This window comes from Streptomyces sp. NPDC058289, assembly GCF_042880975.1.
GTDB lineage: Bacteria > Actinomycetota > Actinomycetes > Streptomycetales > Streptomycetaceae > Streptomyces > Streptomyces stoeckheimensis.
The window spans coordinates 32,884-83,418 of record NZ_JBHVYI010000030.1; the positions used below are offsets into that span (position 1 = coordinate 32,884).

At 72.5% G+C, this 50,535-nt stretch carries 49 protein-coding genes; 31 read left to right on the forward strand and 18 right to left on the reverse strand.

The window, feature by feature from the left end; genetic code table 11:
- Positions 1-181: 181 nt before the first annotated feature.
- From ACFVX6_RS17615 to ACFVX6_RS17665, 11 genes are all read left to right on the forward strand, one after another.
- Entirely contained in the window at positions 182-1,132 is a 951-nt protein-coding gene (locus tag ACFVX6_RS17615) for an aldo/keto reductase (RefSeq protein ID WP_389692369.1), read from the forward strand.
- 234 nt (positions 1,133-1,366) lie between these two features.
- On the forward strand, positions 1,367-2,572 hold the full coding sequence (locus tag ACFVX6_RS17620; protein ID WP_389692371.1) for a sedoheptulose 7-phosphate cyclase: 1,206 nt from the start codon (positions 1,367-1,369) through the stop codon (positions 2,570-2,572).
- Entirely contained in the window at positions 2,569-4,755 is a 2,187-nt protein-coding gene (locus ACFVX6_RS17625; protein WP_389692373.1) for an ROK family protein, read from the forward strand. Before ACFVX6_RS17620 ends, ACFVX6_RS17625 begins: the two co-directional genes overlap by 4 nt.
- Positions 4,752-5,642: a sugar phosphate isomerase/epimerase family protein gene (locus tag ACFVX6_RS17630; protein WP_389692375.1), complete on the forward strand. Its 891-nt coding sequence runs from the start codon at positions 4,752-4,754 to the stop codon at positions 5,640-5,642. Before ACFVX6_RS17625 ends, ACFVX6_RS17630 begins: the two co-directional genes overlap by 4 nt.
- Entirely contained in the window at positions 5,627-6,316 is a 690-nt protein-coding gene (locus ACFVX6_RS17635) for an HAD-IA family hydrolase (RefSeq protein WP_389692377.1), read from the forward strand. Before ACFVX6_RS17630 ends, ACFVX6_RS17635 begins: the two co-directional genes overlap by 16 nt.
- 89 nt (positions 6,317-6,405) lie before the next feature.
- Positions 6,406-7,608, forward strand: a complete 1,203-nt coding sequence (locus ACFVX6_RS17640; protein WP_389692379.1) for a serine hydrolase domain-containing protein — start codon at positions 6,406-6,408, stop codon at positions 7,606-7,608.
- Positions 7,605-8,672, forward strand: coding sequence for a pyruvate dehydrogenase (acetyl-transferring) E1 component subunit alpha (gene pdhA / locus ACFVX6_RS17645; RefSeq protein WP_389692381.1), 1,068 nt, complete (start codon positions 7,605-7,607; stop codon positions 8,670-8,672). Before ACFVX6_RS17640 ends, pdhA begins: the two co-directional genes overlap by 4 nt.
- A 1-nt stretch (position 8,673) precedes the next feature.
- Entirely contained in the window at positions 8,674-9,672 is a 999-nt protein-coding gene (locus ACFVX6_RS17650) for an alpha-ketoacid dehydrogenase subunit beta (RefSeq protein WP_389692383.1), read from the forward strand.
- A 14-nt stretch (positions 9,673-9,686) separates the two neighbouring features.
- Positions 9,687-11,081 (forward strand): dihydrolipoamide acetyltransferase family protein, encoded by a 1,395-nt coding sequence (locus tag ACFVX6_RS17655; protein ID WP_389692385.1) that lies wholly within the window; start codon positions 9,687-9,689, stop codon positions 11,079-11,081.
- A gap of 42 nt (positions 11,082-11,123) precedes the next feature.
- Positions 11,124-12,191 carry a transaldolase family protein gene (locus tag ACFVX6_RS17660; RefSeq protein WP_389692387.1) on the forward strand — a complete coding sequence of 356 codons (1,068 nt, stop codon included), beginning with the start codon at positions 11,124-11,126 and terminating at the stop codon, positions 12,189-12,191.
- Positions 12,188-13,606: an MFS transporter gene (locus tag ACFVX6_RS17665; protein ID WP_389692389.1), complete on the forward strand. Its 1,419-nt coding sequence runs from the start codon at positions 12,188-12,190 to the stop codon at positions 13,604-13,606. The genes ACFVX6_RS17660 and ACFVX6_RS17665 overlap by 4 nt, the downstream gene beginning before the upstream one ends.
- Positions 13,607-13,611: 5 nt before the next feature.
- On the opposite strand, the gene ACFVX6_RS17670 is transcribed toward ACFVX6_RS17665, so the two are convergent.
- Positions 13,612-14,217 carry a TetR family transcriptional regulator gene (locus tag ACFVX6_RS17670; protein ID WP_389692391.1) on the reverse strand — a complete coding sequence of 202 codons (606 nt, stop codon included), beginning with the start codon at positions 14,215-14,217 and terminating at the stop codon, positions 13,612-13,614.
- A 174-nt stretch (positions 14,218-14,391) separates the two neighbouring features.
- Between ACFVX6_RS17670 and ACFVX6_RS17675 the strand changes: the two genes are divergently transcribed.
- Positions 14,392-15,594: an IS701 family transposase gene (locus ACFVX6_RS17675; RefSeq protein ID WP_389692393.1), complete on the forward strand. Its 1,203-nt coding sequence runs from the start codon at positions 14,392-14,394 to the stop codon at positions 15,592-15,594.
- A 25-nt stretch (positions 15,595-15,619) separates the two neighbouring features.
- On the opposite strand, the gene ACFVX6_RS17680 is transcribed toward ACFVX6_RS17675, so the two are convergent.
- Positions 15,620-16,978: an NAD(P)-binding domain-containing protein gene (locus ACFVX6_RS17680; protein WP_389692395.1), complete on the reverse strand. Its 1,359-nt coding sequence runs from the start codon at positions 16,976-16,978 to the stop codon at positions 15,620-15,622.
- Positions 16,979-17,102: 124 nt separating this feature from the next.
- Between ACFVX6_RS17680 and ACFVX6_RS17685 the strand changes: the two genes are divergently transcribed.
- Positions 17,103-17,468 carry an ArsR/SmtB family transcription factor gene (locus ACFVX6_RS17685; RefSeq protein ID WP_389692397.1) on the forward strand — a complete coding sequence of 122 codons (366 nt, stop codon included), beginning with the start codon at positions 17,103-17,105 and terminating at the stop codon, positions 17,466-17,468.
- Complete coding sequence (locus ACFVX6_RS17690; RefSeq protein WP_389692399.1) at positions 17,465-17,959, forward strand: GNAT family N-acetyltransferase; 495 nt, start codon at positions 17,465-17,467, stop codon at positions 17,957-17,959. Before ACFVX6_RS17685 ends, ACFVX6_RS17690 begins: the two co-directional genes overlap by 4 nt.
- Positions 17,960-17,996: 37 nt before the next feature.
- Here the strand turns inward: ACFVX6_RS17690 and arsB are convergent, their stop codons facing one another.
- Together arsB and ACFVX6_RS17700 are read right to left on the reverse strand one after the other, a co-directional pair.
- Complete coding sequence (gene arsB, locus ACFVX6_RS17695; RefSeq protein ID WP_389692401.1) at positions 17,997-19,073, reverse strand: ACR3 family arsenite efflux transporter; 1,077 nt, start codon at positions 19,071-19,073, stop codon at positions 17,997-17,999.
- Positions 19,073-19,384 (reverse strand): ArsR/SmtB family transcription factor, encoded by a 312-nt coding sequence (locus ACFVX6_RS17700; protein WP_389692403.1) that lies wholly within the window; start codon positions 19,382-19,384, stop codon positions 19,073-19,075. The genes arsB and ACFVX6_RS17700 overlap by 1 nt, the downstream gene beginning before the upstream one ends.
- Positions 19,385-19,480: 96 nt before the next feature.
- On the opposite strand from ACFVX6_RS17700, the gene ACFVX6_RS17705 reads away from it, so the two are divergent.
- Positions 19,481-19,903, forward strand: a complete 423-nt coding sequence (locus ACFVX6_RS17705) for an arsenate reductase ArsC (RefSeq protein ID WP_389692405.1) — start codon at positions 19,481-19,483, stop codon at positions 19,901-19,903.
- A gap of 19 nt (positions 19,904-19,922) precedes the next feature.
- On the opposite strand, the gene ACFVX6_RS17710 is transcribed toward ACFVX6_RS17705, so the two are convergent.
- From ACFVX6_RS17710 to ACFVX6_RS17730, 5 genes are all read right to left on the reverse strand, one after another.
- Positions 19,923-20,651 (reverse strand): tyrosine-protein phosphatase, encoded by a 729-nt coding sequence (locus tag ACFVX6_RS17710; RefSeq protein WP_389692407.1) that lies wholly within the window; start codon positions 20,649-20,651, stop codon positions 19,923-19,925.
- Between the two features lie 66 nt (positions 20,652-20,717).
- Positions 20,718-22,457 carry a PucR family transcriptional regulator gene (locus ACFVX6_RS17715; protein WP_389692409.1) on the reverse strand — a complete coding sequence of 580 codons (1,740 nt, stop codon included), beginning with the start codon at positions 22,455-22,457 and terminating at the stop codon, positions 20,718-20,720.
- Positions 22,458-22,614: 157 nt separating this feature from the next.
- On the reverse strand, positions 22,615-23,094 hold the full coding sequence (locus ACFVX6_RS17720) for a RidA family protein (protein WP_389692411.1): 480 nt from the start codon (positions 23,092-23,094) through the stop codon (positions 22,615-22,617).
- A complete protein-coding gene (locus tag ACFVX6_RS17725; RefSeq protein WP_389692413.1) occupies positions 23,091-24,023 on the reverse strand; it encodes a zinc-binding dehydrogenase in 933 nt (310 codons plus the stop codon). Before ACFVX6_RS17725 ends, ACFVX6_RS17720 begins: the two co-directional genes overlap by 4 nt.
- Positions 24,024-24,180: 157 nt before the next feature.
- On the reverse strand, positions 24,181-25,461 hold the full coding sequence (locus tag ACFVX6_RS17730) for a M6 family metalloprotease domain-containing protein (RefSeq protein WP_389692415.1): 1,281 nt from the start codon (positions 25,459-25,461) through the stop codon (positions 24,181-24,183).
- Positions 25,462-25,737: 276 nt separating this feature from the next.
- On the opposite strand from ACFVX6_RS17730, the gene ACFVX6_RS17735 reads away from it, so the two are divergent.
- The 4 genes from ACFVX6_RS17735 (at position 25,738) to ACFVX6_RS17750 (ending at position 29,459) form a co-directional block, all read left to right on the forward strand.
- Entirely contained in the window at positions 25,738-26,553 is an 816-nt protein-coding gene (locus tag ACFVX6_RS17735; protein ID WP_389692417.1) for a TetR/AcrR family transcriptional regulator, read from the forward strand.
- A gap of 85 nt (positions 26,554-26,638) precedes the next feature.
- Complete coding sequence (locus ACFVX6_RS17740; protein ID WP_389692419.1) at positions 26,639-28,168, forward strand: MFS transporter; 1,530 nt, start codon at positions 26,639-26,641, stop codon at positions 28,166-28,168.
- Positions 28,169-28,309: 141 nt separating this feature from the next.
- Positions 28,310-29,092: a dioxygenase gene (locus ACFVX6_RS17745; protein ID WP_389692461.1), complete on the forward strand. Its 783-nt coding sequence runs from the start codon at positions 28,310-28,312 to the stop codon at positions 29,090-29,092.
- Positions 29,085-29,459 (forward strand): hypothetical protein, encoded by a 375-nt coding sequence (locus ACFVX6_RS17750; protein ID WP_389692421.1) that lies wholly within the window; start codon positions 29,085-29,087, stop codon positions 29,457-29,459. The genes ACFVX6_RS17745 and ACFVX6_RS17750 overlap by 8 nt, the downstream gene beginning before the upstream one ends.
- Here ACFVX6_RS17750 and ACFVX6_RS17755 read toward each other — a convergent pair.
- Positions 29,456-30,100, reverse strand: coding sequence for a Uma2 family endonuclease (locus ACFVX6_RS17755; RefSeq protein ID WP_389692423.1), 645 nt, complete (start codon positions 30,098-30,100; stop codon positions 29,456-29,458). The genes ACFVX6_RS17750 and ACFVX6_RS17755 overlap by 4 nt on opposite strands.
- A gap of 527 nt (positions 30,101-30,627) precedes the next feature.
- Between ACFVX6_RS17755 and ACFVX6_RS17760 the strand changes: the two genes are divergently transcribed.
- Positions 30,628-31,605 carry an RNA polymerase sigma factor RpoD/SigA gene (locus ACFVX6_RS17760; RefSeq protein ID WP_389692425.1) on the forward strand — a complete coding sequence of 326 codons (978 nt, stop codon included), beginning with the start codon at positions 30,628-30,630 and terminating at the stop codon, positions 31,603-31,605.
- A gap of 190 nt (positions 31,606-31,795) precedes the next feature.
- Here the strand turns inward: ACFVX6_RS17760 and ACFVX6_RS17765 are convergent, their stop codons facing one another.
- On the reverse strand, positions 31,796-32,815 hold the full coding sequence (locus ACFVX6_RS17765; RefSeq protein WP_389692427.1) for a helix-turn-helix transcriptional regulator: 1,020 nt from the start codon (positions 32,813-32,815) through the stop codon (positions 31,796-31,798).
- A gap of 62 nt (positions 32,816-32,877) precedes the next feature.
- On the opposite strand from ACFVX6_RS17765, the gene ACFVX6_RS17770 reads away from it, so the two are divergent.
- The 4 genes from ACFVX6_RS17770 (at position 32,878) to ACFVX6_RS17785 (ending at position 38,428) form a co-directional block, all read left to right on the forward strand.
- The gene (locus ACFVX6_RS17770) at positions 32,878-34,497 is read left to right on the forward strand and encodes an MFS transporter (protein ID WP_389692429.1); all 1,620 of its coding nucleotides are present in this window, start codon (positions 32,878-32,880) and stop codon (positions 34,495-34,497) included.
- 138 nt (positions 34,498-34,635) lie between these two features.
- A complete protein-coding gene (locus ACFVX6_RS17775; RefSeq protein ID WP_389692431.1) occupies positions 34,636-35,397 on the forward strand; it encodes a DeoR/GlpR family DNA-binding transcription regulator in 762 nt (253 codons plus the stop codon).
- Entirely contained in the window at positions 35,394-36,347 is a 954-nt protein-coding gene (pfkB, locus tag ACFVX6_RS17780; RefSeq protein ID WP_389692433.1) for a 1-phosphofructokinase, read from the forward strand. Before ACFVX6_RS17775 ends, pfkB begins: the two co-directional genes overlap by 4 nt.
- Entirely contained in the window at positions 36,344-38,428 is a 2,085-nt protein-coding gene (locus ACFVX6_RS17785; protein ID WP_389692435.1) for a fructose-specific PTS transporter subunit EIIC, read from the forward strand. The genes pfkB and ACFVX6_RS17785 overlap by 4 nt, the downstream gene beginning before the upstream one ends.
- A gap of 15 nt (positions 38,429-38,443) precedes the next feature.
- Here the strand turns inward: ACFVX6_RS17785 and ACFVX6_RS17790 are convergent, their stop codons facing one another.
- A complete protein-coding gene (locus tag ACFVX6_RS17790) occupies positions 38,444-39,214 on the reverse strand; it encodes a DUF6227 family protein (RefSeq protein WP_389692437.1) in 771 nt (256 codons plus the stop codon).
- A 192-nt stretch (positions 39,215-39,406) separates the two neighbouring features.
- On the opposite strand from ACFVX6_RS17790, the gene ACFVX6_RS17795 reads away from it, so the two are divergent.
- Complete coding sequence (locus ACFVX6_RS17795; protein ID WP_389692439.1) at positions 39,407-40,048, forward strand: vitamin K epoxide reductase family protein; 642 nt, start codon at positions 39,407-39,409, stop codon at positions 40,046-40,048.
- 151 nt (positions 40,049-40,199) lie between these two features.
- Here the strand turns inward: ACFVX6_RS17795 and ACFVX6_RS17800 are convergent, their stop codons facing one another.
- A complete protein-coding gene (locus tag ACFVX6_RS17800) occupies positions 40,200-40,610 on the reverse strand; it encodes a rodlin (protein WP_389692441.1) in 411 nt (136 codons plus the stop codon).
- A 280-nt stretch (positions 40,611-40,890) separates the two neighbouring features.
- Between ACFVX6_RS17800 and ACFVX6_RS17805 the strand changes: the two genes are divergently transcribed.
- Positions 40,891-41,421 carry a hypothetical protein gene (locus ACFVX6_RS17805; RefSeq protein ID WP_389692443.1) on the forward strand — a complete coding sequence of 177 codons (531 nt, stop codon included), beginning with the start codon at positions 40,891-40,893 and terminating at the stop codon, positions 41,419-41,421.
- Between the two features lie 167 nt (positions 41,422-41,588).
- A complete protein-coding gene (locus ACFVX6_RS17810) occupies positions 41,589-41,828 on the forward strand; it encodes a chaplin (protein ID WP_389692445.1) in 240 nt (79 codons plus the stop codon).
- Between the two features lie 86 nt (positions 41,829-41,914).
- On the opposite strand, the gene ACFVX6_RS17815 is transcribed toward ACFVX6_RS17810, so the two are convergent.
- From ACFVX6_RS17815 to ACFVX6_RS17835, 5 genes are all read right to left on the reverse strand, one after another.
- Complete coding sequence (locus ACFVX6_RS17815) at positions 41,915-42,265, reverse strand: hypothetical protein (protein ID WP_389692447.1); 351 nt, start codon at positions 42,263-42,265, stop codon at positions 41,915-41,917.
- 166 nt (positions 42,266-42,431) lie between these two features.
- Entirely contained in the window at positions 42,432-43,592 is a 1,161-nt protein-coding gene (locus ACFVX6_RS17820) for a chaplin (protein WP_389692449.1), read from the reverse strand.
- A gap of 121 nt (positions 43,593-43,713) precedes the next feature.
- Positions 43,714-43,947, reverse strand: coding sequence for a chaplin (locus ACFVX6_RS17825; RefSeq protein ID WP_327253216.1), 234 nt, complete (start codon positions 43,945-43,947; stop codon positions 43,714-43,716).
- 248 nt (positions 43,948-44,195) lie between these two features.
- Positions 44,196-44,606: a rodlin gene (locus tag ACFVX6_RS17830; RefSeq protein ID WP_356661608.1), complete on the reverse strand. Its 411-nt coding sequence runs from the start codon at positions 44,604-44,606 to the stop codon at positions 44,196-44,198.
- 117 nt (positions 44,607-44,723) lie between these two features.
- Positions 44,724-44,978 carry a chaplin gene (locus ACFVX6_RS17835; RefSeq protein ID WP_389692451.1) on the reverse strand — a complete coding sequence of 85 codons (255 nt, stop codon included), beginning with the start codon at positions 44,976-44,978 and terminating at the stop codon, positions 44,724-44,726.
- Positions 44,979-45,151: 173 nt separating this feature from the next.
- On the opposite strand from ACFVX6_RS17835, the gene ACFVX6_RS17840 reads away from it, so the two are divergent.
- The 4 genes from ACFVX6_RS17840 to ACFVX6_RS17855 all read left to right on the forward strand — a co-directional run.
- Complete coding sequence (locus tag ACFVX6_RS17840) at positions 45,152-46,282, forward strand: DUF3344 domain-containing protein (RefSeq protein ID WP_389692453.1); 1,131 nt, start codon at positions 45,152-45,154, stop codon at positions 46,280-46,282.
- 19 nt (positions 46,283-46,301) lie between these two features.
- Positions 46,302-47,510 carry a glycosyltransferase gene (locus ACFVX6_RS17845; RefSeq protein WP_389692455.1) on the forward strand — a complete coding sequence of 403 codons (1,209 nt, stop codon included), beginning with the start codon at positions 46,302-46,304 and terminating at the stop codon, positions 47,508-47,510.
- Positions 47,507-49,093 carry an exopolysaccharide biosynthesis polyprenyl glycosylphosphotransferase gene (locus ACFVX6_RS17850; RefSeq protein ID WP_389692457.1) on the forward strand — a complete coding sequence of 529 codons (1,587 nt, stop codon included), beginning with the start codon at positions 47,507-47,509 and terminating at the stop codon, positions 49,091-49,093. Before ACFVX6_RS17845 ends, ACFVX6_RS17850 begins: the two co-directional genes overlap by 4 nt.
- Positions 49,094-49,096: 3 nt before the next feature.
- Positions 49,097-50,535: O-antigen ligase family protein (locus tag ACFVX6_RS17855; protein ID WP_389692459.1), on the forward strand; the 1,439-nt coding region annotated here is incomplete at its 3' end.

Below are 50,535 nucleotides of genomic sequence, written 5' to 3' on the forward strand. Positions count from 1 at the left end.
TTCCTGTGTACGTTTTTCCTCCTCGGGATGTGGTGCGGGTTCTGACGGGGGGTGTGGCCGCCCCCCGCGCCCCCAGCCCCCCACACCTGCCGGTCGGGCCGCCACCCCCACGTGCCGGCCCGACCGGCACCCCCGACCCCCTTCCACCCCCTGTCAGCTCGCTTCAAGGAGAGAGAACCTCATGCGAACCACCACCCTCGGCAACGGCGGTCCCGTAGTAGGCCGCGTCGGTCTCGGCACCATGGGCATGTCCTTCGGCTACGACCCGCACGGCTGGGACGACGACGCCTCCGTCTCGGTGATCCACCGCGCCCTCGACCTCGGCGTCAACCTGATCGACACGGCCGACGTCTACGGCCCGTTCACCAACGAGGACCTCGTCGGGCGGGCCATCAAGGGCCGCCGCGACGAGGTGGTGCTGTCCACCAAGGGCGGCCTCGTCGTCGACGAGAACGGCATCGGCCTCAACGGCCGTCCCGAGCACCTGACCGCGGCGGTCGAGGCCAGCCTGGGCCGCCTGGGCACCGACCACATCGACCTCTACTTCCTGCACCGCGTGGACCCGCAGGTGCCGCTGGAGGAGAGCTGGGGCGCCCTCGCCGAGCTCGTGCGCCAGGGCAAGATCCGCTCGCTCGGCCTCTCCGCGGTGAGCCTGGAGCAGGTGCGCGCCGCGCAGGGCGTGCACGCGGTGGCCGCCGTCGAGTCCGAGGCCTCGCTGTTCACCCGGGACGCCTTCGCCGACGTCCTCCCGTACACCGTGGAGCACGGCATCGCCTTCCTGCCCTTCTCGCCGCTGGGCCGCGGTCTGCTCACCGGCGCCTTCCAGAACCCGGCCGACCTGCCCAAGGACGACTGGCGCAGCACCCAGCCGCGCTTCACCGAAGAGGCGTTCGCGCACAACAAGGCGATCGTCGACGCGGTGCGCGCCGTGGCCGACCGGCACGAGGCCGCTCCGGCACAGGTGGCGCTGGCCTGGCTGCTGACCAAGGGCGAGCACGTCGTCCCGATCCCCGGCACCAAGACCGAGCGCTACCTCGTCCAGAACGCCGGCGCCGCCGCGCTGGACCTCACCGACCAGGACGTCGCCGAACTGGACGCCCTGCCCGCACCCATGGGCGCCCCCGAGGCGTGATCGCGCCTCCTCGTCCGGCCGGGTGACCCCCCGCCGGAACCCGTTCCGTCCCCGCCGGTCCCGGAAGATCCCCGGACCGGCGGGGGCGGGGCCCTTCCCGCGGCCCTTCTCGCGACCCTTCCCGCGCCCCTTCCCGCGGCCCTTCACCGGGCCCGTCCCCGGGGCCCTTCCCGCGGCCCTGCCCCGGCCCGTCCGGCCTCCTCGCCCCGACCTTCAGACGGAGTACTTCCCACGATGTCCGAGATCACCACGGCCCGTCCGAGCAGTAGCCTCACCTCCGCCTTCGACATCCCCCGCCCGCCGGGCCTGACGTGGTTCGTCCAGTCCCAGATGCCGGTGGGCTACGAGGTCTCCCTGACCCGAGGGCTCCTCAACCCCGCCAACCCCGTCCTCGCCCGCTCCGTCGGCGCCGACGGCCGCGCCCCCGTCCGCGCGCTCATCGTCGTGGACCAGGCCGTCGACGAGCTCTACGGCCCGGGCCTGCGCGGCTACTTCGACGCCTGGCAGGTCGACGCGTTCTGGAAGGTCATGCCCGGCGACGAGGAGACCAAGAACCTCGACCAGGTCGTCGAGGTGACCCGGTCCATGACCGAGATGGGCATCCTGCGCCGCACCGAGCGCGTGGTCGTCGTCGGCGGCGGAGTCCTGATGGACGTCGTCGGCATGGCCGCGAGCCTCTACCGCAGGGGCGCCCCCTACGTGCGGGTCCCCACGACCCTCGTCGGACAGGTCGATGCGGGCGTCGGTGTGAAGACCGGGGTCAACCACGGCACCCACAAGAACCGCCTGGGCACCTACTTCGCCCCCGAAGTCACCCTCATCGACCCGGAGTTCCTGAGGACGGTGGAGCCCCGGCACATCGCCAACGGACTCGCCGAGATCATCAAGATGGCGCTCATCAAGGACGGCGCGCTCTTCGAGCTGCTGGAGGAGAACGTCACCCGGATCACCAGCGACTCGCTCGCCGACTGCGGGGCGGCGATGAGCGAGGTCGTCTCCCGGGCGATCGCCGGCATGCTGGACGAGCTGGAGCCGAACCTCTGGGAAGGCGTCCTGGAGCGTTCGGTGGACTACGGCCACACCTTCAGCCCTTCCCTGGAACTGCGGGCCGACCCGCCGCTGCTGCACGGCGAGGCCGTCGGCGTCGACATGGCCGTCTGCCTGGCGCTCGCCGTCGGACGCCGGTACCTGTCCGAGGGCGACGCCCACCGCGCGCTGGCCCTCATCGCCGGCTGCGGACTCCCGCTGACCCACCCCGTGTTCACCCCCGAACTGCTGGAGGTCGGCCTCGCCGACGCGGTCAAGCACCGCGACGGCCGCCAGCGCCTGCCGCTGACCAACGGAATCGGCTCCTGCGTCTTCGTCAACGACATCACGGCCGACGAACTGGCCCGCGCCCTGGAGTTCGTACGGGCCTACGCGGACGGTACGGCCAGGTGAGCGCGCCGGGCCCGATCACCGTCCTCGACGTGGGCGGCACCCATGTGCGCAGTGCCGCCTGGTCGCCCGGCGACGGACTCGGCGACACCCTGAACCAGCCGTCGCCGAGCCGCCTGCGGCATCCCGACACCCCCGTGGCCGAGCTGAGGGAGCGCCTCCTCGCCACCCTCTGCGCGGCCGTTCCCCGCACGCCCGGCGGCTCCGTCGCCGGTGTCTCCTTCGGCGCCGCCCTCGACCACCGCAGCGGCACCGTCTACGGTTCCGCACCGCTGTTCGGCGACGAGACCACGCCGCTGGACCTGCGGGGCGAGCTCAACACCCGGCGTCCCGACGTCCGGTGGCACGTCGTCAACGACGTCACCGCCGCGCTGCTGCACTTCGTCTCCGCGCCGCACCGCCGTGCTCACCGCAAGGTGCTGCTGATGACCGTCAGCTCCGGCATCGCCTGCCGCACCGTGGACCTGCGCAGCGGCACGATCGCCACGGACGGCTGCGGGCTGCAGGGCGAGGTCGGCCACCTGCCCGCATCCGCCCGGCTGGCCGGCGAACCCGTCGAGCTGCTCTGCGACTGCGGCCGGCCCGGGCACGTGTCCTCGTACGCGTCCGGTCCGGGCCTGCGCCGGATGGCCGACGTGCTGCGGGAGCGCGCACCCGGCCGCTGGGAGCGTTCGCACCTGGGGCGCGCCATGGCGGACGGCGCCGGCTTCGAACCGGCGCTCCGGGCGGCCCTCGGCGCGGGCGACGCGCTCGCGTCCGAACTGCTCGACGCGTCCACGGCGCCCGTCGCCGACGTGCTGCGCAGTGCGCTCTGCCTCGATCCGGAGCTGGACGAACTCGCCCTCACCGGCGGTGTGGCCAGCGGTCTCGGCGCGTACTACAAGGCGTCGGTCCTCGGCCACCTCCGCCGCGAGGGGCTGTACCTCACCGGGGAACGCGCACCGGACTGGGCGACGGACCGCATCACCGTGTGCGCTCCGGGCGAGGCGAACGGCCTCATCGGGGCGGGCATCGCGGCCCTCGACGGAGAGCGGTCCACAGGAAGCGGTACGGAGGCCGCACCCTCCGTCCACCCCGCAGTCGTACGGGAGGGGGACGCGACGCACCTGCGCCTGCGGCCCACCCCCGCGCCCGGACCCGGGGAGCTCGGCGTCGCGCCCCTCGTCGCCGGCGTGTGCGGCACCGACCTGCAGATCCTGCGGGGTCTGCGCGACGACGGCGCCCCGGTGCTGGGCCACGAAGGAGTGGCCCGGATCATCGAGGTGGGCCCGGGCGTGGCCGATCCGCGACTGGTGCCGGGCGCCCACGTCGTGGTCAATCCCACGCATCCGTCCGATCCGTCGTTCCTCCTCGGGCACAACGTGGACGGGATGCTGCAGGCCCGCATGCTCGTACCGGAGAGCGCCGTCCGCGGCGGCCTCGTCCTCCCCCTGGAACAGGTGCCCGAGGGGAACCTGCCCGCGCTGATCGAGCCCTTGGCGGTCGTACGGTACGCCCTGCTCGCGCTGCGCCGGCACGACCCCGACACCCTGCTCGTGGTCGGCGACGGCACCGTCGGCCACCTCGCCGTGCGCGCCGCCCGGCGGTGGCTCGGCCGCCCCGTGCGGACCGTCCACGTGCACCACACCCCGGCGGGCCTGGACTGGAGCGGGCGAGCTCCGCACCGCGCCGACCACCGCGTCCTGCGGGACGGCCTGGAGGCGGGAATCCCCGCCGGCACGCTGGACCGGGGACGGGTCGCGGTCCTGATCGCCACACCGGCGCCGGCGACCCTCCCGAGCCTCGACCTGGCCCTGGCGGCGACGAAGGGCGCCGAGGTCGCCGTCGACCTCGTCGGCGGGCTGCGCCGGCCCGCCTTCAGCGAGTGGTTCCCGGGCATCGACCTGGCCGAGGTGCGGGCCGCCAACTGCGGCGGCACGCCCGAACCGCCCGTCGTCGCCCGGCTCACCACGGCCGACGGCCGCACGGTGTCGGTCCTGGGCCACCGCGGCGTGGCCAACGAGCACCTGGAGTACGCGGCGGCCGAACTGTGCCGGGATCCGGAGCGCTACCGGGACCTGGTGACGCACGAGACGGACCTCGCCGGTGCGGCCGCCATCCTGACCGCGCTCGCCCGCGACGAGGGCCGGATCGTCGAGGGACGGCGGTTGGTGAAGCTCGCCGTGCGGACGGAGGCTTCGTCATGAGCTTCGCGCCGAGCTTTGCGTCGAGCCTTGCGCCGAGCCTCCCGCTGACCGGCCTCGTCGACTGGCGGCTTCCCGTACGCGGCGAGGCGGCCGTGGACCTGGCCTTCCAACACCGGGTCGACGGGCTCCAGTTCGACCTCGGAGGACCCGGACGTGGCCCCTGGCTGGACAAGCCGGGCACGGCCGGGGGAGCGGTCGGGCGGCTGCGCCGCACCGCCGCGTCCGCCGGAGTGACCCCGCTCGGCGTGGCGGCCAACGTGCTCAACGACATCGGCCTCACCGCCGAGGCGGGCACCCTGGCCGCCGCACGGGTCCGGTCGGTGATCGACCGGCTGCTGGACGTGGCGTGGGAGCTCGGTGTCCCGCTGGTGTTCCTGCCGAGCTTCCGGCGCAGCGCCATCGACGGCGAGGCGGCACTGATGCGCACCGCCGAGGTGCTGCGCTGGGCGGCGGCGCAGGCGCAGGCCCACGGCTTCCTCCTGGCCAACGAGAACGTGCTGCCCGCGCACCAGGCCCTGCGGCTGGTCGAAGAGGTCGGCTCGCCGGCGTTCCGACTGCTGCTGGACAGCTACAACCCGGTCGGTGCAGGCATCGACGTACCCGACCTGGTGGAGGCGACGGCACCCTTCCTCGCCGACCAGATCCACCTCAAGGACGGCCATGCCGCCGCCTTCAGCCCCCTCCTGGGCGACGGCGACGGCCGTGTCGACGAGACCGTCGACGCCGTGGCACGCCATCTGCCGGGCGTGCACGCGGTCGTGCTGGAGAACGACCACCGCGACGGAGACCGGACCCGGCTCCGCGCGGACCTCGACCGGGCCCGGGCGTTCGCCCGCAGGCTGCACCGACGAAGAAGGGAGGCGGCACAGCCATGCCCCTCGTACTGACCGCTCATGCCCTGCTGTTCGACATGGACGGCACCCTCGTGGACTCCACCGCCGCCGTGGAACGCACCTGGCACCGCTTCGCCGCGCGGCACGGCCTGGACGCGGCCGAGATCCTGGCCTCCGCGCACGGCCAGCGCACCGCGGAGACCGTCGCCGCGTACGCCCCGCCCGGCACCGACGTGGAGGCGGAGACGGCCTGGCTCGTCGCCCAGGACATGGCCGACCTCAGCGGCACCGTCGCCGTGCCGGGAGCCGGCGAACTGCTGGCGGCGCTGCCGCCGCACCGCTGGGCGCTCGTCACCTCCGCGGGCCGGGGACTGGCCGTACGGCGCATGACGGCGGCCGGACTTCCGCTTCCGGAGGTCCTCGTCAGCGCGGACGACGTACGGGAGGGCAAGCCCTCGCCCGAGGGATTCGTGGCCGCCGCCGGCCTGCTCGGCGTCAGCCCTTCGGCCGCCGTCGTCTTCGAGGACGCCGAACTGGGCCTGCTCGCCGCCGGAGCCGCCGGATGCTTCTCGGTGGTCGTGGGCGCACACGGAGGCGACGCCGCCGAGGGCCGTCCCCGGATCGCCGATTTCACCGGGACCACCTGCGCCGCCTCGGACGAGGACGGCCTGCGCCTGGTGCTGCCGACGTCCGCGCCGGTCCGCGTACGGGTCCCCGCGCGGACCTGAGCCGCCGCAGCCCCCCCGCGGGCGCCGCCCCGCGCCATCACCCTCTTCTTGCTTCCACTCCCCTCCTCTCCGATCGGAGCGCCTTCGTCATGCCCATCGACCAGAACACGCTGATTCACGGCCACGTGGCCCCCGGATTCGAAGCCGTTCGCGAGGAGTTCGTCCGCAACTTCGCCGAGCGGGACGAACAGGGAGCCGCCGTCGCCGTGACCCTCGACGGCGAACTCGTCGTCGATCTCTGGGGCGGCGCCGCCGACCCCACCCGCGGTACCCCGTGGGGCGGCGACACCCGCCAGCTGATCTTCTCCGGCAGCAAGGGCATCCTCGCCACCGCACTGCTCCTCCTCGTCGACCGCGGCGTCGTCGACCTGGACCTGCCGATCGCCCACTACTGGCCCGAGTTCGCCGCCCAGGGCAAGGAGGAGGTGACCCTGCGCGAGGTGGTGACCTTCACGGCGCGGATGCCGGCCGTCGCGGCCCACTTGGCCCAGGACGACCTGGCGGACCCCGAGGCGATGGCGAAGCTGCTGGCCGACCAGCCCCAGGAGAGCGACCCGCGCGCGGAGGGCATCCTGTACGGCCCGTACGCGACCGGCTGGATCGTCGCCGAGGTGATCCGCCGCGTCGACGGCCGACGGCTGGACCGGTTCTTCGCGGAGGAGATCGCCGGTCCGCTCGGGCTCGACATCTCCTTCGGGATCCCGCCGGAGCTGGAGCACACGGTGGCGCGCACCGAGTACGGGACGGGCTTCCGCGACCAGTTCAGCGGGTACTTCACCAGCGAGGACCCGCTCACCCAGAAGATCTGGCAGAACCCGATCCCGTTCCCTGAGGACGAGGAGATCTGGAACCGGCCGGACCGCCGTCTCGGCCTGATCCCCGCCGCCAACGTCATCGGCTCCGCACGCGCCTTCGCGACGCTCTACGGCATCCTCGCCGCCGACGCGGCCCGCCCGTACGACGAGGCTCCGGTCCTGCTCTCCCGGCGGCTGCTGGACGAGGCGCGGGCCCCGCGCGTCAGCAAGGTCGACCAGCTCATCGGCGTGCCCATGGTCTACGGCGGGGGCGGCTACCGGCTGCGGACCAACCCGCGCCCGGGCGTCGACGGCGATTCCTTCGGCCACGACGGCGCCGGCGGATCGGCCAACCAGGCCTGGCCGCGGGCCAAGGCGGGCGTCTCGTACGTGATGAACCGGCTGATCGCGCTGGGCCCCGACGACAAGCGGGCCTCCTCGATCGTCAAGGCCGTCGCGGAGTCCATGGCCGGCCTCGGCATCGGGAGCGGGGCGTGACCGGCGACGGCATACGCCTCCTCGCCCCGGACGGCACCCGGGTGGCGCACCCCGAGCACGCGATCGACCTCTCCCCGGAGGAACTGCGCTCCCTCTACCGGGACATGGCGCTGGCGCGGCGGTTCGACGCGGAGGGGGTGACCCTCCAGCGGCAGGGCGAGCTGGGCCTGTGGCCTTCGCTGCTCGGGCAGGAGGCCGCCCAGGTCGGTTCCGTACGGGCCCTACGGGCCGACGACCACGTCTTCCCCAGCTACCGCGAGCACGCCGTCGCCCTGGGCCGGGGGATGGACCCGCTCGGGCTCCTGAGGCTCTTCCGCGGCGTCGACCACGGCGACTGGGACCCGCAGGAGCACCGCTTCCACCTGTACACCCTGGTCATCGGCTCGCAGACGCTGCACGCGACCGGGTACGCCCTGGGTCTGGCCAAGGACGGCGCCGGGTCCGCCGTCGTCGCCTACTTCGGGGACGGCGCCACCGCGCAGGGAGACGTGTCCGAGGCCTTCAACTTCGCAGCCGTGTACGGCGCTCCGGTGGTGTTCTTCTGCCAGAACAACCAGTGGGCGATCTCGGAGTCGAACGAGAAGCAGACCCGGGTGCCGCTCCACCAGCGCGCGCAGGGCTTCGGTTTCCCCGGTGTCCGGGTCGACGGCAACGACGTCCTCGCGTGCCTCGCCGTGACCCGGTGGGCGCTGGAGCGTGCCCGCCGCGGCGAGGGACCGACGCTGATCGAGGCCTTCACGTACCGCATGGGAGCCCACACGACCTCCGACGACCCGTCCCGCTACCGGGACGCGGCCGAGGTGGAGAGCTGGCGGGCGAAGGACCCGCTGCTGCGGCTCGAACGACTGCTGCGGGCCGAGGGCGCCGCGGACGACGCCTTCTTCGCCGAGACCGAGGCGGCCGGCGAGGCACTGGCGGCACGGGTCCGCGAGGGCGTCCGGTCCATGACCACGCCCGACGACCGCAACCTCTTCGATCACGTCTACGCCGAACCGCACGCGCTGGTGGACGAGGAACGCGCGGCGTTCGACGTCTACCGGGCGGCCTTCGCCCAGGAGGGATGAGATGACGACCACCACGGTGGCCGGCGAGCGGATGACCCTGGTGGCGGCGCTCAACGCCTCCCTGCGCACCGCCCTCGTCGAGGACCCCAAGACCCTCCTCATGGGAGAGGACATCGGTCGGCTCGGCGGGGTGTTCCGGGTGACCGACGGGCTGCAGAAGGACTTCGGCGAGCACCGCGTGATGGACACCCCGCTGGCCGAGTCGGGCATCGTCGGCACCGCGATCGGGCTGGCCCTGAGCGGCTACCGGCCGATCGTGGAGATCCAGTTCGACGGGTTCGTCTTCCCCGCGTACGACCAGATCGTCACCCAGCTCGCCAAGATGCACGCCCGCTCGCGGGGCAGGGTGCGGCTGCCGGTCGTGATCCGCATCCCGTACGGCGGCGGAATCGGCGCCGTGGAGCACCACTCGGAGTCGCCGGAGGCGCTGTTCGCCCATGTCGCCGGGTTGCGCGTGATGTCACCGGCCACCCCCTCCGACGCCTACTGGATGCTCCGGGAAGCCGTACGGAGCGACGACCCGGTGATCTTCCTCGAACCGAAACGGCGCTACTACGAGAAGGGCGAGGTCGACACCCGGCCCGCCGCCCGCCCCGGGCCCCCCACCGCGCGCGTGGTGCGCGAGGGGACGGACCTCACGCTCGTGGCGTACGGGCCCATGGTCGCGACCTGCCTGAACGCGGCGGCGGTGGCGGCCGAGGAGGGCCGCGAACTGGAAGTGGTCGACCTCCGGTCGATCTCCCCGATCGACTTCGACACCGTCACCCGCTCGGTCCGCCGGACGGGCCGGCTGGTCGTGGCGCACGAGGCGCCGGTCTTCTTCGGCGCCGGCGCGGAGATCGCCGCCCGGATCCAGGAGCGCTGCTTCTACCACCTGGAAGCCCCCGTCCTGCGGGTCGGCGGCTACCACACCCCCTATCCACCGTCCCGGCTGGAGGACGAGTACCTCCCGGGACTCGACCGCGTGCTGGACGCGGTCGACCGAGCACTCGCCGCCTGAAGGGGCTGTTGAAGATGACGGACACCATGGTCCGGTACCAGGAGTTCCGCCTGCCCGACGTCGGCGAAGGGCTGCGGGACGCGGAGATAGCCCGCTGGCACGTCGGCGTGGGGGACACGGTGACGGACGGGCAGGTGGTCTGCGAGATCGAGACGGCCAAGGCCATGGTCGAGCTGCCCGTCCCGTTCGCGGGGGTGGTGCGCGAACTCCGCTTTCCGGAGGGGACGACGGTGGACGTGGGCGAGGTCATCATCACCGTCGCACCGCCGGGGGCCACCGGGGACGCGGACCAGGCCCCTGCGGCTCCCGCTGCCCCTGCCGCGCAGGCTCCGGCGGAGCCCGCCCGGCAGCCGGTCCTGGTCGGGTACGGGGCGGCCGCCGCCCCGACCTCGCGCCGCCCCCGCCGCCCGGCTCCGGCGCGGTCCGAGGCCGTCGCCCCCGCGCCGACGGCCGTCCCCCCCAGGGCAGCCGTCCCCGCCCCGGCCGTACGCGGCTCCGATCGCCCGCGGGCGAAGCCCCCCGTGCGCAAGCTCGCCCGGGACCTGGGGGTGGCCCTCGACGGGGTGCGCCCCAGTGGGCCGCACGGGGACATCACCCGTGAGGACGTGCGCGCGGCGGCCGCTGAGGCGGAATCGGTGCGGGTGCCGACGGAATCGCAGGCCCAGGCGCAGCCGCAGGTCCCGGCCCCGTCCGGCCCCGGCCTGGCAGTGCACGAGACGAGGATCCCCGCCGGTGCCGTCCGCAAGGCGACGGCCCGGGCCATGACCGAGAGCGCCTTCGGAGCCCCGCACGTGACGGAGTTCGTCACCGTCGACGTCACCCGCACCATGAAGCTCGTCGAGCGCCTGAGGAAGGACCCCGAGTTCGCCGGAGTCCGGGTGAGCCCGCTGCTGCTCGCCGTACGGGCCCTGCTCTTCGCCGTCCGCCGCCATCCCGAGATCAACGCCTCCTGGGACGAGGAGCGGCAGGAGATCGTCCTCAAGCACCGGGTCAACCTCGGCATCGCCGCGGCGACGCCGCGCGGGCTGCTCGTGCCCAACATCAAGGACGCGCAGTCCCTCTCCCTGCCGCGACTCGCGGCGGCGCTGGACGGCCTGGTGAGCACCGCTCGCGAGGGCCGGACCACTCCGGCCGACCTCGGCGGCGGGACGCTCACCGTGACCAACATCGGCGTCTTCGGCATCGACACGGGAACCCCGATCCTCAACCCCGGCGAGGCGGCGATCCTCGCCCTCGGCGCGATCGGCCCCCGCCCGTGGGTCCACCGGGGCGCGGTCGTGCCCCGTCAGGTCACCACGCTGGCCCTGTCGTTCGACCACCGGCTCGTCGACGGGGAGCTCGGTTCCCGGGTCCTCGCGGACGTGGCCGCCGTACTGCACGATCCGCGGCGTCTGGCCACCCATGGCTGAGGGCGCTCCGCACCATCCCCACGACATCCACTGGGAGGGACCGTGAACACGAAAACCGTACGGGGGCGATCCGCCGCCGGGAGCGTGGCGCTCTGGCTCGACCTGCAGGACAGCGTGCCGGAAGGCACCCGGCTGAGCGAGCTCTCGGCCATGGGCGCCGCGGGCACGATCGCCGGCGCCGGACTCGGACCGGAAACCGGCGTGGCCGCGGCGCGGCAGGTGTGCGACGCGCTGCGTCCCCTCCACGACCGGACCGGTGGCCGCCGGGGAACGGTCGTGCTCACCCTCCCGCCGGCCGCCCTCCCGCCGGCCCCGCTCCCGCCGTCCCCCGTCCTGCCCGCTGCGGCGGCGCCGGACGCGGCGGAGCTGGTCCGCGGGGCGGCGTCCCTCGCCGACCGGGTGGACCGCATCAACCAGGTCGTCGCCGTGCCCGCGAACGACGCCGGCGTCGCCGCCATGGAGGTCCTGCTCGCCAGGGGCCTCCCCGTCCATCTGGCCACCTGTTTCTCCGCCCGGCGGTACGAACAGGCGGTGGCCGCCTACCTGTCGGCCTTGACCCGGGCCCATGCCGACGGCCGCGACCTCGCCCCCCTCGCCTCGACGGTGGCGTTCGGGCTGCGGCCCCTCGACATCCGGATCGACGGGCTCCTGGACCGGGCCGGCGGCGAGGAGGCGAAGGCGCTGCGGGGGACCGCGGCCCTGCTCGCGGCCCGGCTGGCCCGGCGGGCGAGCACCCGGATCTTCGATCCCCGCACCTCACCGACCTGGGAGACCCTCGCAGCCGCGGGGGCGCGACCCCTGCGCCTGGTCTGGACGGAACTCGGCGATCTCGCACCCGCCGCCGGCTCCCAGACCGATTACGCCGCCGAACTCGTCGACGCGGACACCGCGTTGGCCGTCCGGGCGGAGTCGCTCGACACCGCGGCGGGCCTGCGGCCCCGGCCGACGCGCTCGGACCGGGGACTGGCCGCGCAGGCCGGGCACTTCGAAGCGTGCCTCCGATGGTTCGGCATCCGTACGGAGGAGGTCGTACGGGAACTGGAGGGGGAACCGGCTGCGTTCGCCGCGGCCCCGCCGAGCAGGGCCCTGGTCGCCGGGGGCGTGTCATGAGACTGCAGGACTACGCGCGCAGCCTCGGCCCGTCCCTCGCGCCCCGCTCACCCACGCCCGTGGTACGGCCGCAGCCGCAGGCGTCGCACCCCCCTCACGAGCCGCGGGTACCCCACCAGCCGCAGCCATCGCAGGCCCCGCCGCCGCAGGCCCCGCCGACGCCCCGGCGACTGGGAGCGGCCACTGCGGTCGTCGCTCTCGGCGGGCTGCTGTTCGGCTTCGACACCGGGGTCATCTCCGGTGCGCTGCTCTTCCTGAAGGAGGACTTCGCCCTCACCTCCTTCCAGGAGGGGACGGTCATCTCGGCGCTGCTGTTCGGCGCGGCCGTCGGAGCGCTGGGCAGTGCGAGGCCCGCCGACCGCTTCGGGCGCAAACGCGTCCTCGTCGCGGTGGCGGCGACCTTCACGCTGGGGCTGGCCGCCGCCGTCATGGCCCGCGACTTCGCGAGCATGGTCGCGGCCCGGACGATCCTCGGCGTGGCCGTGGGCAGCGCCTCCACCGTGGTCCCGCTGTACCTCGCCGAGATCGCCCCGCCCCGCCTGCGGGGACGCCTGGTGACCGCCAATCAGGTCCTGCTCACCGTGGGCATCCTGGTGTCGTACCTGGTGAACCTGGCCTTCGCCGGCAGCGCCGACTGGCGTGCGATGTTCGCGGTGGGTCTGATCCCCTCCGCGGCCATGCTGCTGGGCACCCTCTTCATCCCGGAGAGCCCGGAGTGGCTCCGCCGCCGCACGGGGCAGCGGTCCGGCTCCCGCCCGAGGAAGACGGTCGGCGCGACGGCCCCGGCCCACCCCGCGGTGCGCCGCGCGCTGCTGATCGGTCTCACACTGGCGGCCGTTCAGCAGTTCGGCGGGATCAACAGCATCATCTACTACGCACCGAGCATCATGGCCCGGGCCGGACTCCCGGCCACCCACTCCATCCAGTACGCGGTCTTCATCGGTGTGGTCAACGTCGTCATGACCGTGGCCGCCATCCCGCTCATCGACCGCGCCGGCCGTCGGCCCCTGCTGCTGTTCTCGCTCGCGGGCATGGCCGTATCGCTCGTCACCCTGGGTGCGGCGATGAGCGTCCCGTCCGGCCCGGTGACCAACGTGATCGCCCTGATCTGCATGATCACCTACGTCGGCAGCTTCGCGATCGGCCTCGGACCGGTGTTCTGGATCCTGGCCGCCGAGCTGTTCCCGCCCGAGGCGCGGGCGCGCGGCGGAGCCCTGTGCGCGCTGGTCAACTGGGCCGCCAACTTCGTCGTCGGACAGCTCTTCCTGCCGGTCGCCGACGCCGTGGGCGTGTCCTGGGTCTTCTGGTGCTTCGCCGCGGTGGCGGCGGGCGGGCTCGTCTTCGTCGTACGGCAGGTGCCGGAGACGAAGAACCGCTCGCTCGCCGAGATCCAGGGGGAGTTGACCCTGCGCTGACGGTGTCAGGCGCCGGCGCCCGGCCGGGCGATCGCGGTCAGCAACAGCCCCCACACCTGCTCGGCCGACGGCGCGTGCGGGCAGGTGTCCGTACCGCCGTGGAGGTCGCAGGCGGACAGCTCGGTGCCCTCGACCAGCCGGACGATGAGGGCCTCGGCCACGCCGGGCGCCACGCCGGCCCGCAGGCTCCCCGTCGCGTGGGCGCGGGCGAGCAGGGACTTCAGGGCCGGTGCCCATACGTGGGCCTCGGGGCGGCCGGTGGTCCCGGAGTCGAGCCGCTCGCGCCGCAGCCGGGCCGCGGCGCGGGCCTCCACGCTGGTCTCCAGGCGCCGCATCAGCGCCGTGACGAGGGATCCCAGGGCCACCATCGGCGGCTCCGGGCTCGTCAGCGCCTCGGTCACGTGCCGTGCCGTGCTCGCCCGGCAGGCCGAGCGGACGGAGTCGGCCAGGGCCCTCTTCGTACGGAAGTGGAAGGTCAGCCCGCCGATCGAGGTGAGGGCGGTCTCGCTGATGCGGGAGAGCGACGCCCCTTCGTACCCCCGGTGCTCGAACTCCAGGGCCGCAGCCTGGATCAATGCGCTGCGTGTGCGGGCGGCGCGCTCCTGCATCATCTGGATCTTTCTCTGCGGGCATGCGGGGACACCCCCCGGAGCATCCTGGCGGCGCGGGGCGCTCGCCGGGGGACCGACTACAGGAAGTAGGACCGAGACCGAGAAATAAAACAGAACGTTCTCTATGCTTCTGGTTGTCGGGAGTCGGCGTGGAGGACGAAGGAGGTATCGGCCATGGCCGTGACAGGAGTGATCGGTCGTGGACCGGCGGGCGACCGCACGTCGGTCTCGGCGTTCAGCCAGGAGTTGTTCGCGCAACTGCCGCGCACGGACCAGATGAAGTGGGCCGAGGTCTACCTGCGCGGACTGCTGGCGACGCGGGGGAGGAAGTCGGTGCGCCGCATGGCGGAGACGGTCACCACGTCCCCCACCGCCTCGCAATCGCTCCAGCAGTTCGTGAACACCAGTCCCTGGGACTGGAACGCGACCCGGCAGGAACTCGCACGCTGGATAGACGGTCGCTTCACCCCGCAGGCGTGGACCGTCGTCCCGGCGGTGCTGCCCAAGCGGGGCAGCCACTCGGTCGGGGTGCACCGGCGGTTCGTCCCCGAACTCGACCGCACCATCAACTGCCAGCTCAGCGTCGGCCTGTTCCTGTCCGGAGGTCGTGAGCACCTGCCCGTCGGGTGGAGGCTGCACTTGCCGGAGCGGTGGACCAAGGACCCGGAGGCGCGGCGCAGGGCGCGCGTGCCCGACTCGGTTCCGTTCCGGCCGCACTGGGCCCACACGGTGGGCCTGGTGGACGCGCTGTCGGCGCACTCGTCGGTCGTGGCCGCACCGGTCGTCGCCGACGTCGGCTCCACGCCCGACGCCCGCCCGGTCGTCGAGCGGCTGAACGGCAGCGGGCACGGTTTCGTACTCGCCGTGGCCGACGATCTTCAGCTGTTGCCCGACCCCTCACCCGTCCGCTCGGCGGGAACGGCCACGGGCGGCCACCCGGCCGTGGAGACCGCCCGGCAGAAGCTGCTGCGCAGCGGAGTCCGGCATCCGCACATCACGACCGTGGTCGGCCAGGACGGCCGCCCGCGGCGCGCCCAGGTGGTGTCGGTCCCCGTCAGGACCCCCGTCCTGCGACCCGACGGGACCCGCACGGTCGCCGCGGGCCTGCTCTTCGCGGAATGGGAACCCACCCGCCGTCGGCCCGGCCGCATCTGGCTCACCAATCTCGTCCACCGCCGCATGGAGGAGCTGCTCGCACTGACGCAGCTGCTCCAGGGCGCCGTCGACACGGTCGCCGCGATGGGCGAACACCACGGCATCCAGGACTTCGAGGGCCGCTCGTTCCCCGGCTGGCACCGCCACATGACCCTGGTCTCGGCGGCCTACGCCTACCAGCGCCTGGCCGCCACCACGACCCGGGCCGCCAGAGCCGCCTGACCCGGCGGGGGTGTTCGTCGCACCGTCAGCAGCCGCCGGAGGCCGTGGCGGGGGCGCCGATGGCGAGGGTGGCCGGGGTGGAGCAGCAGCCGCCGCCGGTCTCCTCGGCTGCCGCGGGCTCGTCGAAGAGGCCGGCTCCGCCGCAGACGCCGGTCTCGGGGAGGGTCAACTCGACGCGTTCGGCGGCCTCGTGGTCGCCCGCGAGGGCGGCGGCGATGGAGCGGACCTGCTCGTAGCCGGTCATGGCCAGGAAGGTGGGGGCGCGTCCGTAGGACTTCATGCCGGCGAGGTAGACGTCCTTCTCCGGGTGGGAGAGTTCGGCGGCGCCGTGGGGGTAGACGGTGCCGCAGGAGTGCTGGTTGGGGTCGATCAGCGGGGCGAGCGCGCTGGGCGCCTGGAGGCGGTCGTCGAGGCCGAGGCGCAGCTCGCCGAGGAAGGCGAGATCGGGGCGGAAGCCCGTCAGGACGATGACCTCGTCGACCGCGTCGAGGCGGCGGCCGTCCTCGCCGACGAGGACCAGCCGGCCGGCGGAGTCCCGCTCGACGGCCTCGGTGCGGAAGCCGGTGACCGCGTCGGCGTGGCCGTCGTCGACGGCGGCCTTCGCGGCGAGCCCGAGGGCGCCGCGCGCGGGCAGCTGGTCGGCTGCGCCGCCGCCGAAGGTGGAGCCGGAGAGGCCGCGGCGCAGGATCCAGGCGGCACGGGTGCCGGACTCCACCTTCGCGAGGTCGGCCAGGCCGGCGAGCGCGGTGAAGGCGGAAGCGCCGGAGCCGATCACGGCGGTGCGCTTTCCGGCGTAACGGGCCCGGACGGCCGGGTCCTTGAGGTCCGGGACCCGGTAGGAGACGCGCTCGCCCGCGGCGCGCTCGCCGAGGGCGGGCAGACCGCTGGCACCCGCCGGGCCGGGGCTGGACCAGGTGCCGGAGGCGTCGATGACGGCGCGGGCGAAGACACGGGTCTCGGTGCCGTCGGCCGCGGTGTGGTGGACGACGAAGGGCTGGGCCTCGCGGTCGGCGTCGACGATGCGGTCGCGGCCGGCGCGGGAGACTCCGGTGACGGTCGCGCCGTAGCGGACGCGCTCGCCGAGGGCGTCGGCCAGCGGCTGGAGGTAGCGCTCGGCCCAGTCCCCGCCGGAGGGGTAGGCGGCCGGGTCGGGCTTGACCCAGCCCGTGGGGGCGAGGAGCTTCTCGGCGGCCGGGTCGACGACCTCGCCCCAGGTGGAGAAGAGCCGTACGTGGGCCCACGTACGGACCGCGGAAGCGGCGGCGGGGCCCGCCTCCAGTACGAGGGGCTCGATGTCCCGCTCGACGAGCCGGGCCGCGGCCGCGAGGCCGATCGGGCCGGCTCCGATCACGACGACGGGCAGGGTTTCGGTGGATGCGTTCACGACGGGCTCCCCTGGCTGCTTCACTGCTTCGACGTTCGTCGATGTCCTGACGGCTCCAGATTGGCACCCTGTATCGACGTTCGTCAACATAGACATCCATCTAATTTCTGGGGATGATGCATGCATGTCCCTTTCCAAAGCCCTGCCCCTGCTGGATCCGGAGGCCGTGACGGCCTGCTGCCCGCCCCTGTCGGAGCGCCCGTTGACGGCCGAGGAGGCCGAGCGGACCGCGGTGATGTTCAAGGCCCTCGGTGATCCGGTGCGCCTGCGCCTCTTCTCCGCCGTCGCCTCGCACGAGGGCGGCGAGGCGTGCGTGTGCGACATCTCCGACGTGGGCGTCTCCCAGCCGACGGTCTCCCACCACCTGAAGAAGCTCAAGGACGCCGGCCTGCTCTCCTCCGAGCGGCGCGGCACCTGGGTCTACTACCGCGTGGAGCCCGCCGTCCTCGCCGCCATGGGCGCCCTGCTGACCCGGGCGGGCGCGGCATGAGCCTGCGCATCGAGCTGCTGACCCCTGCGCACGCGGACGAGGTCCTGGCGATCTACCGGGCCGGGATCGCCGAGGGCAACGCCACCTTCGAGACCGAGGCCCCCACCTGGGAGACCTTCGATGCGGCGAGGCTGTCCGAGCACCGCTTCGCCGCGGTCGACCCGGACGGGAAGCTGCTCGGCTGGGTCGCCGCGTCCAAGGTCTCGGACCGGTGCGCGTACGCCGGCGTGGTCGAGCACTCCGTCTACGTCCACCCCGCCGCCCGGGGCCGCGGCGTCGCCCGCGCCCTGCTGGACGCGCTGATCGCCTCGACCGAGGCGGCGGGCATCTGGACGATCCAGTGCGGGATCTTCCCCGAGAACACCGCGAGCCTGGCCCTGCACCAGCGGGCCGGCTTCCGGGTCATCGGCACCCGCGTGCGCATCGGCCGCCACCACGGCGTGTGGCGCGACGTCGTCCTGCTGGAGCGCCGCAGCCCGCGGATCGCCTGAGGCCGCGCGGGCCACGAGGGGCCCGCGCGACCCGCGGTCACACGGCCGTCGTGAACCTCTTGCGCCAGGCCAGCGATACGTAGACCAGCCCGATCAGCACCGGAACCTCGATCAGCGGCCCGACGACCCCGGACAGGGCCTGGCCGCTGGTGACGCCGAAGGTGGCGATGGCGACCGCGATGGCCAGCTCGAAGTTGTTGCCCGCGGCCGTGAAGGCAAGCGTCGCGGTGCGGTCGTAAGGGAGGCCGATGGCCTTGCCGAGGGCGAAGGTGCCGCACCACATCACCGCGAAGTAGACGAGGAGCGGGAGCGCGATGCGGGCCACGTCCACGGGCTGCGAGGTGATGTTCCTGCCCTGGAGGGCGAAGAGGACGACGATCGTGAAGAGCAGGCCGTACAGGGCCCAGGGGCCGATCCTCGGCAGGAACCTCGACTCGTACGCGTCACGGCCGAGCTTCTGCTCGCCGATGCGGCGGGTGAGGAAGCCGGCGAGGAGCGGGACGCCGAGGAAGATGACGACGTTCAGCGCGATCTTCCACATCGAGATGTCGAGGTGTTCGCCCTCGCCGAGGCCGAGCCACCCGGGCAGCAGGTCGAGGTAGAACCAGCCGAGGACGCCGAAGGCGAGGACCTGGAAGACCGAGTTGAGGGCGACCAGGACGGCGGCGGCCTCGCGGTCGCCGCAGGCGAGGTCGTTCCAGATGACGACCATGGCGATGCAGCGGGCCAGGCCGACGATGATCAGGCCGGTGCGGTACTCGGGCAGATCGGCCAGGAAGATCCAGGCGAGCGCGAACATCACGGCCGGGCCGACGAGCCAGTTGACGACGAGCGAGGACGCCATGAGCTTGCGGTCGCCGGTGACGGAGTCGAGCTTGTCGTACCGGACCTTCGCGAGGACCGGGTACATCATGACCAGCAGGCCGACCGCGATGGGGAGCGAGATGCCGCCGATCTCGACCTTCGCGAGCGCGTCGTTCAGGCCGGGGATCAGCCGGCCGAGCCCGAGGCCGAGGGTCATGGCCAGCAGGATCCAGACCGCGAGAAAGCGGTCGAGGGTGGAGAGCTTGGCGATGATCGGGCCGTCCTCGTGGACGGTCGCGGTCGCGGTCATCAGCAGGCTCGCTTCCGGTTCGTCTCATGGGTGGTGCGAGCGGTGGCGGCCAGCTCGCCGAAGGATTCCGCGAGGGCCTCGATGACCTCGGGCTTCAGCTTGTAGTACATGAACCGGCCGCAGGGCTCGGTCTCGACGACCCCCGCTTCCCGCAGCACCTTCAGGTGGTTGGAAAGGTTCGTCTGCCGTGCGCCGGTCTCCTCCACGAGGTGGGTGGTGCAGAGGGTCTCGCGGGCGAGCAGGGTCACGATCCGGAACCTGACCGGGTCGGCGATCACCCGGAGCAGATCAGTGGCGGCTGACGTCATCATGCGCTGATACTGTCACACCATTCAAGACTGATATCACCCAAAGCTGACATCATCCCGTGCTGATATCGACCCGGGCCGACTTTGAAGGAAGAGCCGATGTCCTCCACCCCGCTCGCCTCCGTGCTGTTCGTCTGCGTCCACAACGCGGGCCGGTCGCAGATGGCCGCCGGATTCCTGCGCCACCTCGCCGGAGACCGCGTCGAGGTCCGCTCCGCGGGCTCCCTGCCCGGGGAGCGGATCAACCCCTCCGCGGTGGCCGCGATGGCCGAGCTGGGCATCGACATCTCCGACCAGAAGCCGAAGGTCCTCACCCCCGAGGCCGCGCAGGCGTCCGACTACATCATCACGATGGGCTGCGGGGACGCCTGCCCCTACTTCCCCGGCAAGACCTACCTGGACTGGCAGTTGGAGGATCCCGCGGGCCAGGGCGTCGAGGCCGTACGCCCCATCCGGGACGAGATCAAGGGCCTGATCGAGGGGCTCGTCGCCGAGATCGACGCGCGGAAGCAGCAGGGCTGACCGCGTCCGGCACCCGACCTCACCGCGTCAGGAACCGGTCCCGCAGCCGCGCCGTCGTCGCCGGCGTGATGCCGACCTCGTCCGTCAGGTAGGAGTGGACCGAGCCGTGGCGGGTGGCGAGGTCGGCCAGGGTCAGGCGCAGGATCTCGGCGGGCGCACGGCCGTACGAGGGCCAGCGCATCGTGCGGCCCGGGTGGGCGGCGTGCCAGTCGGCCGTCAGCCGGGCCGTGGCCAGCTCGGTCAGGGCGAAGTCCGCGAGGATCTGCTCCTCGTCCACCCCGAGGAGGGTCAGGACGAGAGCGGCGATCAGACCGGTGCGGTCCTTGCCCGAGGTGCAGTGGAAGACCGCGGGTCCCGGGCCCTCGGCGAGCAGCTCGATCGCGGCGCGGATCTCCGCCACCCCGTCCTCGGCGACCTCGGCGAACCGGTCCGCGAGGAACCGCCACGGGTCGGTGTCCGGGTCGATCTCGGCCTGGTCGTACGGCCGGTGCTCGATGCTGTGGTTGGCGTACGTGAACCGCTCGGGCTCCGGTATCCGCCCCTTCGCCTCGATCTCCCAGGGGTAGCGCAGGTCGATGACCGTACGCACGCCGAGGTCCAGGAACCGGTCCCAGTCGGCGCCCGCGAGCTTGCCGAGGGAGTCCGCCCGGTAGAGGGCGCCCCACACGACGGTGGAGCCGTCCTCCGTGCGGTAGCCCCCCAGGTCACGGAAGTTGTGCAGTCGCTCGAACTCGATGTGGCGGGTCATGCGGGGATCCCCCTCGGTGCCGTTCCGATGATCTTCCTGCGGGCCGAGAGGTTACTCCGGGCGGGCTCAGCCCATCTGCAGGGCCGCGGCGAAGTCCATCTTGTCCTCGAGCCGGCTCAGGTTGCGCCCCGTCAGCGCCTCGATGCGGCTGATCCGGTAGCGCAGCGAGTTCACGTGCAGGTGCAGTGCCTCTCCGCAGCGCGCCCAAGAGCCGTCGTGCTCCAGGAAGGACCGCAGGGTGGGCACCAGGTCGGAGCGGTAGCGCCGGTCGTAGTCCGTCAGCGGGGCCAGCAGCCGGCGGCTGAACTCCCGCCGGACCTCGACCGGGATCAGCGGCAGCAGCGCCATGACGTGCGCGGCGAGATCGTCCGGCCCCCGGGCGGCGACCTGTTCCGAAGGCGCCGCGACCTGACGGGCGTTACGGGCCTGCGCGAGCGCGTGCCGCAGTTCCGAGGCCCCGCCCACCGGGTCGCTGACGCCGAAGGCCAGCCGCTCCCCGGCCCGCAGCCCGCGCGGCAGCGAGCCGCCGGCGACCCGGACGACCGCATCGGGCGTCAGTTTCGTGTCCGCCCCGACGAGCACGAAGGCGACGGCCTCGGCCCCGTCTCCGGCCGCCGTGACGGCCATCCGCGGACCGGCTTCCGGCCCCAGGCAGCGCGGATGCAGCAGGACCTCCTCCAGCAGGTCGCGTACGGACGCCGCTACGGGGAAACCGTGCGCGCCCTTGGCGTCCAGCCGGGCCGAAACGGCCTGCCAGCGCAGCCGGCCTTCCGAGCCGGTGTCCCCGGAGTCCCCGGCGGCCCCGGTGTCGCCCGCCGTGAGCCGGGCCGCCGCCTCCTCTTCCTCGAGGAGCGCCTGCCCGCCGTCCCCGACGGCGGCCGAGCCGACCAGCGCCAGCAGCCGTTCGGCTGCGCGCCGCCGCATCGTGCGGTCGGTGTCGCGGCCGCCGCGCTCCACCGAGACCAGCCGCGCGAGCCGGTCCAGCAGGTCGACGCGTTCGTCGTTCCAGTCGGCACTGTCGGCCTCGACGGCGATCAGCCAGTCGGTCAGCGCCGCACCGGGAGCGGAGTCCGTGTCCCCGGCCCCGGAGCGGACCGGGAACAGGGAGAAGGCCGTCCCGCGCGCGACCGTACGGTGCGGGGCCCGCTCGCCCGCCCGTTCGGCGGCCAGGAACCGCCCCGCCAGCGCCGAGGCCGTCTTCTCCGGCAGCGGTGGCTGCGCGCCCGCGATCTGCCGGCCGGTCGGGGAGAGGATGTGCGCGTGCAGGTCCAGCTCGGCCAGCAGCAGTTCGAGGAGGGCTTCGGCCCCCGCCCCGGCCTGCCGTTGGGTGCTGAAGCGCCGGTGCCGGTCGACGAGCGCGGCGAGACCGCCGATCCGTTCCTCGGTGCGGCCGCGCGCCACGTACTCGGTGACCGAGGTGAACGGCACCTCCACGCCCACCGCGAGCAGCGGCAGCCCGTACCGGGCGCAGGCCTCCACCAGATCGTCGGGGACGTGGCCGAACTGCGCCTCGCCCGCGCCCAGCGCCACGGCGCCCGCCTCCACGAGCACGCGGACGAACGCGTCGGACCGGTCGGCCCCCGCATCCTGGCCGGTCCCCGCGTCCTGACGGTGCCAGGCCAGTCCGGACAGCACCAAGTCGCCCGGGGACACGAAGCGCCCGGGGTCGGGCAGGTCGATGGTCACCGTTCCGAGGACGGGCCGGTCGAGGTCCCGCTCGCCGCCGGGCAGCCGCAGCAGGCGCAGCAGACACAGGTCCGCAGGCGCCTGGGCCTCTTCGGACGACAGCAGATCACGCAGCCTCATGATCCCACTTTGCCATGTGTCGCCGGGTTCCCGATCGCGACGGAATTCCGCTGAACCCCAGGTCAGGCCTTTACGTTGGGGTAATTCCACGGAAATGGGGGTGAGTCCGAGCGCCCCGGTTCGTGGGATCGGTGACTGCCCGACACTCCGCCGGCCCCTAGAGGCCCATCGGAGCGTGCAGTTCGACGAGGAGCTCCACCTCGACGGGTGCGTCCAGCGGCAGCACGCTCACGCCGACCGCGCTGCGGGCGTGGATGCCCGCGTCACCGAAGGCGGTGCCCAGCAGCTCGCTCGCGCCGTTGAGCACGCCGGGCTGTCCAGTGAAGTGCGGATCGCTGGCCACGAAGCCGACCACCTTGACCACGCGCTTCACCGCGGAGAGGTCCCCGGCGACGGAGGTGACGGCGGCCAGCGCGTTCAGCGCGCACTGCTGCGCCAGCTCCTTGGCTTGCTCCGGGGTGACCTCGGCACCGACCTTCCCGGTGAGGGGGAGCGCGCCGTCGACCATCGGGAGCTGGCCGGAGGTGTACACGTAGTGCCCGCTCTGCACGGCGGGGACGTAGACGGCGACCGGCGAGGGCGTCGGTGGGAGCTTCAGGCCGGCGGCGGCGAGGCGCTCTTCGGGGGTGCTGGTCATGGGCGGATCTCCTTGTGGTTGCCGACGGAGGAGGGTGCGGACGAGGAGGAGGCCGGACGCGGGAAGAGGATGACCGGCTTGATCATGCCCGGCTCCTTCGCGGCGAGCCGCCCGAAGGCCTCCCCGACCCGGTCGAACGGGAACTCGTGCGTGGTGATCACCGTCGGGTCCACCAGCCCGTCCCCGATCAGGTGCAGTGCGCGCGCGAGCCGCGCCCCGCTGCTCTGCGGCGGCCGGCAGCGGGCGTACGTGATCTTCCCGCTCTCCGAGAGCCCCCCGCGGGCGGCCCTCGCGGCGGCGGGCGCGGCCGTCGCCATGATCGCGCGGTCGGCGCCGGCGCCGCCGGTCAGCTCCATGATCCGCTCGGTGGTGTCCTCGTAGGCCGGGTCGATCACCACGTCGGCCCCGAACCGCAGGGCGAGGCGCTGGCGCTTCATCTCCGGCTCGACGGCGATGACGCGGGCCCCGCGCAGCCGGCCTGCCGCGATGGTCGCGCCGAGCCCGACCGCGCCCTGGCCGAAGACGACGACGCTGGCGCCCGGGGGAGGCCCGGACTCATCGGCGGCGGCGAAGCCGGTGGGGAGCGCGCCCGCCGCGTAGAGGGCCTGGTGGTCGGAGATGGTGTCGGGGAGCGCGACCAGCCCGGCCCCGGCCGCCGGGGCGCGGAAGAGCTCGGCGAGCCGCCCGTGGCCCTCGACGCCGACGCGTCGGCCGACGTAGGACGGGCAGACCCCGGGGCCGACGGCCTCGACGACGCCGACGGCCTCGTGGCCGAGCCCGGTGGGCGCCCCGGCGGCGGTGTGCCCGTCCCAGGCGCAGATGAGCGCGGCCGTGGTGCGTACGAGGACCTCGCCCGCCCGGGGGTGGGGGACGGGCCGTTCCAGCACGGCGGGCGGCTCGCCGGTACGGCGCAGCGCGAAGGCCTTCACGCGTCTCCTTACTACGTCGTTACACGGCTGGGTTTCCAACCATGCGGGAACGGGTCCGGCCCGGTGGGGGGTCGTAGGTCGCTATCCGGCGGGTCGAGCGTCAGCATTTGGAGCCGCTGCTCGTCCCGTCCGGCCGTCCGGCCGCGGGGTTCACCGATCACGGCCGGGTGACCCGGACCTGGTAGCTGCCGTTGCGCAGCTCGCCCACGACCGAGACGCTGATGCCCGACTTGTCGTCGGTGAAGCTCTCGCCCGGGCGGAACGGCGCGTCCGAGAGCTCCGCGTGCACGTTGGAGCGCCGGGTGCAGCCCCCGCTCGCGCCGGAGCTGTCGGAGACGGTGACGGGCCCGCGGCCGGTGTCCACGTCGGAGTCCACCCTGTAGATGAGGACGCCGGGCTTGCAGACGGCCTCGTCGTTCCCGGCACGGGTGCGCACCTCCACGGCGTACCCGGCGCTCTCCGAGACGGGGACGAAGGCCAGCTTGGTGCCGCCCTCCACGGCCAGCGGGCTCAGCACGTGGTCGCTGACGCCGGACTTCCCGGCGCAGCTGATCTGGTTGCTGTCGAGCCAGCCCAGCTTCCACTTGTGCCAGCCCAGCAGATCGTTGTTGGCGCCCCAGTCCTCGCTCATGATGTCCCAGTGCCCCACCGTGCCGCCGCCGTCGGCGGTGTAGAGGTCGGGCAGGCCGAAGACGTGCCCGTTCTCATGGGGGAGCACGCGGTAGCCGGTCTCCCGGTAGGAGCCGGAGCCGTCGTCCTGGCGGCTGTAGACGAAGGACGTGTTGGCGAGCGGGACGCCGTCCGCCATCGGGGCCTCGCCGTTGCCGGAGAAGGTGACGGAGAGGACGGTGTCGAGGGCGGAGGGGCCGGCGTTCGGCGTGACGAGGATATTTATCAGGTCATATCGGGAGAAATCGACCTCGGCGTCGGAGGTCTTGATGATGTGTTCGACGAGCTGGCGGTAGCCGGGCTCGTACGCGGAACCCCGCTCGATCCCGTACGCCGCGAACGGCATCGGCATCCGCAGCCAGTTCTTTATCGGCGCCTCGGCCCGGTAGGTCAGCCGCCCGTAGGAGCTGGTGCGGAACCAGTCGGACGTCTGCGGGAAGAACTCCGCCAGCCGGTCGGTCGCCGTGCCCTCGCCCTTGGCGTCGGGGAAGTCGATCATCAGGTTCAGTGCGCGGACCTCGCCGGTCGAGCGCGAGTACCCCGGCGCGGTCGGCAGCCCCTCGGACATCTGCACGCCCATCGCGCCGGAGATCCGGCAGGGCGCGAGCAGTGCCTCGGCGCTGGTCGCGCCGACCGGCCCGGCCGCCGAATGGCTGCGACTGGATATGCCCGCGCTCGCCGTCGCCGTGATGCCGAGCGCCAGCGCGGTGATGCCGACGAAGACGCTGGTGCGGCTTGGCTTGCGTATCCGGTGGCGCGTCTGCGGCATGGAGATCGGCCTTCGGGTCCGCGGCAGCCGGCCGGGTCCGGACTGCGCTCTGTGGGCTCACCCTCCGACGGCTGGAGCGGGCTCGCGCGTCGGAAGAGGCCAAACGAGATCAAAAGGCCCAGGTAGGTGTGACCCAGGTCACACGGGAGAGTGAAATAAGCGGGGACCCTCTCCCCGTTTGAACCAGAGTCCCCATGAACCGGGGAGCCGCTCCCCGTTTCGGGCGGAACGAGCGACCCACCCGGAAGTACGCGTGACCCTGTCAGGGAGTCGTCCATGAAGAGCCCCGCCACCACCGATCCGGCGGCCCTGTCCGTACCGGGCCCGGAGGCCGACCTCGACCTCACGGCTCCGGCCGCGGGTGTCGCGGCCTCGGGCGCGGGTGCGTGTGCGGTCGTGGGTGCGGCTGCGGGCAAGGTCAAGGCGGCGGTCAAGGCTGCGGGCAAGCGTGCCCGCACCGGCGCGGACGCGGTCCCGCGCCCGCGCGCCGACGCCGTCCGCAACCGGGAGCGCATCCTGTCCGCCGCCCGCGACGTGCTCGTGGAGTTCGGCCCCGCCGCCCCCCTCGACGAGATCGCCCGCCGGGCCGGCGTGGGCAACGCCACGCTCTACCGGCACTTCCCCGACCGCCCGGCCCTGATCCACCACGTCGTGCTCTTCGGCCTGGACCGGGTGACCGCTCTGGCCGTCGACTCGCTCGCCGAGGAGCCGGACGCCTTCGCCGCCCTGTGCCGGTTCACGCACGCGGCGGCGGACGAGCGGATCGGCGCCCTGTGCCCCGTGCTCTCCAGCGACTTCGACCACGACCACCCCGAACTGGTCGCCTCCCGCGAGGCCTTGGAGGAGACGATCGAGGCCCTGCTGGCCGCCGGCCGCACCTCCGGGCTGGTGCGCACGGACATCGGCGTCGGCGACCTGATGATCGCGCTGTCCCAGCTCAGCCGCCCCCTCCCGGGCACCGGCTGCTTCGACGCGAGCGTGTTCGTCCACCGCCATCTGCAGCTCTTCCTCGACGGGTTGAGGGCGCCGGCGCGCTCCGAACTGCCGGGCTCGGCGACCACGTTGGCGGACCTGAGGCGGAAAACCATGTGACGCCCCCGGGTCGCGCCCTTTAGCGTCGCAAGACCTCCCTAATCGTCACTTTTCAGTCATCTCGCACCACGAAGTGGGTACCCCCATGTCAAAAACAGCCGCGAATCCGCAGCTGGCCGGCGCCGACCCCAGCCGCTGGAAGGCCCTGGTCTTCATCGCGCTGGCGCAGCTGATGGTCGTCCTCGACGCGACCATCGTGAACATCGCCCTCCCGTCCGCCCAGACCGACCTCGGCATATCGGACGGCAACCGCCAGTGGGTCATCACCGCGTACGCGCTGGCCTTCGGCGGACTGCTCCTCTTCGGCGGCCGCATCGCCGACAAGTGGGGCCGCAAGAACGCCTTCATCGTCGGCCTCATCGGCTTCGCCCTGGCCTCCGCCCTGGGCGGCGCCGCACAGGGTGAGGCCATGATGCTGGGCGCCCGCGCCCTCCAGGGTGCCTTCGGCGCACTGCTCGCGCCCGCCGCGCTCTCGCTGCTGGCCGTCATGTTCACCGACGCCAAGGAGCGCGCCAAGGCCTTCGGCATCTACGGTGCGATCGCCGGTGGCGGTGGCGCCGTGGGCCTGATCCTCGGCGGCGTCCTCACCGAGTACCTGAACTGGCGCTGGACCTTCTTCGTCAACATCCCGTTCGCGATCGTCGCCGCCGTCGGCGCCTGGATGATCATCCGCGAGCCGGCCGGCGGCCGTAACCGCGCCCCCCTCGACATCCCCGGCGTCGTGCTGTCCACGACCGGTCTGGTCGCCCTCGTCTACGGATTCACCCGCGCCGAGTCGGCCGGCTGGTCGGACGGCCTCACCGTGGGCATGTTCATCGCCTCCGCGGTGCTGCTCGCCGCGTTCGTCTTCGTCGAGTCCCGTACGAAGAACCCGCTGCTCCCGCTGCGCGTCCTGCTGGAGCGCAACCGCGGCGGCGTCTACCTCTCGCTGGGCCTCGCCGTCATCTCGATGTTCGGCCTCTTCCTCTTCCTCACCTACTACCTGCAGGTCGTCAAGGGCTTCTCGCCCGTCACGACCGGTTTCGCCTTCCTCCCGATGATCGTGGGCATGATCACCGGCTCCACGCAGATCGGCGCCCGCCTCATGACGCGGGTCCCCCCGCGCCTGCTGATGGGCCCCGGCTTCATGGTCGCCGCCAGCGGCATGCTGCTGCTGACGCAGCTCGAGGTCGGCTCCTCCTACCCGGCGCTGATCCTGCCGGCGCAGCTGCTGCTGGGCCTCGGCATGGGTACGGCGTTCATGCCCGCCATGTCCCTGGCCACGTACGGGGTGAACCCGGCCGACGCCGGTGTCGCCTCCGCGATGGTCAACACCTCGCAGCAGGTGGGCGGCGCGATCGGCACCGCCCTGCTGAACACGATCGCCGCCTCCGCGACGACTGCGTACCTGACCGACCACGCGGCCGAGGCCGCGGCGGGCGGCCCGGCGGCGAAGCTGATCCAGGCCCAGGCCATGGTGGAGGGCTACTCCTCCGCGATCTGGTGGGCGGTCGGCATCCTGGTCGCCAGCTCGCTCATCGCCCTGACCCTCATCACCACCGGCAAGCCGGGCGCGGGCGACCCGGTCGCCGAGGGCGAGGACGCCGAGATGAAGATCCCGGTGATCGCCCACTGACCCGGGCGGACCCCGCTCCGGGGTGGGTACGGGAATGACTGATGACCCCGCGTCGTTCAAATTTGAACGACGCGGGGTTAGTCTGTGTGTGGCGGCCCGCCGTGACGATTCCTGGAGCCCCTGATGCCGACGCCCGAAGTCATGACCCCGCACCGGACCCGGATGCCGGCGCTCTACCTGAGCCACGGAGCCCCGCCCCTCGCGGACGACCCGCTCTGGCCCGGCGAACTGGCCGCCTGGTCCGCGGACCTGCCCCGCCCCCGCGCGATCCTGATGGTCTCCGCCCACTGGGAAGAGGCCCCGCTCGCCCTCGGGGCCACCGAGCCGGTCCCGCTCGTCTACGACTTCTGGGGCTTCCCCGAGCACTACTACCAGGTCCGTTACGACGCCCCGGGCGCCCCCGAGCTGGCCGCGTCGGTCCGAAAGCTGCTCAAGGCGCCCGGCACCCCCGTCCAGGACATCCCCGACCGGGGCCTGGACCACGGCGCGTACGTCCCCCTGGTGGAGATGTTCCCGGAGGCCGACATACCGGTGCTCCAGATATCCATGCCGACGCTCGATCCGCGCCGCCTGATGGAGATCGGCCGCAAGCTGGCCCCCCTGCGCGACGAGGGCGTCCTCATCGTGGGCAGCGGCTTCTTCACCCACAACCTGGCCGCCCTGCGCCACACCGGCCCCGGCGTCCCGTCGTGGTCCGCCGAATTCGACGCCTGGGGCCACGAGGCGCTGGCCGCCTCCGACATCGACGCCCTGCTCGACTTCGAAGCCAAGTCCCCGGCCGGCCGCCTGGCCCACCCCCGTACGGAACACTTCGCCCCCCTCTTCGTCACCCTGGGCGCCGCGGAATCCGAGCTCACCACGGCGACCACCCCGGTCTCGGGCTTCTGGATGGGCCTCTCGAAGCGGTCCCTGCAATTTGGCTGACCGCGAGCAGCAGCTCTGGTGCCCCAGCGGCTCGGCGTACGCGCCGGAGTCGCTGGTCCTCGCGGTCCGCGACGGCCTCGACGGCCCCCCGGTCTACCTCCGCGCACCCCGCCCGGCGGCCGAGGTCCTCGCCGAGCTGCCCGAAGGAACCGAGCCGCGCCGGCTGCTCCGCCTGGCCTCCCACTGCGTCCCGCACTGCCTCAACCGCGAGGCCGACACCTGCACCCTGGCCACCCGTCTGGAGGCCACCTCCCGGTTCGGACCCCCGCTCCCGCCCTGTCACCTCCGCCCTCGCTGCAAGTGGTGGACCCAGTCGGGACCCCTGGCCTGCCACGCCTGCCCCCAGGTTTCCACCCGCCCTGGTTAAGGGACGCGGGGCGGCCCGGTGATGTCCTCGCCGATGCTGAACCCCTTGACGGGACCGGCCGCAATCGCGACCGGGGTCCCGTAGGCCGTCCGCGCCTCGTCCTCGTAGACGGCCTTCTCGGGGTTGGGTGAGGTCAGCACGGTGACGGTGCCGCCGTCGTCGAAGTCGTCGATCAGGACGTACACGGGAACGGCCGCCCGGGCGTAATCGCGCCGCTTGCGCGTCCGGTCGCGCGTGATGTTGTCGCTTCCGGGGGAAACGACTTCGACGATCAGCTTTACAGCGGAGGCGTCGACCCCGAGACCGTCCTCGGTGACGTGTCCCTCGGTGTCCTCCAGTACGACGAATAGATCGGGGATCCACACCTTGCGTTTGTGGATGACGTTCATCTCCTGGCGAGCGGCGAACTCGCCGCCGGCGAGGAATACGACGAGCTGATCCCTCAAGCGATTGACGGTACGGCCGTGCGAGTAGCGACCCGTGGGTGACACCTCGATGAACCCCTCGACGATCTCGGCGTGGTAGCCCTCGGGGAGTTCCATGGCTTTCCATGCCTGCCACAGGACGTCGTCAAGGTCCGACGGGGGTGTCGCGACCTTCGGCAATACGGCCTCCAGCGTCTCGTGAGCGAGAGCGGTCATGTGCAGCACCTCCTCTGAGTGTGGGCGTCGCCGGCCGGACGGCACAAGCGACTCTCCGAGGCTCGGGGAGTCGGAGGGTCATGCCGCAGGAATATGCCGCGCCTTCCCTCGGACGGGTAGGTCGTCGCCGGCCGAGGCAACCAGAAGCCGGTGATGGCCGTCTCTTGGGGTAGGAGTGCGGCCGGGGGGCGGTGCTGCGGCGGAGCGAAAACGGCCCTGTCAAGTGTGACGGTGGTCTCATCGCCACCCCGCTCGCGCCGATCCGCCAGGTCTCTGGGGTCGGCCGTAATTACCGCCCTGACCTGCGGATCTTCGGCCCAGGCGGTATCGCCGATCCGCTTTGATCGGGGCGTGGCGGGGCAGGATACTGCAAGATCTCGAAAAACAGGGAGCAACGTGGGAATTCTGTCCCGATTCCAGTCGTTGTTTCCTTCGGAAGCGGGCACTCGGGAGAGTGTCCGGGCAGCCGCACCAGCGCAGCCGAACCACCGCACCACCGCGACCGAACTCATCGCAAGGGAGCACGCATGGCAACCCGCGCCGTCGCCCGTCGTCAGTCCACGAGCAGCGCTCGCGCTGTGGGCGGGGAGATCGCAGACCGCGACCTGGTCGGCATGTACCTGGACGAGATCGCGCGCACCCCGCTGCTCGACGCGGCCAAGGAAGTGGAGCTCTCGCAGATCATCGAGGCGGGCGTGTACGCCCAGCAGATCCTCGACGGCGCGATAGAGCGCAAGGGCGAGGAGCCCTCCCAGGAGGAGCTCGAAGCCCTGGCCGCCGAGGGTGAGCGTGCGAAGGAAGTCTTCATCCGCTCCAACCTCCGCCTGGTCGTCGCCGTGGCCCGCCGCTACCCGCGCAGCGGACTGCCGCTCCTCGACCTCATCCAGGAGGGCAACGCCGGCCTGGTCCGCGCCGTGGAGAAGTTCGACTACGCCAAGGGCTTCAAGTTCTCCACGTACGCCACGTGGTGGATCCGCCAGGCGATCACCCGTTCCATCGCCGACCAGTCCCGCACCATCCGCCTGCCCGTCCACCTGGTGGAGGAGCTCGGCCGGATCCGCCGGGTCCAGCGCGAGTTCAACCGCGAGAACGGCCGGGACCCGGAGCACGCGGAGATCGCCGCCGAGCTGGACACTACGGAGAAGCGCGTCGGCGACGTCCTGGACTGGGCGCGCGACCCGGTCAGCCTGAACATGGGCGTGGACGAGGACGGCGACACGCAGTTCGGCGACCTGCTGGAAGACACCTCCGCCATCTCGCCCGAGCAGTCCGTGCTCTCCCTCCTGCGCAGCGAGGAGCTGGAGGACCTGCTGGGCAAGCTGGACCAGCGAACCGCGTCGATCATCAAGATGCGTTACGGCATTGAAGACGGTCGAGAGCGTACGCTGACGGAAGTGGGCAAGCAGCACGGCCTGACCCGCGAGCGGATCCGCCAGATCGAGAAGCACGCGCTGCTCGAACTGAAGCGGATGGCCCGCGACACCGGCTTCGACGCGGTGGCCTGACCGGCCCCAGACGAAGCCCCCCATACGAGCCCCCGGTGCCTATCCCCCCCAGGCGCCGGGGGCTCCCACGTTTCGGCCCCTCCGGCGTGTGAGGAGCGGGGTCTGGGGCGGAGCCCCAGGTCTTCAAGGGTCCGGGCGCAGCCCGGGAACGGCGGAAGGGCGGGTGGGGGACAGCCCCGCAGGGCCCCGGCTACGACCCCGCCGCCCCGGCCAGCCGCGCACCCAGCGCCCGAGCCGCCTCCACCAGCGCCGCAGGCCCGTGCACGGTGAACGGCACCCCCACCAGCCCCAACCGCGCCACCAACCACTCCGGCGAGTCCGCCGACTCGAACCGCACCCGAACCCCACCCCCCTCCACCGCCCCGGAACCGGAACCGGAGCCGGAACCCGAGCCCGAGCCGGAGCCGGAGCCGGAACCCGGCTCCGCCACCACCCGCTCCCGCAACCACCCCGGCAGGGCATCCGCACACCCGTCACCCGTGAAGGTGACATCCACCAGGTAGGTCCCCCCACCCCGCAGCCCCCGCTGCACGAACTCCACCGCGTCCATCGGCAGCTCCCGCCGCACGAACCTCACCCCCGTCGCGCACGGCTCGCTCACCCGGTCCACCCGGAAGGTCCGCCAGTCCCCGCGCTCCATGTCGTAGGCCACGAGGTACCACCGGCTCCCGGTGCTGACCAGCCGGTACGGCTCCACCAGCCGCCGCGAGGCCACCCCGTCCCGCGCCCGGTAGGCGAACCTCAGCCGCTCCGGGCCCGCCACCGCCGAGGCGATCGCCGTCAGCGTCCGCGGATCCACGTTCGCCCCGTCGCCCCGCGCCACCGCGACCGTCGCCGACTGCAGCGCACCCACCCGCCGCCGCAGCCGCCCCGGCAGGACCTGCTCCAGCTTCGCGAGGGCCCGTACGGAGGCCTCCTCCACGCCCTCGATCGCATGCCCGGCCCCCGCCCGCAGCCCCACCGCGATCGCGACGGCCTCCTCGTCGTCCAGGACGAGCGGTGGCATCGCCGCTCCCGCCACCAGCCGGTAGCCGCCCTCCGCGCCCAGCGTGGCCTCCACCGGGTACCCCAGCTCCCGCAAGCGGTCGATGTCCCGCCGGATCGTGCGGGCACTCACCCGCAGCCGCTCGGCCAGCTCGCTCCCGGGCCACTCGCGCGGGGTCTGGAGCAGGGAGAGCAGGGAGAGGAGGCGGGCCGGGGTATCGGTCATGGTTCAAAGGTGCCAGCCAAATAGGACACCAACTGACCTACATGCCGTCTAGGTTTCTCCTCATGAGCACCGAGACGACCCAGTCATCGCCCGAAGGAAAGAACGGGCCCGTACAAGAAGAGCGGACCGACCCTCCCGCAGAGACCACCTCGATCAGCAAGGCCGGCGACGCCGGAGACACGGGCGGGACCGGCGCGACCGGCAAGACCGCCGCCGGTGGGACCGGCGAGCCCGCTGCCCCCGCCGACCGCCGCCGCTGGATCGCGCTCGCCATCGTGATGACCGCCGCCTTCATGGACCTGGTCGACGTCACGATCGTCAACATCGCGATACCCCGGATGCGCGAGGACCTCGGCGCCTCCACCAGTGCCATCCAGTGGATCACCGCCGGCTACGCACTCGCCTTCGCCGCCGGCCTGATCACCGGCGGCCGTCTCGGTGACATCTACGGCCGCAAGCGCCTCTTCCTCATCGGCATATCCGGCTTCACCGCGGCTTCGCTGCTCTGCGGCCTCGCCCCGAACCCCGACGTGCTCGTCGCCGCCCGCATCCTCCAGGGCGGCATGGCGGCCATGATGGTCCCGCAGGTGCTCGCGATCATCCACGTCACCTTCCCGCCGCACGAGCGCGGCAAGGTCTTCGGCCTGTTCGGCGCGATCATCGGCCTCGGTGCCGTCTCGGGCCCGATGCTCGGCGCACTGCTCACCGAGTGGAACATCGCCGGTCTCGAATGGCGCCCGATCTTCCTGATCAACCTGCCCGTCGGCATCGCGGGCGTGATCCTGGGCCGCAAGTTCATCTCCGAGTCCAAGGCCCCCAAGGCGCTGCGCCTGGACCTGGTGGGCGTCGTGCTCGCGACCCTCGCCCTGGTCATGCTGATCTTCCCGCTCACCCACGGCCGTGAGAACGACTGGCCCGTGTGGGGCTTCGTCTGCATGATCGCCTCGCCGCTGGTCTTCGGTGCCTTCATCGCCTACGAGAAGTACAAGATCCAGAAGGACGGCTCCCCGCTCGTCGAGCTCTCCCTCTTCAAGGTCAAGAGCTTCGCGGGCGGCATCGCCGTCCAGCTGACCTTCGGCATCGCGACCGGCATCTTCTTCCTGGTCTGGACGCTCTACATGCAGATGGGCCTCGGCTGGAGCGCCCTGAAGGCCGGCTCCACCGGCATCCCGTTCTCGATCGCCGTCTCGGTCGCCGCGGGCATGTCCGTGCAGAAGCTCGTACCGCGCTTCGGCCGCAAGGTGCTCCAGGCGGGCGCGCTGGTCATGGCCGCGGGCGTGCTGCTCTACATCTGGGAGTCGGACCGCTACGGCATGGCCATCAGCTCCTGGCAGATGGCCGCCCCGCTGATCGTCATGGGCGCCGGCATGGGCCTGATCATCGCGCCGCTGACCGACACCGTGCTCTCCGAGGTGCCGCGCGAGCACGCCGGCTCGGCGTCCGGGCTGATCAACACCACCGGCCAGATGGGCAACGCACTGGGCCTCGGCCTGACCTCCGTCGTCTACTTCGGGTTCATCGAGGACGACCGGGTCTTCGGACCGCCCTACGTCGACGCGTTCCACAACGCCATGTGGTGGGTCGTGGCCGTCCTGGTCGTGATCTTCTCCGTGATGTTCATGCTGCCGCGCAAGGCCGTCCCCATGGCCGAGCGCGAGGGTGGCACGGAGCACGCGGGCTAGCACCGCGCCTACGCACCTCACTCACGGGCATGTCCGCTTCTGTTGGCGGGCATGCCCGTTTGCTTTGTTTTTAGCCGCAAGCGGGCGTACTCTACGAAGGAACCCACAGAGTCGGGCATCGAACGGATCTGAAACCACATGTACGCACCGGAGCGCCAGCAGGAGATCCTCCGCCTCGCCCGCGAGGCGGGCCGGGTCGACGTCCTGTCCCTGGCCGACCAGTTCCAGGTCACGGCCGAGACCGTGCGCCGCGACCTCAAGGCCCTGGACCGGGCCGGGCTCGTGCGCCGGGTGCACGGCGGTGCCATACCGGCCGGCCGCCTCGACTTCGAGCCCGACCTCACCGAGCGCGAGGCCACCGCGGCCGACGAGAAGGACCGCATCGCGGCCGCCGCCCTCGCCGAACTCCCCGACGGCGGCAGCATCGTGCTCGACGCGGGCAGTACGGTGGCGCGCCTCGCGGCGGCCATTCCGGTCGACACCGCGCTCACCGTGGTCACCCACGCGCTGCCCGTCGCCGCCCGGCTCGCCGACCACACCGGCATCGACCTCCACCTCGTCGGAGGCCGGGTCCGCCACCGCACCCGCGCCGCGGTCGACGCGTGGGCCCTGAGGGCGTACGCCGAGATCCGGGCGGACGTCCTCTTCCTCGCGACGAACGGCTTCACGGCCGAGGGCGGCCTGACCACCCCCGATCTCGCCGAGGCCGCCGTCAAGCGGGCCGCGATGGCGGCAGCCCGCCGCGTCGTCCTCCTCGCCGACTCCGCTAAGGCGGGCCAGGAGCACTTCGCCCGCTTCGGCTCCTTCGCGGACGTCGACCTCCTCATCACGGACCCGGGGCTCGCCCCCGCTGAGAAGGCGGCGATCGAGGCCGCCGGTACGGAAGTTGTGCTCGTATGATCGTCACCGTCACCCCCAACCCCTCCCTCGACCGGACCTACGAAGTCCCCTCGCTGGACCGCGGTGAGGTACTGCGCGCCACCACCGACCGGGTCGACCCCGGGGGCAAGGGCGTGAACGTCTCCCGCGCGGTGGCCGCCGCGGGCGTCCGTACGACGGCGGTCCTGCCGCTCGGCGGCGCACCGGGCACGATGATCGCCGAACTCCTCGGCGCACAGGGCGTGGACGTCACGGCGGTCTCCATCGCCGGCCAGACCCGCTCCAACATCTCCCTCGCCGAACCGGACGGCACCCTCACCAAGATCAACGCCACCGGCCCGGCGCTGACCGCCGAGGAATCGGCGCTCCTCCTGGAAACGGTCCGCACCTGCTCGGGCGGCGCCGCCTGGATCGCCTGCTGCGGCAGCCTCCCGCGCGGCCTGAGCCCCGAGTGGTACGCCGACATCGTGACCCGGGCCCACGCCGCGGGCGCCCGCATCGCGCTGGACACCTCCGGCCCGGCGCTGCTCGCGGCGCTGCCGGCCCGCCCGGACGTGATCAAGCCGAACGCCTCGGAGCTCGCGGCGGCGGTGGGGCGGCCCCTGGCCACCCTCGGTGACGTGCTCAAGGCCGCGGAGGAGCTGCGCTCGCTGGGCGCGGGCGCGGTCCTGGCCTCCCTCGGCGCGGACGGCCAGCTCTTGGTCTCCGAGGAGGGGACCTACTACGGCACGGCGGCCGTCTCCTCGGTCCGCAGCAACGTCGGCGCCGGCGACGCGTCCCTCGCCGGCTTCCTGATCGCGGGGGGTACGGGGCCTGCGGCCCTGGCCTCCGCCCTGGCCCACGGCGCGGCCGCGGTCCAGCTTCCCGGCAGCGCCATGCCGGCCCCTTCCGACCTGCGCCCCGACGCGGTCCACATCACCCAGGACCTGCCCCTGGACCTCCCTCTGTCCGAAATGAGCGACGAGCGATGAGCGAGATGATCACCCCGGGCCTGGTCGACCTCGACCTGTCCGCCCAGTCCAAGGAGGGGGCGGCACGTGCCCTCGCCGAACGGATGGAGGCACTGGGCCGGGTCACCGACCTGGACGGCTTCCTGGCCGACGTGGCGGCGCGCGAGGCCCAGATGCCGACCGGCCTGGAGGGCGGCATAGGCATCCCCCACTGCCGCTCCACCCACGTGACGGCCCCCACCCTGGCCTTCGGCCGTTCCCCGGCAGGCATCGACTTCGGCGCCCCGGACGGCCCGGCGGACCTGATCTTCCTGATAGCCGCCCCCGCCGGCGCCGACGACGCCCACCTGTCGATCCTCTCCACCCTGGCCCGCCGCCTGATGCGCCCCGACTTCGTCGAGGCCCTCCGCGCGGCAGCGACCCCGGAGGAAGCGGCGGCCCTGGTAGCCGGCGAGTCCGAAAACCCGGCCCCACCGGCTACCAACCCGGCCCCACCGGCTACCGATTCAGTCCTTCCGGCCACCAACCCAGCCCCTCCGGCGTTTGAGGAGCGGGGGTCCGGGGGCGGGGCCCCCGGTTTCGGGAAGGGGCGGGGTGGGGAAAGCCCCGCAGGGCAGCCGTTCCGAGTGGTGGCCGTCACCTCCTGCCCCACGGGCATCGCCCACACCTACATGGCAGCGGAGTCCCTCCAACAGGCCGCCGCCGAGGCGGGAATCGACCTCCAGGTCGAAACCCAGGGCTCCGCCGGCTTCACCAAGCTCACCCCCGAAACCATCGCCGCCGCCGACGCGGCAGTCTTCGCCCACGACGTCCCGGTCAGGGAAAGGGCCCGATTCGCCGGAAAGCCCACCGTCGACGTAGGCGTCAAGGCCGGCATCAACCGCCCCGCGGCACTCCTCCAGGAGGCCCGCGACAAGGCCGCCCGAGGCGAGATCTCCACCACCCCGACCCCGGTCGAAGAGGCCGGCGAGCCCCAGGACGGCTACGGCGCGAAGCTCCGCACCTGGCTGATGTCCGGCGTCAGTTACATGGTCCCCTTCGTAGCCGCCGGCGGCCTCCTCATCGCCCTCGCCTTCGCCATCGGCGGGTACGAGATCAACAACGCCCCCTCGGTCGCCGAGCACTTCGTCTGGACCGAGGCCGCCAGCTGGGCCGCGCTGCTCTTCCAGACCGGCGGCCTCGCCTTCGGCTTCCTGGTCCCCGTACTGGCCGGCTACATCGCCTACGGCATGGCCGACCGCCCCGGTCTCGTCCCCGGCTTCGTCGGCGGCGCCGTGGCCCTCACCATCAACGCCGGCTTCCTCGGCGGCCTGATCGCCGGCCTCATCGCGGGCGGCACCGTCCTCGCCGTCCAGCGGCTGAAGATCCCCACCGCCCTGCGCGGGATCATGCCGGTGGTGGTCCTGCCGCTCATCGGCTCAGCCGTCACCGCGTTCCTGATGTTCCTGGTCGTCGGCAAGCCGGTGGCCTCGCTCCAGCAGGCCCTCACCGACTGGCTGTCGGGCCTCTCCGGCGCCAACGCGATCATCCTCGGCGTCATCCTCGGCCTGATGATGTGCTTCGACCTCGGCGGCCCGCTCAACAAGGTGGCCTACGCCTTCGCCATCGGCGGCCTCGCCACCCCCAACGAGGGCAGCCTCAAGGTCATGGCCGCCGTGATGGCCGCCGGCATGGTGCCGCCGCTGGCGATGGCGCTGGCCACCACGGTGCGCGGCCGGCTCTTCTCCAAGACCGAGCGCGAGAACGGCAAGGCCGCCTGGTTCCTCGGCGCCTCCTTCATCAGCGAGGGCGCCATCCCGTTCGCCGCGGCCGACCCGCTGCGCGTGATCCCCGCCTCCATGGTGGGCGGCGCGGTCACCGGAGCGCTCTCGATGGCCTTCGAGTGCACCCTGCGGGCCCCGCACGGCGGCATCTTCGTGATCCCGCTGATCGGCAACCCGCTGCTCTACCTGATCGCCATTGCCGCCGGTACGGCCACCAGCGCCGGCCTGGTCATCCTCCTGAAGGGGATGCGCAAGCAGGACGAGCCCCCGCAGCAGCAGGCCGGGGCCGCCGAAGCGGCGCCCCTGCCGGAGCCGGCGAAGGTCACCGTCGCCGCCTGATCCGACCCGCCCCGGTCACCTCACCCGCGCGCGGAGCTCCATGGCTCCGCGCGCGGCCGTTTCGGTCTCGTAGACCTCGCACATGTGCCGCCCGTCCGGGGTCACCGTGTGCTCGACCTCCCACAGGCTGAACTCGCTCCCGTCCAGCAGGACGAAGGAGTGCTCGTACAGGCTGAAGCCGGCGTCCCGCCCGTCCGCCAGGCACTGCCGGGTGCCGAAGACCTGAGTGATCTGGTGCGCGTAGGCCGACCGCAGGAGCAGGGCCACCCGCTCGCCCGGCCGGTCCGGGTTCTCCGCACGGCGCAGCACCCGGCGGGCGTGGTCCGCGGCTTCCTCCACCGCGTACTCGCGGTGCCGCTGGGCCGGGGTCGGATTGCCGAACAGCGCGCTCAGCACGGCGATGTCACTGTCCGGCTCATCCTCGACCGTCACCTCCACGAGGTCCCGCGCCACCTGCGAGGGGATCTCACCGAAGAGCCGGGCCGCCGCGAGGCAGGTCTCCGCCTTGCCGGCGAAGACCTCGTACCGTATCGAGAGGTCGGCGTCCTGACGGTGCGCCAGCTCCCACAGGACCACGGAGTCGCCGTCGGACAGCAGGTAGGCGTGCCGGTGTATCTCCCGCCACGGCCCCGCCGCCGGGCTGCGGCGCGTGGTGTGGAGCGAGGACCTGTGGGCGAGCGCGGTGCCCAGCCGCTCGACCAAGTCGTCAGGAAGGTCGAAGGAGTTGAGGGCGCGGCCCAGGAGTCGCTCGAGGTGCGCCTCGGTTGTCTCGTGCGGATCGCTCAAGGTGGGTCTCCAGGCCGTCGCAGCTTGTCACTTCGCGGAAGCTCAACGTAGCCCCTGGGTCTGACATCACGTCCGGGGTTCGGTAAAACGTCCGGGAAGCGTCAGGGGTTCCAGCCACCCCTTCAGGTCAACCTCCATGTTGATGAGCATGGTTGGGCCGGATAGCGGGCACAAGGGCGGGAGCATGACCGTATGGCAACAAATATCGTGGGCGTCCCCCGCCAGCAGGGCCGCCCCCACAACCGCAAGGACGCAGAACCGATCGCAGCCCCGCGCGCGCTGGCCTGGATACTGCTGATCACCGGGGCCGCCGGAGTGCTGGCCGCCTGGGTCATCACGCTGGACAAGTTCCTGCTGCTGGAGAACCCGAACTTCAAGCCCGCCTGCAGTCTCAATCCGGTGGTTTCCTGCGGCAGCGTGATGAAGAGCGAGCAGGCGGCGGCCTTCGGCTTCCCGAACCCGATGCTCGGCCTGGTCACCTACGGGGCGGTCGTGTGCGTCGGCGCCGGCCTGCTGGCCGGGGCCCGGCACCGCGGCTGGTTCTGGCTCGGACTCAACGCCGGAATGCTCTTCGGCGTCGGATTCTGCTCCTGGCTCATGGTCCAGTCGCTCTACGAGATCAACGCGCTCTGCCTGTGGTGCTGCCTGACCTGGGCGGCCACCCTGGTGATGTTCTGGGCGGTCACCGCGCACACCGTCCGGACGGGGATCCTCCCCGCGCCCGCGCCGGTGCGGAACTTCTTGGCCGACTTCGGCTGGGCACCGCCCGTCCTGCACATCGGCGTGATCGGGATGCTGATCCTGACCCGGTGGTGGGACTTCTGGACCGGCTGAGGCCGCCGGACGACATGCGAGGGCCCCGGCAGCTGGACGCTGCCGGGGCCCTCGTCACTTCACGACTTCACACCGCTTCTTCGAACGCGTCGCTCCACGGGCGCCGAGTCTGTGGACCACGGGGTCCCGGAGCGTAGATCGTGAGCGGAGATCAGCTGTTGGCGGAGACGTTGCCCGAGAGGACCGGGATGTTGTCCAGGATGTGCGAGAGCGGCTCGTCGCCCTTGGCCTGGGTGGAGTTCTCGGTGCACTGCTGGTTCTGCGGGTTGGACAGGACGTTGATGTCCTGGACGCCGATGTTGAGCAGCGCGATCAGCGACTGGGCGTTGACCTTGGCCGGCAGGCCGATGCAGGGCTTGTTCAGGGTGCCCTGGACGACGCCGAGCTGCGGGCTCATGTCACCGTGGGTCTTCTGGTTGCCGTACGCCTGCACGGCGCCGTTCCCGTTGACGGTGTTGATCCCGTTGTCGTTGCCGATCGCCATGGCGGGGGCGGCAGCAGCAGCGCCCGCGCCGACGGCGGCGGCGGTGACCGCGGCAGCAGTCATGATCTTCTTGAGCATCTTGATCCTTTTGTCGCACGAGTGCCCGCTAGTGGAGCGCCCTGATCAACTGCCCAGCGGGAGGGTTGGTTCTGCTGCTTCACTCAAACGGCCTGTCTGCGTGCAGGTTTTCCCCGGGTGGGGTGAGCCGCCCCCGGACGCGTGCGCGAAGCCCGTACGCACCCCGCAGCGGCGTACGGGGCACCGGGCTCCTGTTGCGCTCCGTGGAACCCCTTCGCACGGTGGGTAAGGAAGCGGATCGCTCGGGTCCGCTTTTGAGCGACCACCAGAAGGAACATCCATGCACCGCACCAAGGCCTCCCGCATCCGCGTCCTCGTCCCGTCGGCCCTGGCGGTCGTCATACTCACCGGCGCGGCAGCTCCCGCGGGCGCCGCAGAAGGTGCCGGTACCGCCGCGAACCGGGTGGCGGCAGCCCAGGAGGAGATCAACGAGAGGGTGGCGGCGGCGGGTCCCGTCGAAGACGCCCTCGCCGCGGTCTCCAAGATCCTGGCGGACCTGACCAAGAGCCTGGGCACCCTGCTGCCGGGGATCAAGATCCCCGAGATCAAGCTGCCCGCGCTCCCGTCCCTGCCGCAGATCCCCGCGATCCCGGGGCTCCCCGACCTGCCGATCCCGGCGGTTCCGGAGATCCCCGACCTTCCGATCCCCGATGTCCCGATCCCCGATGTCCCGATCCCCGACGTCCCGGCGCTCCCGGTCTCCGATCCCGCGGCCCCGCCCGCGGCTGCGGTGCCCGCCGTGCCGGCGGTGCCCGGGACGCCGACGGGCCTCGTCCCGCAGATCCCGTCGTTCGCCGAGTTCCTTCCGTAGGAGCCGGGACGGGACCCGGATCCGTACGCGGACCCGCACGCGGTTACGACTATTGGGCTGAACAGGTCTGATCGCGTGCGGAACCGTGTCGTCTGGGAAGGTGGAGCGTTTCGCTCGATGTGAGCCCCGGAATCGGGGCAGAACATCGAAGAGAAGGTGCACTTCCCATGAACACTGCCAAGAAGGCCGCCCTGGTCCTGGCCACCGCTGGTCTCGCTGCGGCCGGTGCCGCCGGCTCCGCAATGGCCGACTCCAAGGCCGAGGGCGCGGCCGTGGGTTCCCCCGGTGTCCTCTCGGGCAACCTGGCCCAGGTCCCGGTCCACGTTCCGGTCAACGTCTGCGGCAACTCCGTGAACGTGATCGGCGCGCTGAACCCGGCGTTCGGCAACGTCTGCGTCAACGACTGACGTTCGACGCAACACATGACTGTGGGCGCCACCGGCGAGGCCGGGGGCGCCCACAGTCATGTCGGCGGCAGAACGGGCCGGGCCCGTCAGTGCTTGGAGCCGCCGCCGTTGAGCTTCACTCCGCCGAGCAGCGGGGAGGCCTGGGTGGCCCCATTGGCGAGGCTCATGACCTCGGCCGGAGCGTCGTTGCGGACCTCGTTGACCTTCTGGACGGTGGTCACGACCTTCTGGACGCTCTCGCCCTGCTCGGCCAGTCCGTTGCCCACGGTCTGGGGCAGCGCCGCCGACACCGGGTTCACCGAGTCGGTGACGGCCGTCAGTCCGCTCGTCAGGCTCATGGGGACGGCCGGCGCCTCGGTGGCGGCGAAGGCGGGGGAGGCGGCGCCGAGGGCGGCGACGGAGCCGGCGACGACTGCGGCGACCTTCGAGAGCTTCATTATCAAAATCCTTTTCTAGGGGTGCCCAGTGGCGACCGTCGCGCCACTTTCGACCTGGTTAACGATTACCCGGCGCCGCGGAAACGCGGAACCGAACACGGCAACGGCCGGAGAATCCGACAAGGCATTCTCCGGCCGATATTTCTTCCGATTACCGGTATTGCCGTCAGGCGGCGTTACGGGACCTGCGGTACAGAATGGCGCCGCCCAGGATCAGGGCCGAGGCCAGGGCCGCCGCGGCGCCGGGCTGGCCGGCGCCGGTCGCGGCCAGTTCCTGCCGCGCGGGGGCCGCGGGGACCGCCGCGACGGGAACGGCCTCGGGCGCGGGTGCCGGAGCCGGCGCGGGAACCTGGGCCGGAGCGGGTGCCGGGGCGGGCAGCGGTGCCGGGGGGAGCGGGACGGGCAGGTCACCGGCGGGAGCCGCCGGCGGCTGGTCGGCCGGGGGCACTACCGGCGCCGGGTGCTCCACGACCTGGCTGCCGTGCGGGGGCATCGGCGCGGCAGCTTCCTCTACGACGGGCGCCGGAGCGGGGAGCGTGTGCGGAGCCTCCTCCACTACGGGCGCGGGCGCGGGCGCGGGGGCCGGCGCCGGAAGCGGCTGCGGGGCCTCCTCGACCGGTGCCGGCACGGGCTCGGGCTGCGGCGCGGGTGCCTGCTCTACGGGAGCGGGCGCAGGCGCCGGCGCGGGCGCCGGGTGCTCCGCCTCGGGCGCGGGCAGCGGCTTCGGCGCGGGGGGCGCGTGCTGCGGGACCGGGGGCTGCTCGGCGTGCTGCTCCGGGGCGGGGTGGTCGTCGCACTCCTCCTCGCCGGAGTCGCCGGAGTCTCCGTAGCCGCCCTGCGGCCCGGGCCCGTGGTCCTCGTGGCCGCCCTGCGGCCCGGGTGCGTCGTCGCCGTAGCCGCCGTGCTGCTCGGGTCCGCGGTCGCCGTAGCCGCCCTGCTCGTGCCGGTCCTCACGGTCCTCGTGCCGGTCGCCCCGGTCGTGCTCGTCGTGCTGGTTGACGTAGTGGCGGACCTGCTCCGCCTGCTGCGGGCTGAGGTAGCGCTCGTAGTCGTGTCCGGCGTCGGAGCCGGTCGTGGTGGCGCAGTTGTTGCCCATGGCGGGGTTGAGGCCCGCTCCGGCGTCCACGGTGTTGCCGCACACGTTCGGCGAGAAGGTGATCGGTACCGAGACGCTGTTGCCGGCCAGCACGCCCGGTGAATGGGAGGCCTCGGCCATCGCCCCGGGTTGTGCGTAGGCCGCGCCGGTCGCGATCGACAGCAGACTGGACGCGGCGGCCGCGGTGAGCACCCCCTTGCCCAGTACCTGTCGGCTCAGTACCTGTCGCATGGGTCCTTCCCTGTCTACCGGCCCTGCGGCCGGTGCTGAATCGAAGGTGGCCTCGGAGTGCACCGCCGTGCACTCCGAGGCCACCCCGAGGAGGTCTGCCCTTGCGGGCACAGGCGCTTCGTCAGGCGTTGACGCAGGTGTTGCCGAACGCGGGGTTCAGCAGGGCGATCACGTTGACGGTGTTGCCGCAGACGTTGACCGGGATGTGCACCGGGACCTGGAGCACGTTGCCGGACAGGACGCCCGGGGAGCCGACGGCCTTGCCGTCCGCCGCCGCGTCGGCCATGGCGGGGGAGGCGGCACCGGCGGCCATGAGAATGCCGGCGGCCAGCACCACTGCCTTCTTGTACGTCATTTGTTTTCGTTTCCTTCCCGCAGAGGTCTATCCGCTGCAGAAATAACAACGAGTGGGTCCGGGAAAAGAAACCGGGGATTTTCGCGCGCCTCCGGCCAATTCACTCAGATGCCTGTGCGTCCTGAATTGTGGCCGGATTGTTCCGGTTGTTTCAGGGTCATCATTCGGGTCCCGACATGCGGCGGGGCCGCCGCGACCCGAAGGTGCGACGGCCCCACTGGCACGGTGCTGTGTCAGCTGGCGCGGCGTCAGCTGCCGGCGGAGGCGTTGCCGGACAGGACCGGGATGTTGCTGAGGATGTGCGAGAGAGCCTCGTCGCCCTTGGCCTGGGTGGAGTTCTCGGTGCACTGCTGGTTCTGCGGGCTGGACAGGACGGGGATGTCCTGGACGCCGACGTTGACCAGAGCCAGCACGGACTGGACGTTGGCCTTGGCGGGCAGGGCGATGCAGGGCTTGTTGAACGAGCCCTGGATGAGCGCCATCTGCGGGCTCATGTTGCCGTAGGTGGCCTGGTTGCCGTAGATCTGCGAGGCCCCGTTGCCGTTCACGGTGTTGATGCCGTTGTCGTTGCCGATGGCCATGGCCTGCGGGGCCATGGCGGCACCCAGACCGACGAACGAGGCGGCAACCGCTGCGCCGGCCGCAAACTTCTTGATCATGATGGTCCCTTTTTTGCAGGATTGCCCGGTACTCAAGCACTCGGATCAACGGCGCTACCGCGGTTTGGGTTGCGTGTCTTCACTCGGATGCCGAAGTTTCGGGCTGCACGGTTGACGTCAGGCGTTGACGCAGGTGTTGCCGAACGTGGGGTTCAGCAGGGCGATCACGTTCACGGTGTTGCCGCAGACGTTCACCGGGACGTGGACCGGGACCTGGAGCAGGTTGCCGCTCAGGACGCCGGGGGACTCACCGGTGAAGCCGTTCGCCGTCGCGCCGTCGCCGCCGTGCGCGGAGGCGAGGCCCGCGCCGCCCATCAGCAGCGCGGTGCTCGCGACCGCCAGGGTGGCGCCGCGCACCAGCCTCTTCTTCATCTCCGTTTTCCTTTCGGTTCGAACAATGGTGCAAGCCATAACGACCCGCCCGTCTCCAGGGTGCGTGCTATCGCCCAAAAGGCCGTATGAGCGAGTCCGGCGTGATTTCCCTCCTGATTTCTGACAAAGTTCACTCCTGTTTTGTCCCCTTGATCGAAAATGGAGACAGGGTCATGGGTTCCTCCCGCAGAATCCTCGGCACGCTGGGTCTGCTGTCCTGCCTCACACTTTCGGTGAACGCACCCTTTGCCGGTGCGGCTACCGGCGCCGCCGCCCCGCCGGGTGCGCGGAGTCCGCTGGTCAAGGAAGCGCCCCGGGTGCCGTTCACCCAGCGTTACCAAGCCGTGCAGCACGGCGGCCTGGTCCGGGCCTCGAACTCGTCCATCGGCTGCCGCAAGGAGGAGTCCGAGCAGGCCGAGCCGTGTGCTGCGGTCAACAAGGGTGCGGCCGGGACCAACGGCGACTACGAGATGTTCTACGACGAGGTCGACAAGGACCCGGACACCTACAACTCCACCCGGGCCGAGCTCAAGGTCCCGGCGGGCGCGAAGGTCTCGTACGCCCGGCTGTACTGGGGCGGGAACCTGCGGGTCGGCGAGCAGAAGCCGCCGGAGGACAACGGTCGGGTGCTCGTCGCCGAGCCGGGCGGCGCGTACAAGGAAGTGCTGGCCGACACGGCGATCGGGCACCGCAGCGACGCGGCCGGCGATGCCTACCAAGCCTCCGCCGACGTGACCCCGCTGGTCCGCAAGGGCGGCGCCGGTATGTGGACGGTGGCCCAGCTGAACATCGCCATGGGGCACTCGGACGCGGGTGCCTGGGGCGGCTGGACGCTGGTGGTGGCCTACGAGCACCCGCAGGAGCCGGTGCGCAGGGTCTCGATCTGGGACGGCTTCGAAGGGCTGGCCGCGGGGGCCGGCGAGGCGGCGGGCGAGACGGTGGAGCTCACCGGTCTGGACGCCGCACCCGGCGCGCAGGGGCGGGCCGGGGTGGTCGCGTACGACGGGGACCGCGGAACGCTCGGGGATTCACTCACGGTGACCGCCGACAGCGGGCGCCGGATCAGTCTCAGTGACGGAGAAAATCCTTTTAATGATGTTATGAATTCCACGATCACGGAATTCGGAGATCACTCGTTCGTGCGACAGCCCGAACATATGAATAACCTCGGATATGACGCGGACGTGTTCGATCTGAGCCCCGCCCTGTCCGGAGGCGCCCGCAGCCTGACCTTCGGGTTCACGGGCGAAAACCAGGGTCATTTCCTCGGTGTGCTCTTCGTTCAGACAGACGCGCGCCGCTGAACGCAGGAGACCACTCCACGTGCCGACGCAGCCTTCTTCACCCGCCCCTTCCCCTTCCCCTTCCCGGCCTCCGGCCGTCCTCCACCTCGTCCAGCCGGTCGAGGGAGGGGTCGCCCGCGTCGTCGTCGACCTCGTACGCGCCCAGTCCGCGGCCGGACTGCGGACCTACGTCGGCTGCCCACGTGGCGGACAGCTCGCTGACGCCGCCCGCGAGGCCGGGGCCGAGGTGTTCACCTGGCGTGCCGGGCGGGCCCCCGGGCCGGGCCTGGCCGCCGAAGTGCTCGGCGCGCGCCGCTTGATCGGGCGGGTCCGGCCCGACCTCCTGCACGCCCACAGCGCCAAGGCCGGACTCGCCGGGCGGCTCGCCGTGCGCGGGGCCGTCCCGACCGTCTTCCAGCCGCACGCCTGGTCCTTCGACGCCGTGGGCGGGGCCACCGCCGCACTCGCGCTGCGCTGGGAGCGCTTCGGGGCCCGTTGGGCCGACCGGGTGCTCTGCGTCAGCGAGGCCGAACGCCGCACCGGCGAGTCCGAGGGGATCGCCGCCCACTGGTCGGTGATCCGCAACGGCGTCGACCTCGACCACTTCCGCCCCGGCGGCCCGGACCCCGTCCAGGACAAGGCCCGGGCGCGCGCCGAACTTCCGCTGCCCGCCGCCTTCCAGGGCGACGGGCCGCTCGCCGTCTGCGTCGGCCGGCTCTGCCAGCAGAAGGGGCAGGACGTCCTGCTGCGTGCCTGGCCGGAGCTGCTCGGAGCCGTTCCCGGGGCCCGTCTCGTGCTCGTCGGGGACGGCCCCGACATGGAGCGGCTGCGCCGCACGGCCCCGCCCTCGGTCCACTTCGCGGGGGCCGCCTTCGACATCCGGCCGTGGCTTCGGGCCGCCGATCTCGTTGTACTGCCGTCGCGGTGGGAAGGCATGGCGCTCGCCCCGCTCGAAGCCATGGCCTGTGGCCGCCCGGTCCTGGTCTCCGACGTCAGCGGTGCCAGGGAGAGCCTCCCGCCCGGCCAGGGACGGCTGTGCCTGGTGGAACCGGAGGACCCGACGGCGCTGGCCAAGGCCCTGGGCGGGCTGCTCGCCGAGCCGCGGCTGCTCGCCGCACTCGGGGAGCAGGCAGAGCGGCACGCGCGGATGGAATTCGACGTGCGGCGCACCACGGACGCGGTCACCGGTCTGTATCACGAACTGCTGGGCAGGCCCCGGCCCTTGAACCAGGAGCGCATCAGCCGATGACGATGGACAGCGCACCCGCCCGGCACACCGGGCAGGACGGCACGGGGCCCGCCGGCGGCATCACCGGCATCACCGGTACGACCACGACCACGAGCACCACCGGCGCCGCCGGCGCGATCAGTACGGCCACCGGTACCGCGTCCGGCACCGCCGTTCGCCGTTCCGTGACCGCCATCCACCCCCCGCGCGGGCCCAAGGCCGACCGCGCCCGGGCCGCCGTACGGCCCGAACGGGTGCGCCGCCGGGACGGGATCGCCCCGCTGCTGGCCGCCGACGCGTTCGCCGCCACGGCGACGGTGGCGGCGCTGCCCGGAGCGGAGTTGCCCCTCGGGGCGGCCGCTCCCCTCGCCCTGGCCCTGGTCGCGCTGCACGCGCAGGCCGGGCTGTACCGGCCGCGGCTCGCCCCCTCGGCGCTCCTCGAACTGCCCGCGCTCGCCGGGCGGGCCGCCGCGTTGTGGTGCGGGGCCGCCGCCGTGCTGGCCGCCACCGCCCCGGGTGACGCCCTGGGCTGGAGCGCGCTGCTCGGCGCGGTCTGCGTCCAGGTCGTACTGGCGTGCGCGGGGCGCGGAGCCGTCAACCAGCTCCGCCGTCGCACCCGCGCCCGCCGCCCCGCCTCCGCCCTGGTCGTCGGACCCGGCGCCGGGGCGAGCGCGGTGGCCGCCGCCCTGCACGGGCGCCCCGAGTACGGCCTGCGCCCCGTCGGGCTCGCGGACACCGGGCCCGCCGAGGAGGCGGCGGCGGGAGTGCCCGTACTCGCCACCCACGAGGACATCCGGCGGGCCGTCATCCAGAACTCCGTCCGGCACGCCGTCTTCACCCGCCCGCCCGAGGCCGACGAACGCACCGCCTCCCTGGTCCGGCTCTTCCACGACCACGGGTGCCGGCTCTGGCTCGCCGACCCGGCGGGCACCGCCAAGGTCACCGGGATGCGCGTCGCGCAGCCCGGTGACCAGCTGTGGGGGTACGCCGTCCAGCCGCTGCTGCCGCGTCCGGCCCGGCCGGTCGAGCGGTACGCGAAGCGGGTCATCGACTCCTCGCTCGCCGCGATCGCCCTGCTGGCCGCCGCGCCCGTGATGGGCGTCTGTGCACTCGCCGTACGGATCTCCGACGGGCCTGGGGTGATCTTCCGGCAGGAGCGGGTCGGCCTGTACGGACGCCCCTTCACCCTGCTGAAGTTCCGCACCCTGCGCGCCGACGCCCACGAGTCCGCCACCCGCTGGACGGTGGCCGGCGACTGCCGGATGAGCCCGATCGGCTCCTTCCTGCGCAAGTCCTCGCTGGACGAGCTGCCGCAGCTGTGGAACGTGGTCCGGGGTGACATGAGCCTGGTGGGTCCCCGCCCCGAACGACCCTTCTTCGTAGCCAAGTTCAGCAGCGTGCACCCCGGGTACGAGGCCCGGCACCGGATGCCCGTCGGCATCACCGGCCTCGCCCAGATCAACGGGCTGCGCGGGGACACCTCCATCGAGGACCGGGCCCGCTTCGACAACCACTACATCGACACCTGGTCGCTGTGGCAGGACCTGTGGATCCTGGCCCGCACCGCGGCCTCCTTCTTCCGCTTCCGGCTGGGGGGCAGCTAAAGCATGAGCCTTGCCGCACCGACGTCACCGACCTCATGGTCCTGCCCGGACCCCGCCGATCTGCTGCGCCGACACTGGCCGCTGCTGCCGCTCGCCGCGACCGTACTGGCCCTCCTGATCCCCGTCCCGGCCGGTGACGCGACCGCCTCGGGGAAGGTCGGTCCGGCCGACGCCGCCTCGCTGCTGCTCGTGTTCGTCTGCGGGATCCAGGCCCTGCGGGGCCGGGTCCGGCCGCTGAGCCCGCTGGGGGTGCTCGTCCTCGGCCTGCCGGCCGTCGGGCTCGCCGTCTCGACGGTGACCGCGGGGGACCCGTACGCGGCCCTGCCCGGGTTCGTGCGCTACCTCCAGGTGTTCGTGCTGGTCCCGGCGGCGATCGTGCTGCTGGTGCGGGACGCCTCGGAGTTCCGGCTGGCCGCGGGGTGCTTCGTGGTACTGGCGCTGGTTCAGGGAGCGGTGGGCGTGGTGCAGTTCGCCACCCACACCGGGGCCTCGTACCAGGGCGAGGACATCCGCGCCGTGGGCACCTTCGGACCCGGGGACGTCATGGGCATGGCCACGGTCGTGGCCTACGGCCTGGTCGTCGCGACGGCCGGCGCGCTCGCGCCGGGGCTGCCGGCGCGGGTCCGGCGGGCCTCGGGCGCGGCGGCGCTGGTCCTGGTGCTCCCTCTGGTGCTGTCCTTCAGCCGGGGCGCGTGGATCGCGACCTTCGCCGCGGCCGGGCTGGTGATGGCCCTGGCCGGGATCAGGCGGGCCCTGAAGGTGCTGCTCGCGCTGGTCGCCGCCGGGGTGGTGCTCGTCGGCGGGTTCGGCGTCGGCTCCGCGATGGTCGCGGAGCGGCTGACCTCGATCACGCAGGTGTCCGACGCCCCCGACCAGTCGGTGACCGACCGCTACACGATGTGGGCCGCGGCCGGGTCGATGTGGCGCGAGCGGCCCGCGGTGGGCGTGGGGCTGAAGGGCTTCCCGGCCAACCGGGACTCCCACTCCGGGCTGGCGCTGTCCTCCGGCAGCGACACCGCGGGCGCGGGCCAGGGGTACATCCGCCAGCCGCTGCTGTCCCCGCACAACATGTACCTGCTGGTGCTGAGCGAGCAGGGGCTGATCGGCCTCATCGCGCTGGCGGGCGGCTGGCTGGCCCTGCTGGTGGCGGGCCTGCGGCGGTGCACGGCGGGGCCCTCCGCGGTGCGGGACTGCGGACTGGTCGCGATCGGCCTGCTCGTGTGGCAGCTCACCGACTTCCTCTACGCGGACATCGGGGGCCCGTCGACCGTCCTGACCGGAGTGATCATCGGCCTGGCGGCCTGGTGGGCGCTTCCCTCCGGGGGCGGGACGGGTGGGCTCGCCGCCGGCGACGCCCGTGGACGGCGCGGACGGAGGCGAGCCGCTGCGGCCGCCCCCGGTCGCGGGCCGGGCGCGCCTGCCCGGGCCACGACCCCCGAGGG

Coding starts and splice junctions, on each gene's coding strand:
- ACFVX6_RS17615 (WP_389692369.1), top strand. CDS start 182: ATGCGAACCACCACCCTCGGCAACGGCGGTCCCGTAGTAGGCCGCGTC.
- ACFVX6_RS17620 (WP_389692371.1), top strand. CDS start 1,367: ATGTCCGAGATCACCACGGCCCGTCCGAGCAGTAGCCTCACCTCCGCC.
- ACFVX6_RS17630 (WP_389692375.1), top strand. CDS start 4,752: ATGAGCTTCGCGCCGAGCTTTGCGTCGAGCCTTGCGCCGAGCCTCCCG.
- ACFVX6_RS17635 (WP_389692377.1), top strand. CDS start 5,627: ATGCCCCTCGTACTGACCGCTCATGCCCTGCTGTTCGACATGGACGGC.
- ACFVX6_RS17640 (WP_389692379.1), top strand. CDS start 6,406: ATGCCCATCGACCAGAACACGCTGATTCACGGCCACGTGGCCCCCGGA.
- ACFVX6_RS17650 (WP_389692383.1), top strand. CDS start 8,674: ATGACGACCACCACGGTGGCCGGCGAGCGGATGACCCTGGTGGCGGCG.
- ACFVX6_RS17655 (WP_389692385.1), top strand. CDS start 9,687: ATGACGGACACCATGGTCCGGTACCAGGAGTTCCGCCTGCCCGACGTC.
- ACFVX6_RS17665 (WP_389692389.1), top strand. CDS start 12,188: ATGAGACTGCAGGACTACGCGCGCAGCCTCGGCCCGTCCCTCGCGCCC.
- ACFVX6_RS17670 (WP_389692391.1), bottom strand. CDS start 14,217: ATGATGCAGGAGCGCGCCGCCCGCACACGCAGCGCATTGATCCAGGCT.
- ACFVX6_RS17675 (WP_389692393.1), top strand. CDS start 14,392: ATGGCCGTGACAGGAGTGATCGGTCGTGGACCGGCGGGCGACCGCACG.
- ACFVX6_RS17685 (WP_389692397.1), top strand. CDS start 17,103: ATGTCCCTTTCCAAAGCCCTGCCCCTGCTGGATCCGGAGGCCGTGACG.
- ACFVX6_RS17690 (WP_389692399.1), top strand. CDS start 17,465: ATGAGCCTGCGCATCGAGCTGCTGACCCCTGCGCACGCGGACGAGGTC.
- arsB (WP_389692401.1), bottom strand. CDS start 19,073: ATGACCGCGACCGCGACCGTCCACGAGGACGGCCCGATCATCGCCAAG.
- ACFVX6_RS17700 (WP_389692403.1), bottom strand. CDS start 19,384: ATGATGACGTCAGCCGCCACTGATCTGCTCCGGGTGATCGCCGACCCG.
- ACFVX6_RS17705 (WP_389692405.1), top strand. CDS start 19,481: ATGTCCTCCACCCCGCTCGCCTCCGTGCTGTTCGTCTGCGTCCACAAC.
- ACFVX6_RS17710 (WP_389692407.1), bottom strand. CDS start 20,651: ATGACCCGCCACATCGAGTTCGAGCGACTGCACAACTTCCGTGACCTG.
- ACFVX6_RS17715 (WP_389692409.1), bottom strand. CDS start 22,457: ATGAGGCTGCGTGATCTGCTGTCGTCCGAAGAGGCCCAGGCGCCTGCG.
- ACFVX6_RS17720 (WP_389692411.1), bottom strand. CDS start 23,094: ATGACCAGCACCCCCGAAGAGCGCCTCGCCGCCGCCGGCCTGAAGCTC.
- ACFVX6_RS17730 (WP_389692415.1), bottom strand. CDS start 25,461: ATGCCGCAGACGCGCCACCGGATACGCAAGCCAAGCCGCACCAGCGTC.
- ACFVX6_RS17735 (WP_389692417.1), top strand. CDS start 25,738: ATGAAGAGCCCCGCCACCACCGATCCGGCGGCCCTGTCCGTACCGGGC.
- ACFVX6_RS17740 (WP_389692419.1), top strand. CDS start 26,639: ATGTCAAAAACAGCCGCGAATCCGCAGCTGGCCGGCGCCGACCCCAGC.
- ACFVX6_RS17745 (WP_389692461.1), top strand. CDS start 28,310: ATGACCCCGCACCGGACCCGGATGCCGGCGCTCTACCTGAGCCACGGA.
- ACFVX6_RS17755 (WP_389692423.1), bottom strand. CDS start 30,100: ATGACCGCTCTCGCTCACGAGACGCTGGAGGCCGTATTGCCGAAGGTC.
- ACFVX6_RS17760 (WP_389692425.1), top strand. CDS start 30,628: ATGGCAACCCGCGCCGTCGCCCGTCGTCAGTCCACGAGCAGCGCTCGC.
- ACFVX6_RS17765 (WP_389692427.1), bottom strand. CDS start 32,815: ATGACCGATACCCCGGCCCGCCTCCTCTCCCTGCTCTCCCTGCTCCAG.
- ACFVX6_RS17770 (WP_389692429.1), top strand. CDS start 32,878: ATGAGCACCGAGACGACCCAGTCATCGCCCGAAGGAAAGAACGGGCCC.
- ACFVX6_RS17775 (WP_389692431.1), top strand. CDS start 34,636: ATGTACGCACCGGAGCGCCAGCAGGAGATCCTCCGCCTCGCCCGCGAG.
- pfkB (WP_389692433.1), top strand. CDS start 35,394: ATGATCGTCACCGTCACCCCCAACCCCTCCCTCGACCGGACCTACGAA.
- ACFVX6_RS17785 (WP_389692435.1), top strand. CDS start 36,344: ATGAGCGAGATGATCACCCCGGGCCTGGTCGACCTCGACCTGTCCGCC.
- ACFVX6_RS17795 (WP_389692439.1), top strand. CDS start 39,407: ATGGCAACAAATATCGTGGGCGTCCCCCGCCAGCAGGGCCGCCCCCAC.
- ACFVX6_RS17800 (WP_389692441.1), bottom strand. CDS start 40,610: ATGCTCAAGAAGATCATGACTGCTGCCGCGGTCACCGCCGCCGCCGTC.
- ACFVX6_RS17805 (WP_389692443.1), top strand. CDS start 40,891: ATGCACCGCACCAAGGCCTCCCGCATCCGCGTCCTCGTCCCGTCGGCC.
- ACFVX6_RS17810 (WP_389692445.1), top strand. CDS start 41,589: ATGAACACTGCCAAGAAGGCCGCCCTGGTCCTGGCCACCGCTGGTCTC.
- ACFVX6_RS17815 (WP_389692447.1), bottom strand. CDS start 42,265: ATGAAGCTCTCGAAGGTCGCCGCAGTCGTCGCCGGCTCCGTCGCCGCC.
- ACFVX6_RS17820 (WP_389692449.1), bottom strand. CDS start 43,592: ATGCGACAGGTACTGAGCCGACAGGTACTGGGCAAGGGGGTGCTCACC.
- ACFVX6_RS17825 (WP_327253216.1), bottom strand. CDS start 43,947: ATGACGTACAAGAAGGCAGTGGTGCTGGCCGCCGGCATTCTCATGGCC.
- ACFVX6_RS17830 (WP_356661608.1), bottom strand. CDS start 44,606: ATGATCAAGAAGTTTGCGGCCGGCGCAGCGGTTGCCGCCTCGTTCGTC.
- ACFVX6_RS17835 (WP_389692451.1), bottom strand. CDS start 44,978: ATGAAGAAGAGGCTGGTGCGCGGCGCCACCCTGGCGGTCGCGAGCACC.
- ACFVX6_RS17840 (WP_389692453.1), top strand. CDS start 45,152: ATGGGTTCCTCCCGCAGAATCCTCGGCACGCTGGGTCTGCTGTCCTGC.
- ACFVX6_RS17850 (WP_389692457.1), top strand. CDS start 47,507: ATGACGATGGACAGCGCACCCGCCCGGCACACCGGGCAGGACGGCACG.